The 56,227-nt window shown below is 65.1% G+C and carries 52 protein-coding genes and 1 pseudogene; 35 read left to right on the top strand and 18 right to left on the bottom strand.

What is annotated here, in order from left to right:
- The first annotated feature begins 225 nt into the window (after positions 1-225).
- The 4 genes from QCE62_RS33600 (at position 226) to QCE62_RS33585 (ending at position 3,678) form a co-directional block, all read left to right on the top strand.
- Complete coding sequence (locus QCE62_RS33600) at positions 226-1,185, top strand: choline ABC transporter substrate-binding protein (RefSeq protein ID WP_309927376.1); 960 nt, start codon at positions 226-228, stop codon at positions 1,183-1,185.
- Positions 1,186-1,274: 89 nt separating this feature from the next.
- Positions 1,275-2,204, top strand: a complete 930-nt coding sequence (locus QCE62_RS33595) for a 3-keto-5-aminohexanoate cleavage protein (RefSeq protein WP_309927374.1) — start codon at positions 1,275-1,277, stop codon at positions 2,202-2,204.
- Between the two features lie 36 nt (positions 2,205-2,240).
- Positions 2,241-3,188 carry an L-carnitine dehydrogenase gene (locus tag QCE62_RS33590; protein WP_309927372.1) on the top strand — a complete coding sequence of 316 codons (948 nt, stop codon included), beginning with the start codon at positions 2,241-2,243 and terminating at the stop codon, positions 3,186-3,188.
- A gap of 10 nt (positions 3,189-3,198) precedes the next feature.
- Positions 3,199-3,678 carry a thioesterase family protein gene (locus tag QCE62_RS33585; RefSeq protein ID WP_309927370.1) on the top strand — a complete coding sequence of 160 codons (480 nt, stop codon included), beginning with the start codon at positions 3,199-3,201 and terminating at the stop codon, positions 3,676-3,678.
- On the opposite strand, the gene QCE62_RS33580 is transcribed toward QCE62_RS33585, so the two are convergent.
- Both QCE62_RS33580 and QCE62_RS33575 read right to left on the bottom strand, forming a co-directional pair.
- The gene (locus tag QCE62_RS33580) at positions 3,621-5,825 is read right to left on the bottom strand and encodes a heavy metal translocating P-type ATPase (protein ID WP_309927568.1); all 2,205 of its coding nucleotides are present in this window, start codon (positions 5,823-5,825) and stop codon (positions 3,621-3,623) included. The two genes, QCE62_RS33585 and QCE62_RS33580, sit on opposite strands and share 58 nt — an antisense overlap.
- A gap of 259 nt (positions 5,826-6,084) precedes the next feature.
- A complete protein-coding gene (locus tag QCE62_RS33575) occupies positions 6,085-6,207 on the bottom strand; it encodes a hypothetical protein (RefSeq protein ID WP_309927368.1) in 123 nt (40 codons plus the stop codon).
- 155 nt (positions 6,208-6,362) lie between these two features.
- Between QCE62_RS33575 and QCE62_RS33570 the strand changes: the two genes are divergently transcribed.
- The 3 genes from QCE62_RS33570 (at position 6,363) to QCE62_RS33560 (ending at position 12,234) form a co-directional block, all read left to right on the top strand.
- Positions 6,363-7,820 carry a DUF1214 domain-containing protein gene (locus QCE62_RS33570; RefSeq protein WP_309927366.1) on the top strand — a complete coding sequence of 486 codons (1,458 nt, stop codon included), beginning with the start codon at positions 6,363-6,365 and terminating at the stop codon, positions 7,818-7,820.
- Positions 7,821-7,997: 177 nt separating this feature from the next.
- Positions 7,998-11,696, top strand: coding sequence for a DUF748 domain-containing protein (locus QCE62_RS33565; RefSeq protein ID WP_309927364.1), 3,699 nt, complete (start codon positions 7,998-8,000; stop codon positions 11,694-11,696).
- Positions 11,697-11,796: 100 nt separating this feature from the next.
- Positions 11,797-12,234 (top strand): DUF29 domain-containing protein, encoded by a 438-nt coding sequence (locus QCE62_RS33560; RefSeq protein WP_309821148.1) that lies wholly within the window; start codon positions 11,797-11,799, stop codon positions 12,232-12,234.
- Between the two features lie 42 nt (positions 12,235-12,276).
- On the opposite strand, the gene QCE62_RS33555 is transcribed toward QCE62_RS33560, so the two are convergent.
- The 3 genes from QCE62_RS33555 to QCE62_RS33545 all read right to left on the bottom strand — a co-directional run bounded on the left by QCE62_RS33555 (position 12,277) and on the right by QCE62_RS33545 (position 16,047).
- A complete protein-coding gene (locus QCE62_RS33555) occupies positions 12,277-13,848 on the bottom strand; it encodes a DHA2 family efflux MFS transporter permease subunit (RefSeq protein ID WP_309927362.1) in 1,572 nt (523 codons plus the stop codon).
- A 238-nt stretch (positions 13,849-14,086) separates the two neighbouring features.
- A complete protein-coding gene (locus tag QCE62_RS33550) occupies positions 14,087-14,869 on the bottom strand; it encodes an ABC transporter substrate-binding protein (protein ID WP_309927360.1) in 783 nt (260 codons plus the stop codon).
- A 23-nt stretch (positions 14,870-14,892) separates the two neighbouring features.
- On the bottom strand, positions 14,893-16,047 hold the full coding sequence (locus QCE62_RS33545) for a methionine aminotransferase (RefSeq protein WP_309927358.1): 1,155 nt from the start codon (positions 16,045-16,047) through the stop codon (positions 14,893-14,895).
- A gap of 128 nt (positions 16,048-16,175) precedes the next feature.
- Here QCE62_RS33545 and QCE62_RS33540 point away from each other — a divergent pair, with 128 nt between their 5' ends.
- Complete coding sequence (locus QCE62_RS33540; RefSeq protein WP_309927356.1) at positions 16,176-17,102, top strand: LysR substrate-binding domain-containing protein; 927 nt, start codon at positions 16,176-16,178, stop codon at positions 17,100-17,102.
- Positions 17,103-17,117: 15 nt separating this feature from the next.
- On the opposite strand, the gene QCE62_RS33535 is transcribed toward QCE62_RS33540, so the two are convergent.
- Positions 17,118-18,272 (bottom strand): branched-chain amino acid ABC transporter substrate-binding protein, encoded by a 1,155-nt coding sequence (locus QCE62_RS33535; RefSeq protein WP_309927354.1) that lies wholly within the window; start codon positions 18,270-18,272, stop codon positions 17,118-17,120.
- A 368-nt stretch (positions 18,273-18,640) separates the two neighbouring features.
- Between QCE62_RS33535 and QCE62_RS33530 the strand changes: the two genes are divergently transcribed.
- Together QCE62_RS33530 and QCE62_RS33525 are read left to right on the top strand one after the other, a co-directional pair.
- Positions 18,641-19,069, top strand: coding sequence for a MarR family winged helix-turn-helix transcriptional regulator (locus QCE62_RS33530; RefSeq protein ID WP_309927352.1), 429 nt, complete (start codon positions 18,641-18,643; stop codon positions 19,067-19,069).
- An 80-nt stretch (positions 19,070-19,149) separates the two neighbouring features.
- Positions 19,150-19,857 carry an SDR family oxidoreductase gene (locus QCE62_RS33525; RefSeq protein ID WP_309927348.1) on the top strand — a complete coding sequence of 236 codons (708 nt, stop codon included), beginning with the start codon at positions 19,150-19,152 and terminating at the stop codon, positions 19,855-19,857.
- 26 nt (positions 19,858-19,883) lie between these two features.
- Here the strand turns inward: QCE62_RS33525 and QCE62_RS33520 are convergent, their stop codons facing one another.
- Positions 19,884-20,300, bottom strand: coding sequence for a YciI family protein (locus QCE62_RS33520; protein ID WP_309927347.1), 417 nt, complete (start codon positions 20,298-20,300; stop codon positions 19,884-19,886).
- Positions 20,301-20,501: 201 nt separating this feature from the next.
- Here QCE62_RS33520 and QCE62_RS33515 point away from each other — a divergent pair, with 201 nt between their 5' ends.
- The 6 genes from QCE62_RS33515 to QCE62_RS33490 are packed head-to-tail and all read left to right on the top strand — an operon-like array spanning position 20,502 to position 27,238.
- On the top strand, positions 20,502-21,521 hold the full coding sequence (locus QCE62_RS33515) for a LacI family DNA-binding transcriptional regulator (protein WP_309927345.1): 1,020 nt from the start codon (positions 20,502-20,504) through the stop codon (positions 21,519-21,521).
- A gap of 2 nt (positions 21,522-21,523) precedes the next feature.
- Entirely contained in the window at positions 21,524-23,011 is a 1,488-nt protein-coding gene (locus QCE62_RS33510) for a sugar ABC transporter ATP-binding protein (protein ID WP_309927343.1), read from the top strand.
- Positions 22,992-24,008: an ABC transporter permease gene (locus tag QCE62_RS33505; RefSeq protein ID WP_309927340.1), complete on the top strand. Its 1,017-nt coding sequence runs from the start codon at positions 22,992-22,994 to the stop codon at positions 24,006-24,008. Before QCE62_RS33510 ends, QCE62_RS33505 begins: the two co-directional genes overlap by 20 nt.
- Before the next feature lie 36 nt (positions 24,009-24,044).
- Positions 24,045-25,007: a substrate-binding domain-containing protein gene (locus tag QCE62_RS33500; protein ID WP_309927338.1), complete on the top strand. Its 963-nt coding sequence runs from the start codon at positions 24,045-24,047 to the stop codon at positions 25,005-25,007.
- 51 nt (positions 25,008-25,058) lie between these two features.
- On the top strand, positions 25,059-26,120 hold the full coding sequence (locus QCE62_RS33495) for a sugar phosphate isomerase/epimerase family protein (RefSeq protein WP_309927337.1): 1,062 nt from the start codon (positions 25,059-25,061) through the stop codon (positions 26,118-26,120).
- Positions 26,117-27,238 (top strand): Gfo/Idh/MocA family oxidoreductase, encoded by a 1,122-nt coding sequence (locus QCE62_RS33490; RefSeq protein ID WP_309927336.1) that lies wholly within the window; start codon positions 26,117-26,119, stop codon positions 27,236-27,238. The genes QCE62_RS33495 and QCE62_RS33490 overlap by 4 nt, the downstream gene beginning before the upstream one ends.
- Here the strand turns inward: QCE62_RS33490 and QCE62_RS33485 are convergent.
- The 3 genes and pseudogenes from QCE62_RS33485 to gndA all read right to left on the bottom strand — a co-directional run bounded on the left by QCE62_RS33485 (position 27,233) and on the right by gndA (position 29,581).
- Positions 27,233-27,592 (bottom strand): DUF1493 family protein, encoded by a 360-nt coding sequence (locus tag QCE62_RS33485; protein ID WP_309927334.1) that lies wholly within the window; start codon positions 27,590-27,592, stop codon positions 27,233-27,235. The genes QCE62_RS33490 and QCE62_RS33485 overlap by 6 nt on opposite strands.
- A pseudogene (locus QCE62_RS35340) lies at positions 27,592-28,021 on the bottom strand (STM2901 family protein). Before QCE62_RS35340 ends, QCE62_RS33485 begins: the two are co-directional and overlap by 1 nt.
- Positions 28,022-28,174: 153 nt before the next feature.
- Complete coding sequence (gndA, locus tag QCE62_RS33480) at positions 28,175-29,581, bottom strand: NADP-dependent phosphogluconate dehydrogenase (RefSeq protein ID WP_309818836.1); 1,407 nt, start codon at positions 29,579-29,581, stop codon at positions 28,175-28,177.
- Between the two features lie 274 nt (positions 29,582-29,855).
- Between gndA and QCE62_RS33475 the strand changes: the two genes are divergently transcribed.
- The 12 genes from QCE62_RS33475 (at position 29,856) to QCE62_RS33420 (ending at position 41,007) form a co-directional block, all read left to right on the top strand.
- Positions 29,856-30,197, top strand: a complete 342-nt coding sequence (locus tag QCE62_RS33475; RefSeq protein ID WP_309927332.1) for a hypothetical protein — start codon at positions 29,856-29,858, stop codon at positions 30,195-30,197.
- Positions 30,198-30,224: 27 nt separating this feature from the next.
- A complete protein-coding gene (panE, locus tag QCE62_RS33470) occupies positions 30,225-31,160 on the top strand; it encodes a 2-dehydropantoate 2-reductase (RefSeq protein WP_309927331.1) in 936 nt (311 codons plus the stop codon).
- Positions 31,157-31,705, top strand: coding sequence for a chromate transporter (locus QCE62_RS33465; RefSeq protein WP_309927330.1), 549 nt, complete (start codon positions 31,157-31,159; stop codon positions 31,703-31,705). Before panE ends, QCE62_RS33465 begins: the two co-directional genes overlap by 4 nt.
- The gene (locus QCE62_RS33460; RefSeq protein ID WP_309927326.1) at positions 31,702-32,229 is read left to right on the top strand and encodes a chromate transporter; all 528 of its coding nucleotides are present in this window, start codon (positions 31,702-31,704) and stop codon (positions 32,227-32,229) included. Before QCE62_RS33465 ends, QCE62_RS33460 begins: the two co-directional genes overlap by 4 nt.
- A 65-nt stretch (positions 32,230-32,294) precedes the next feature.
- The gene (locus tag QCE62_RS33455) at positions 32,295-32,633 is read left to right on the top strand and encodes a thioredoxin family protein (protein WP_309927325.1); all 339 of its coding nucleotides are present in this window, start codon (positions 32,295-32,297) and stop codon (positions 32,631-32,633) included.
- A 342-nt stretch (positions 32,634-32,975) separates the two neighbouring features.
- Entirely contained in the window at positions 32,976-33,680 is a 705-nt protein-coding gene (locus tag QCE62_RS33450; protein WP_309927323.1) for a FadR/GntR family transcriptional regulator, read from the top strand.
- A 26-nt stretch (positions 33,681-33,706) separates the two neighbouring features.
- Complete coding sequence (gene ltnD / locus QCE62_RS33445) at positions 33,707-34,603, top strand: L-threonate dehydrogenase (protein ID WP_309927319.1); 897 nt, start codon at positions 33,707-33,709, stop codon at positions 34,601-34,603.
- A complete protein-coding gene (gene otnK, locus QCE62_RS33440; RefSeq protein ID WP_309927317.1) occupies positions 34,600-35,904 on the top strand; it encodes a 3-oxo-tetronate kinase in 1,305 nt (434 codons plus the stop codon). The genes ltnD and otnK overlap by 4 nt, the downstream gene beginning before the upstream one ends.
- 166 nt (positions 35,905-36,070) lie before the next feature.
- Entirely contained in the window at positions 36,071-36,859 is a 789-nt protein-coding gene (otnI, locus tag QCE62_RS33435; RefSeq protein WP_309927315.1) for a 2-oxo-tetronate isomerase, read from the top strand.
- A 13-nt stretch (positions 36,860-36,872) separates the two neighbouring features.
- Positions 36,873-37,832 (top strand): D-erythronate dehydrogenase, encoded by a 960-nt coding sequence (gene denD, locus QCE62_RS33430; RefSeq protein ID WP_309927313.1) that lies wholly within the window; start codon positions 36,873-36,875, stop codon positions 37,830-37,832.
- A gap of 281 nt (positions 37,833-38,113) precedes the next feature.
- Positions 38,114-39,217 carry a DedA family protein/thiosulfate sulfurtransferase GlpE gene (locus QCE62_RS33425; RefSeq protein ID WP_309927312.1) on the top strand — a complete coding sequence of 368 codons (1,104 nt, stop codon included), beginning with the start codon at positions 38,114-38,116 and terminating at the stop codon, positions 39,215-39,217.
- Positions 39,214-41,007, top strand: coding sequence for an FAD-dependent oxidoreductase (locus tag QCE62_RS33420; RefSeq protein ID WP_309927310.1), 1,794 nt, complete (start codon positions 39,214-39,216; stop codon positions 41,005-41,007). The genes QCE62_RS33425 and QCE62_RS33420 overlap by 4 nt, the downstream gene beginning before the upstream one ends.
- A gap of 9 nt (positions 41,008-41,016) precedes the next feature.
- On the opposite strand, the gene QCE62_RS33415 is transcribed toward QCE62_RS33420, so the two are convergent.
- Entirely contained in the window at positions 41,017-42,420 is a 1,404-nt protein-coding gene (locus QCE62_RS33415; protein ID WP_309927306.1) for a heavy metal sensor histidine kinase, read from the bottom strand.
- The gene (locus tag QCE62_RS33410) at positions 42,417-43,088 is read right to left on the bottom strand and encodes a heavy metal response regulator transcription factor (protein ID WP_309818807.1); all 672 of its coding nucleotides are present in this window, start codon (positions 43,086-43,088) and stop codon (positions 42,417-42,419) included. The genes QCE62_RS33415 and QCE62_RS33410 overlap by 4 nt, the downstream gene beginning before the upstream one ends.
- Before the next feature lie 165 nt (positions 43,089-43,253).
- Between QCE62_RS33410 and QCE62_RS33405 the strand changes: the two genes are divergently transcribed.
- Genes QCE62_RS33405 through QCE62_RS33395 form a run of 3 tightly spaced genes read left to right on the top strand, consistent with a single transcriptional unit; the run spans position 43,254 to position 45,277 of the window.
- Complete coding sequence (locus QCE62_RS33405) at positions 43,254-43,838, top strand: cytochrome b/b6 domain-containing protein (RefSeq protein WP_309927304.1); 585 nt, start codon at positions 43,254-43,256, stop codon at positions 43,836-43,838.
- 3 nt (positions 43,839-43,841) lie between these two features.
- A complete protein-coding gene (locus QCE62_RS33400) occupies positions 43,842-44,615 on the top strand; it encodes a molybdopterin-dependent oxidoreductase (protein WP_309818804.1) in 774 nt (257 codons plus the stop codon).
- Positions 44,616-44,665: 50 nt separating this feature from the next.
- Entirely contained in the window at positions 44,666-45,277 is a 612-nt protein-coding gene (locus tag QCE62_RS33395; RefSeq protein WP_309927302.1) for a hypothetical protein, read from the top strand.
- Positions 45,278-45,345: 68 nt separating this feature from the next.
- Here the strand turns inward: QCE62_RS33395 and QCE62_RS33390 are convergent, their stop codons facing one another.
- Positions 45,346-45,762: a MarR family transcriptional regulator gene (locus QCE62_RS33390; protein WP_309927300.1), complete on the bottom strand. Its 417-nt coding sequence runs from the start codon at positions 45,760-45,762 to the stop codon at positions 45,346-45,348.
- Positions 45,763-45,914: 152 nt separating this feature from the next.
- Between QCE62_RS33390 and QCE62_RS33385 the strand changes: the two genes are divergently transcribed.
- The 3 genes from QCE62_RS33385 (at position 45,915) to QCE62_RS33375 (ending at position 48,723) form a co-directional block, all read left to right on the top strand.
- A complete protein-coding gene (locus QCE62_RS33385) occupies positions 45,915-47,366 on the top strand; it encodes an NAD-dependent succinate-semialdehyde dehydrogenase (protein WP_309927298.1) in 1,452 nt (483 codons plus the stop codon).
- A 229-nt stretch (positions 47,367-47,595) separates the two neighbouring features.
- Positions 47,596-47,826 (top strand): hypothetical protein, encoded by a 231-nt coding sequence (locus QCE62_RS33380; RefSeq protein ID WP_309927295.1) that lies wholly within the window; start codon positions 47,596-47,598, stop codon positions 47,824-47,826.
- Positions 47,827-47,883: 57 nt separating this feature from the next.
- On the top strand, positions 47,884-48,723 hold the full coding sequence (locus QCE62_RS33375; RefSeq protein ID WP_309927291.1) for a DUF1932 domain-containing protein: 840 nt from the start codon (positions 47,884-47,886) through the stop codon (positions 48,721-48,723).
- 4 nt (positions 48,724-48,727) lie between these two features.
- Here the strand turns inward: QCE62_RS33375 and QCE62_RS33370 are convergent, their stop codons facing one another.
- Positions 48,728-50,152 carry a PLP-dependent aminotransferase family protein gene (locus QCE62_RS33370; protein WP_309927290.1) on the bottom strand — a complete coding sequence of 475 codons (1,425 nt, stop codon included), beginning with the start codon at positions 50,150-50,152 and terminating at the stop codon, positions 48,728-48,730.
- 310 nt (positions 50,153-50,462) lie between these two features.
- Here QCE62_RS33370 and QCE62_RS33365 point away from each other — a divergent pair, with 310 nt between their 5' ends.
- The gene (locus QCE62_RS33365; protein WP_309927288.1) at positions 50,463-50,786 is read left to right on the top strand and encodes a DUF2917 domain-containing protein; all 324 of its coding nucleotides are present in this window, start codon (positions 50,463-50,465) and stop codon (positions 50,784-50,786) included.
- Positions 50,787-50,903: 117 nt separating this feature from the next.
- Here QCE62_RS33365 and acnA read toward each other — a convergent pair whose 3' ends face one another.
- The 4 genes from acnA to QCE62_RS33345 form a co-directional block, all read right to left on the bottom strand.
- Positions 50,904-53,621: an aconitate hydratase AcnA gene (acnA, locus tag QCE62_RS33360; protein WP_309927286.1), complete on the bottom strand. Its 2,718-nt coding sequence runs from the start codon at positions 53,619-53,621 to the stop codon at positions 50,904-50,906.
- A gap of 37 nt (positions 53,622-53,658) precedes the next feature.
- Positions 53,659-55,110, bottom strand: a complete 1,452-nt coding sequence (locus QCE62_RS33355) for a bifunctional 2-methylcitrate dehydratase/aconitate hydratase (protein ID WP_309927283.1) — start codon at positions 55,108-55,110, stop codon at positions 53,659-53,661.
- Between the two features lie 34 nt (positions 55,111-55,144).
- A complete protein-coding gene (locus tag QCE62_RS33350) occupies positions 55,145-55,675 on the bottom strand; it encodes a hypothetical protein (RefSeq protein ID WP_309927281.1) in 531 nt (176 codons plus the stop codon).
- 89 nt (positions 55,676-55,764) lie between these two features.
- On the bottom strand, positions 55,765-56,227 hold a 463-nt coding region (locus QCE62_RS33345; protein ID WP_309927280.1), incomplete at its 5' end, for a citrate/2-methylcitrate synthase.

Genomic DNA, 56,227 nt, shown 5'->3' with positions numbered 1-56,227 from the left:
TGTCATGAGCAAGATAACTGCCAGCCAACATCAAGGCACGCAACGAAAAACTTTTTGACGCGGCGCCCGCTGCCGCACGAGCGGTTGATTTTTCGACACAACGTCGCAAGCAGGCAAGTCGCCGTCGCCGGCGGACGTTCGCGCACTTTTATGCGGCGATACTTTCGTATCCATGCCGGCGCCCCGAACCGGTTCATCGAGACAACCCACCACGGAAGAACGCCAATGAGACATCGCCTGATTTCCCAGCTGCTGATGGCCGGAACCTGCGCCGCGGGCGTGGCGTTCGCCCTGACGCAGGACGCGCGTGCGGAAGATGCCAGTTGCAAGACCGTGCGTTTCGTCGATATCGGCTGGACCGACATCACGTCGACCACCGCGCTCGCGTCGGTCGTGTTCGAAGGACTCGGCTATGCGCCGAAGACCACGGTCGCCTCAGTCCCGATCTCGCTGGCCGGCCTCAAGAGCAAGCAGATCGATGTCTCGCTCGGCTACTGGTGGCCGGTGCAACAGAAGGCCGTCGAACCGTATCTCGAATCGAAGAGCATCCAGAAGCTCGATCCGCCGAATCTCTCCGGCGCGAAGGCGACGCTCGCCGTGCCGGCCTATGCCTACGACGCGGGCATCAAGACCTTCGCCGATATCGCGAAGCATCGCGACGAACTCGGCGGCAAGATCTATGGCATCGAGCCGGGCAGCAGCGCCAACGCGAAAATCCAGAAGATGATCGATTCGAACCAGTTCGGGCTCGGTGGCTTCAAGCTGGTGGAGTCGAGTGAAGCGGGCATGCTGGTGACGGTCGAGCGCGCCATCCGCGACAAGAAGCCGGTTGTATTTCTCGGCTGGGAACCTCACCCCATGAACATCCAGATGAAGCTCGACTACCTCTCGGGCGGCGATGACGTATTCGGCCCGAACTATGGCGAGGCGCGCGTCTACACGCTGACCAACACCGACTTCCTGTCGCGCTGTCCGAATGCCGGAAAGCTGGTGTCGAACCTGCGCTTCACGACCGATCTGGAAAACCGCCTGATGCAGCCCGTGATGAACAAGGAGCGCCCGCAGGAGGCGGCGAAGGCGTATCTGAAGAGCAATCCGCAGGTGCTGGATGCGTGGCTGGCCGGCGTGAAGACGGTCGACGGCAAGGACGGCTTGCCCGCGGTGAAACAGTACCTGGGGCTTTGACAAGCTGAGCAGTGCGCCTGAAGTTCTTCCGGACCTTCGGGCGAGCAGGGAAAGCAGGAACCCTAACAGTCCTCTGGAACGGAATATCCATGAACTACGAAGTCATCGTGACCTGCGCGGTCACCGGCGCCGGCGACACCACGGCCAGGCATCCCGCCATTCCCGTCACGCCGAAGCAGATCGCCGAAGCGGCAATCGAAGCCGCGCGCGCGGGCGCAACCGTCGCGCATTGTCACGTGCGCGATCCGAAGACGGGCAGAGGCAGCCGCGATCCGGCGCTGTACCGGGAAGTTGTCGACCGCATTCGTTCGTCGGATGTGGACGTCATCATCAATCTGACGGCGGGCATGGGCGGCGATCTCGAGATCGGCCCCGGCGAAGAGCCGATGCGCTTCGGGCGTGGCACGGATCTCGTCGGCGGGCTGACGCGTCTCGCGCACGTGGAAGAGCTGCTGCCCGAAATCTGCACGCTGGACTGCGGCACGCTCAACTTCGGCGACGGCGACTACGTCTACGTCTCGACGCCCGCCCAGTTGCGCGCCGGCGCGAAACGCATCCAGGAACTCGGCGTGAAGCCGGAACTGGAGATCTTCGATACGGGGCATCTGTGGTTCGCCAACCAGCTGCTGAAGGAAGGTCTGCTCGATGACCCGCCGCTCTTCCAGCTGTGCATGGGCATTCCGTGGGGCGCGCCGCCCGACACCGGCACGATGAAGGCGATGGTCGACAACCTGCCGCCCGGCGCGCACTGGGCAGGCTTCGGCATCGGCCGCATGCAGATGCCGATGGTCGCCCAGGCGATGCTGCTCGGCGGCCACGTGCGTGTCGGGCTCGAAGACAACCTGTGGCTCGATCGCGGCGTCCACGCGACCAACGGCACACTGGTGCAGCGCGCGATCGAGATCATCGAGCGGCTGGGAGCGAGCGCGCTCACGCCTGCCGAAGGCCGCAGGAAGCTGGGACTGCCCGCGCGCGGCGAACGTCCGCTCGACAAGCGCGCGCTCGAACAATTGGCCTGAACTTCACTCGCTCGAACTCAAACGGACCTCATCAACATGCAAGTCAAGCAATTCGCCGCGCTCGGCGCGGGTGTGATCGGCAGCGGCTGGGTGGCGCGTGCGCTCGGAGCAGGGCTCGACGTCACCGCATGGGATCCGGCGCCCGGCGCCGAAGCGCAACTGCGCGCGAACGTCGCCAACGCGTGGCCCGCGCTGGAGCGCGCCGGACTGGCGGCGGGGGCATCGCCGGAACGCCTGCGCGTGGTCGCGACGGTCGAGGAATGCGTGGCCCAGGCGGACTTCATCCAGGAAAGCGCACCGGAACGCGAGGAACTGAAGCTCGCGTTGCATGAGCGCGTGAGCCGCGCGGCCAGGCCGGACGCGCTCATCGCTTCTTCCACTTCGGGCCTGCTGCCGAGCGACTTCTATGCGCGGGCCCTGCATCCCGAACGCTGCGTGGTCGGGCATCCGTTCAATCCGGTGTATCTGCTGCCGCTCGTCGAAGTGCTCGGCGGCGACAAGACCTCGGGCGAGGCGATCGATGCAGCGATGAGCTTCTACGCGTCCATTGGCATGCGGCCCTTGCGGGTGCGCAAGGAAGTGCCGGGCTTCATCGCGGACCGGCTGCTGGAGGCGCTGTGGCGCGAGGCGCTGCATCTCGTGAACGACGGCGTCGCGACCACCGGGGAAATCGACGACGCCATCCGTTACGGCGCGGGCATCCGCTGGTCGTTCATGGGCACGTTCCTGACCTACACGCTGGCGGGCGGCGAGGCGGGCATGCGACACTTCATGCAGCAGTTCGGCCCCGCGCTGGAACTGCCGTGGACCAGGCTGGTGGCGCCGCAACTGACCGACGAACTGATCGACCGCGTGGTCGACGGCACGTCGCGGCAAACCGGCGGGCGCGACATCAAGGCGCTGGAGCGGTATCGCGACGATTGCATTTCGAGCGTGATCGAAGCGATTGCGGCGGCGAAGGCGCGGCATGGCATCGAGGACTGAAGGAGCGACGATGATCTACCGCGACACCGTGAAGGCCGAATGGGTCGATTACAACGGCCATCTGCGCGACGCCTTCTACATGCTGATCTATAGCCTCGCGACCGATGCCTTCATGGACCGCATCGGTCTCGACGACGCCGGCCGCCGCGCGCGCCAGCGCACCTTGTACACGCTGGAAGCGCACGTCAGCTATCTGCGGGAAATCAAGGAAGGCGCGGCGGTGCGGGTCGAGGTGCGGGTGCTCGCGCATGACCGCAAGCGCGTCCATCTCTACCTGGAGATGTTCGAGGGCGATTCAGTCGAACCGGTATCGGCGTGCGAGCAGATGCTGATGCACATCGATACCGGCGGCGTGCCGAAGTCGGCTTCGTTCGATGCGGACGTCGCCGCGCGCATTGCCGCCGAGCCGACCGTCGCGCCGGAGCACGCGCGTCATGCCGGACGCGTGATCGGCTTGCCGGCGCGCGCTTCGTCCACCGCGCCGGCCTGAGCGCGCCAGTTGCGCAGCAACAGCGCGTTGGTCACGACGCTCACGCTCGAGAACGCCATGGCCGCGCCCGCGAACATCGGATCGAGCAGACCGAACGCCGCCAGCGGAATGCCGATCAGGTTGTAGACGAACGCCCAGAACAGGTTCTGCTGGATCTTCCGATAGGTGCGCCGCGAGATGTCGATGGCATCGGCGACCAGCGCCGGGTCGCCGCGCATCAGCGTGATGCCGGCGGCTTCCATCGCGACGTCGGTGCCGCTCGCCATGGCGATGCCGACATCGGCGGCGGCGAGCGCGGGGGCGTCGTTGATGCCGTCGCCGGCCATCGCCACGATGCCTTGCGCCGATGCCCGCAATTGCCCGACGACGCGCGCCTTGTCGTCGGGCAGGGTCTGAGCGAACACGCGCTCCGCCGGAATGCCGAGCGCACGCGCCACGGCGTGCGCGCTGCCTGCGTTGTCGCCGGTGATGAGCGCGCTTTGCACGCCCATCGCCGCCAGCCGTTCGATGGCCGCGCGGGCCGTCGGCTTGACGGTGTCGCCGAAGGCGAGCAGTGCGAGCACCTCGTGGCGCGCCTGGGTCTCCTCGATCAGCCATGACACCGTGTTGCCGCGCGCTTCGAGCGCCTGCGCGCGTTCCCTGAGCGAAGGCGGCACGTTCGCCCCCAGTTCCGTGACCCAGCGCCCGCTGCCGATGGCGATGCGTCTGTCGTTCACACTCGCCTCGACGCCGCGCCCGGCGACCGCGCGCGCCGCGCTCGCCTCGAAGCGCGGCGCGTCCGGATCGTCCAGTGCGGCGGCCACGACGGCCTTGGCAAGCGGATGCTCGCTCGAACGCTGCACGGCGGCCGCCAGCGCGAGCGCTTCTTCCCGCGTGTGTCCGGGAGCCGCCTCGAATTCGACGAGCGTCGGACGGCCGACGGTCAGCGTGCCGGTCTTGTCGAACGCGACGATGGCGATGGCATGCGCCTGTTCGAGCGCCTGTGCGTCCTTGATCAGGATGCCCTGGCGCGCGGCGACGCCGGTGCCGGCCATGATCGCGGTGGGCGTCGCGAGGCCGAGCGCGCACGGGCAGGCGATCACGAGGACCGCGACCGCGTCCAGCAGCGCTGTTTCCACGCCGGCGCCGTGCCACAGCCAGCCGGCCAGCGTGACGAGGGCGATCGCCAGGATCGCCGGAACGAAGACCGCGGCCACGCGATCGACCAGCCGCTGGATCGGCGCCTTGTCGGCCTGGGCGGATTCGACCAGCCGGATGATGCGCGCGAGCGTCGTTTCCGTGCCGATCGCCGTGGTTTCGATTTCGATCGCGCCTTCGCCGTTGACCGAGCCGCCGGTCGTGCGCGCGCCGCTTTCCTTTGCGACGGGCAGGCTTTCGCCCGTGATCAGCGATTCGTCGATGTGCGTGCGGCCTGCGCGCACGATGCCGTCCACCGGCACGCGCTCGCCCGGCCGCACGATCACGATGTCGCCGATGCGCACGTCCGCCAGCGGCACGTCGCGTTCGCGCGCCGGGTCGTCGCGGTCGCGCACGCGCGCAGTGGCGGGGCGCAGGGCGTTGAGCGCGCGGATCGCGGCGCTGGTCTGGCGCCGTGCGCGCGTTTCCAGCCACTTGCCGAAGCGCACCAGCGTAATGACGACCGCCGATGCCTCGAAGAACAGATGCGCGCCCATGCCGCCGTGCGCGAGCATCTGATAGACGGACAGCCCCCATGCCGCCGATGTGCCGAGCGCGACGAGCAGATCCATGTTGCCGGCAAACGCCCGCACCGCGCGATAGCCGCCCACATAGAAACGCGCGCCGAAGCCGAACTGCACGACGCTCGCGAGCGCCAGCTGAAGCGAGGGATCGAGTTCGAGGCCAAACATGGGCGCGAGCAGCGGCAGGGTGATGAGCGCGGCAGCCAGCACGGCGATGAGTTCGCGATCGACACCGGCGTCCACGGCCACGGCCGCCGGCGCCTCGGGCACGACGAGTGCGGCCTCATAGCCGGCCTTCGCGACCGCGGCGACGAGCTGATCGTCGCTGACGGCGGCGCTGGCGTGGACGGTGGCCTTCTCGGTGGCGAGATTGACCGCGACGCTCTCGACGCCGGGCACGCGTTTCAGGACCTTTTCGACCCGCATCACGCACGAGGCGCAGGTCATGCCGCTGACCGCGAATTCGGCGGTGCGGGCGGCTTGCGTGGATGATTCGGTGGACATGCTGAAACACTCCGGTCTGGCTGGGATGCGCGACATCGACGGATGGCAGACAGGTCGCGGTACTCCCTCACACCACGAGTATCGAGCTTCCAATCGTGGGAAGGTCAAGGCGGAAGCGCAGGAAAAGCAGGAGCGGCGTCGTGCATCGCTGAACAATGCGGGCGATAAACCCCGTGTGCGGTCGTTTTTGGACCGATGAACGTCACCGTATTCCGCTATCGTAGTGCGGGCTGACGAAGGCGCGCAGGAACCGCGTAAATACCTTGCGGGCGTGCATTTTCGGTGCCTTCAGCCCGATTTTTGAAACGCCGCTGGCCTTTTGCATGCTGCTTCTTGCCTATCGTCAGCGGATAAGTTAAAACCCGAATTCCGAGATGGCGCTCACGGTGTTGCGCTCGCAACCCGAAGCCGCGTTCCGGTCTGGACCATCCCGGATTTGCGAGCCAACCCAATCGAAAGAAAACCCGGATTCCAATTCGAATGAAGAACCACCGACGCTGGACGTTTCCGCTTGACGCTGCCCTGTGGATGAGCGTGAGCCTTGCGGGAATGGCCGTCCTGGCCGGTTGCGCCACCAGGGCGCCCGATGAAGTCAAAGCAAGCAGCCCCGGCTGGGTCAAGAATCAGGTGGCGGATGCCTATACGTTTGGCTTCCCGCTGGTCGCCAGCGACATCGCGCGCGAACGCGCCGGCGCCGCTCCGGGCCAGGGGGCGCTCAATACCTTCCGCCATGCGACGGCGTTGCCGCCGGCCGGCGCGACGGGCTGGCCGAGCGTCGATACGCTGGAATCGAGCGCCTGGCTCGATGTCTCCGCCGATCCGGTGATCGTGACACTGCCCGCCGCGCCGCGCGGACGCTATCTCGATGCCCGCGCGTTCGACGCCTGGACCAATGCCCTCTATTCCAGCGCCGACACCACGCCCTATCCGAAACCGCAGCGCATCGCCTTCGTGCCCGCCGGTTGGACCGGCACGCTGCCCACGGGCGCGACCCGCGTCGAGACCCGCACGCGCTATGTGTGGCTGTCGGTGCGCGTGCGCGTGAACGGTCCACGCGACCTGCGCGAGGCGCGCAAGCTGCAGACCGCGATGCACATCGACACCTTGACGCCCGCCAAGGGCTCCGTGTCGGATCCGACGCCGGTGGTCGCCGGCGCGTGGGGTTCGAGCACGGCGCGTCAGCCGGCGGTGCCGCCGCTGCCGAGCGGTCTTGCCGCGGCGACGCCCGGCGCGCAGGCCGAGGCGCTCGACGCCAACGCGTTCTTCGCGCGCCTGGCCCGTTCGCTCGACGACAACCCCGCCGCCACCGACGACAGCCACGCGATGAGCGGGCTGGCCGACCTGGGCGTGAAGCCGGGCGAGCCGGTGCAGTTCAAGAAGACGGATGCGCCGCTGCTCGATTCGGGCCTGAGCGATGCGCGCGAGCGGCTTGCCACTGTGCCGTCGAATGCGCTGACCAAGAACGGCTGGACCTGGTTCGGCGACGGCGTCGGCATCTACGGCACCGACTACACACTGCGCGCCTACCTTGCGCGCCGTCAGGTCGCGACGAGCACGAAGGAAGGCGAGGTCAAGCCGGTCGCCCGGACCGACAGCGAAGGTCATGCGCTGAACGGCGCGAACCAGTACACGCTGCACTTCACGCCGGATGCGCTGCCGCCGGTGCGCGGCTTCTGGACGCTCACCGCCTATACCAAGGACGGCGCGCTCGCGAATGGCAAGCTGCCGCGCCTGTCGATCTCGGAGCGCGACCGGCTGAGAAAGAACCGTGACGGCTCCTTCGATGTGATCCTGTCGGCGAAATCGCCGGGACGCGCGCACGCGGCGAACTGGCTGCCGGTGCCGGAAGGCGACTTCCAGCTCGCGCTGCGCCTCTATGCGCCGAAGCCCCAGGCAAGCGACGGTTCATGGGCGCCGCCTTCGGTCGATCGCGAATGAAACGCCGGGCGCGATCATGAAGCGTCATGCAAAGGCCGCGATCCGTCGCGGCCTTTGCTTCTGAAGCGCGCAAGAGCGAACGTTTGCGGGCCGTGCCGTCGTATACTCGGGCTTCACTTATCCCGGACGGCGAGCTCGAGCGGCGCACATGCGGCGCGCTCGCCCGCCGCGCATCGAATGTCAAGCATCAGCAAGTCTTCTCTCGCGTCCGCTGGCCAGACCCTGCGCGGCGTCGTGCAGGCGCGGCGCACGCGGCGCTTTTTCATCGGACTGGTGATCGCGCTGCTGGTCATCGGCGCGCTCGGCTTCTTCGTCGCGCCGCCGGTCATCCGGCATGTCGCCGAGCAGCAGCTTGCGAAGCAGCTCGACCGGCCCGTCAGCATCCGGCGCATCTCGCTCAATCCCTATACGCTCGACTTCGAAGCCGACGGCGTGCATATCGGCGAGTCGCCCGCCAATCTCGCGAAGGCGCCGGGCAGCCCGGGTGATTTCATCGACGTATCGCGGCTCGTCGTGCGTACTTCCTGGGCCTCCGTCATCAAGCTCGCGCCGGTCGTCAATGAGTTGAAGATCGATTCGCCGCGCATCCACGTCGTGCGCTACGACGGCGAGCATTTCAATTTCTCCGACCTCATCGAGAAGTTTTCGAAGCCATCGGCTGAGCCGTCTAAAGAGCCAGCGCGCTTTTCGGTGTCCAACATCCGCCTGGAAAACGGCCAGATCACGTTCGACGACCGGCTGCTCGACGCGAAGCACGTCATCGACCGCTTCGCGCTCGGCATTCCGTTCATCGCGACCCTGCCGTCCGCCACCGACATCTTCGTGACGCCGCTGTTGCAGGCGCGCATCGACGGCTCGCCGCTGGTCGTCAAGGGACGCACGAAGCCGTTCGCGGAGTCGCGCGAATCGGAGATCGCGCTGACACTGGACGGCCTCGACGTGCCGCAACTGGCGTCCTATGCGCCGGCATCGGTGCCGGTCGCGGTGAAGAGCGGCAAGCTGTCCACCGACCTCAACGTCAGCTTCTCGATTGCCGGCGATGCGCCGACGATCCGCATCGCCGGCACCGCCGATCTCGCCGATCTCGCCGTCACCGACAAAGCGAACGCACCGCTGGTCGCCGCGCGCGCGCTGCATGTGAAGATCGGCGATGCCGAGCCGTTGCGGGATATCTATCGGCTGGACGAAGTGACGCTCGCGAATCCCGACGTGCATCTCGTGCGCGATTCGTCCGGCCAGTTGAACGTGCAGAAGCTGGCGGGCGGGCCGGCGCAGAAAACGCCGCCCGCGAAAGAGCACGCACCCGCTGCGGAGCCGGAGAAGGACGCGCCGCCGCTCGATGTGTCCATCCGCCATCTGGCGATCGAAGACGGCAGGATCGCCCTCGACGACCAGTTGCTGAAGCAGCGCGTGCAAGCCACGCTGACCGGCTTCGGCGTGACGCTCGACGGTTTTTCCACACTCGCGAAGACGCCCGCCACCTACACGCTGAAGACCGCGTTCGACCACGGCGGCGCGCTCGACGTCTCCGGCCGCGTGACGCTCGCAGCCAGACAGGCTGACGCGAAAATCGGTCTCAACGCCTTCGCATTGCCGCCGTTGCAGCCGTATCTGTCGAACCTGATGGCGGCGCGCGTGACGAGCGGCACGCTGGGCGCAACGCTGCCGGTTTCGGTCGACTGGAGCAAGCCGGATGGCGGCGTGCAGGTCGGCGCGGGCGAGGTCAGGCTCGACGCCGTCACGCTCGCGCCCACGGCGCAGGGTGTCGCGCCGGTGAAGCTGGCGTCCGCGCAGGCGAAGATCGCCAAGGTGGATGTGGCGGCGCGCCAGGCATCGCTCGACAGCGTGCAAGTGAGCGGCCTCGCCCTCGACGCGACGCGCCGCAAGGACGGCAGCATCGATCTGGCGTCGCTCGCCGGTCCGCACGAGGCCGCGCCGGAGCCCACCGCGACGCGCAAGATCCAGAAGGCGCAGGAAGCGGGTCCGGCGTGGCATTACCAGATAGGACAGATCGCGGTCGAGAACGCCTCGGCCGGCTTTACCGACGAGACGCTCGCGCGCCCGGTGAAGCTCCAGATTGCGCCGCTCGCGCTCAACGTGAAGCAGTTCAGCGACGACCTGACCCGGCCGCTCGCGCTCGACGGCAAGCTGACGCTCAACGGCCGGGGCACGCTCGCGCTCGGCGGCAATGTGACCGTGAGTCCGCTCAAGCTGGCGCTGCACGTGAAGGGCGATCAGGTGGACGTATCCGCGTTCGAGCCGTACTTCGGCGACAAGCTCAACGTCGACGTGGCCAGCGCGAATGCCAACGCGAACGGCGACCTGACGCTGTCCGGCAGCGGCAAGACGCTCGCGGCGACGTACAAGGGCGATGCGTCGCTGACGGACGTGCGCATGATCGACAAGCTGACCAACGACCGCTTCGCCGGCTGGAAGCTGCTCGGGCTGACCAACATGAAGGTGAGCTACGACGAGCGCGGCACGGACGTCGAGGCGGCGCGCGTGACCTTCGCGAACTTCTACGGCCGCGTGCTGCTCGACGCGCAAGGCAAGCTGAACCTGAAGGGCGTGGTGGCGAACGAGAACGGCGCGACGCAGCCGGTCACGCGCGAGAAGGTCAAGGCCGCGCCGCCGGCCGCCGCGAGCACCGCGGCGCCGAAGGCCGCCGAGAAAGCGGGCCCGCCGGTGAACCTGCGCTTCGGGCAGCTCGTGCTGCAAAACGGCCGAGTCACCTACACCGACAACTTCATCAGGCCGAACTACACGGCGAATCTCGTCGCGATCAACGGGACGATCGGCGCGTTCGGCACGCATTCGACGACGCCCGCTCCCGTCGATGTCACGGCCAAACTCGCGGCGAACGGGCCGGTGTCGATCAAGGGGCAGGTGAATCCGCTGATCGACAAGCCCGCGCTCGACCTGACGGCGAGTGCCCATGACGTCGAGCTGACGAACCTGACGCCGTATTCATCGAAGTACGCGGGGTATCCGATCACGAAGGGCAAGCTGAACGTCGACCTGCATTACATGCTCGCCGACAACAAACTGACGGCGAACAATCACTTGTTCATCGATCAGCTGACTTTCGGCGATCACGTCGACAACTCGACGGCAACCAAGCTGCCCGTCCGGCTCGCGGTGTCGCTGCTGAAGAATTCGCGTGGCGAGATTGACGTGAACATTCCGATTTCCGGCTCGCTCGACAATCCGGAGTTTTCAATCGGCGGGCTGGTGTGGCAGGCTCTTCTGAACCTGGTCCAGAAGGCGGTGACGGCGCCGTTCACGCTGCTCGCGCATGCGTTCGGCGGAGGCAGTGGCGCAGATCTCAATTACATCGAGTTCAATGCGGGTTCGGCGGACCTGACGGACGCCGCGCAGAAAAAGCTCGAAACCATCGCGAAGGCGCTGGTGGACAAGCCGTCAGTGCGCGTGGACGTGACGGGCCGCGTGGATCCGAAAGTGGACGAGCCGGCGTTGCGTTCGGCGTGGGTGGACGCCCAGGTCAAGCGCGCGAAGGTGCGCGACATGGCGGGCAATGGCGAGAATGTGGACTGGAACGCGATCAAGGTGTCGGATGCGGACTACGACAAGTATCTGACCAAGGTCTACAAGTCGGCGGACTTCAAGAAGCCGACCAACTTCATCGGCATGACGAAGTCGCTGCCGGATGCCGACATGAAAGCCGCGCTGACCCAAAACGCGCCGGTCGACGAAGGCGCGTTGCGCGAACTTGCCCAGGAGCGCGCGCAGGCGGTGCAGGAGTACTTTGACGGGAAGATCGACAGCAAGCGGGTTTTCGTCGTGGCGCCGAAGCTGAACGCGGACGACATCAAGGACAAGGGGACGGGCAGCAGGGTGGATCTGGGCCTGAAGTGATGTGCGCTGGCCGTTGGCCGTTTGGACGACTTGGATGAACAAGGATAACGAAACTAGTATCGGCGATACCGGGAATCAGGAAGAGAACGGGAGTCAGCCGATGGGAACACCGTATGAGAAGGACGTGGTGGCGTGGGCCAGGGAACAGGCTGCGTTACTGCGTGCAGGAAAGCTTGCGGCCATCGATATCGAGCATATCGCAGAGGAAATCGAGGCCGTGGGAAGGAGCGAGCAGAGAGAGCTGGTGAGCAGAATGTCGGTTCTGCTCGCGCACATGTTGAAGTGGCAATATCAGGCAGACCGACGAAGCCGGAGTTGGACAAGCACCATACGCACGCAACGGAAAGAGGTGAAGTTCGTGTTGCGTGATGCGCCGAGTCTCAAGTCCAACTTTGACAATCCGGAATGGATCGATCTGGTTTGGTCGAAAGCCAGAAACCTGGCGGAAGCAGAGACGGGAATCGAGTTTGAGCGGTTTCCGGAACTCTGCCCCTGGGCCATGCGCACGGTGCTTGACGAGGGTTTCCAGCTCGATTGATCGCGCGAGCGCATCGGGCTCGCGCTCGTGCCATCGCGAACCTCAATGCGCCCCCGAAGCCGCCCCGCCGCCGCCACCCTTCGCCACCTTCGTGATCCAGATCAGCGGGATGATCAGAATGAAGATCACCGCCGAGATCAGGAAGATATCGTTGAGGCCCATCATCGCGGCCTGCGAATTCACCGTGAAGTTGAACATGCCGCGCGCCTGCGCTTCGCCGATATCGAGCGTCGCCTGGGACGCGCCGAGCGAGTGCAGGAAGTTCGGGTTATAGATGTTCGCCTGCTCCGTCAGCCGTTCGTGATGCAGCGCGATGCGGTCGTCCCACGCATTGCCCGCGAGCGAGGTGCCCACCGCGCCGCAGAACACGCGCGCGAAGTTTGAAAGTCCCGCCGCGGCGGGAATCTTCGAGGGCGGCAGCCCTGACAGCACAATTGCCGTGAGCGGCACGAAGAACATGGCCATCGGAATGCCTTGCAGCAGCGTCGGCAGGACGAGATGCCAGGTGTCGATCTCGATCACGTACTTCGAGCGCAGCCAGAAGACGAACGCGAAGCCGATGAACGCCATCGTCGCAATGATGCGCGCGTCGCTACGCGGCAGCACCTTGCCCATGACGGGCGCGAGGATCACCGCGAAGATGCCGAGCGGCGCGGTGACCAGGCCGGCATCGACGGAGCGGTAGTTCAGGTATTGCTGCATCCACTGCGGCAGCAGCACCAGGTTGCCGAAGAACACGCCGTAGGCCACCGAGATCGCCACTGTGCCGCCGAAGAAATTGCGTCCGGCGAACAGCCGCAGATCCACCACTGGATTCGAATCGGTCAGCTCCCACACCACGAAGAACGCGAACGCGATCGCCGCGACAATCGCCAGCACGACGATCAGCGGCGACGAGAACCAGTCGAGGTCGCGTCCCTTGTCCAGCATGATCTGCAGCGACGCGACCCACGTCACGAGCAGCAGCAGGCCGACCACGTCGATGGGCGCCTTGCGCGTCGGCGACTCGCGGTCGCGGTAGATCATCCACGTCACGCCCGCCGCGAAGATGCCCACCGGAATGTTGATGTAGAAAATCCACGACCAGGAATAGCTGTCCGTGATCCAGCCGCCGAGCGCGGGTCCGGCGATCGGCCCGACGGTCGCCGTCATGGCCCAGAGCGAAAGCGCCATCGACGCTTTCTCCTTCGGATACGAGCCGAGCAGGATGGCCTGGGAGAGCGGAATCAGCGGCCCGGCGACCGCACCTTGCAAAACGCGCGCGAACAGCAGTACGGGAAGATTCGGCGCGAGGCCGCAGAGCCACGACGACAACACGAACATCAGGATCGCGCCGACGAACAGATGGATCTGCCCGAGCCGCTGCGTGAGCCAGCCGGTCAGCGGAATCGACACCGCGTTCGATGCGGCAAACACGGTAATGACCCACGTGCCTTCGTTGACGGACACGCCGAGGTTGCCGGAAATGGTGGGAATCGCGACGTTGGCGATGGACGAGTCCAGCACGTTCATGAACGTGGCGAGCGCCACGGCGAAGGTGGCGAGCACGAGTTTGCCGCCTTCGAGCGGCGGGGGTGGGGCGGGCGCGGGACGGGGCGTCGTCGGTGTGCTCATGCGGCTCGGATTCGGGGGGACGATGGATCGAGCCGACAGTGTGCCTGTGCTTAATAAAAGTTGCTGAGGCAAACGGCAGAGGGGGTGTGTGGCTACGCGATTTCATGTAGATACGCGTTGACACATCTCAATTCGTGCGCCTAGCCTCGACTTATTGGAACTCGACGCGGAAAAGTTCGCGATCCGCGCGTTCCTGCTGCTGTAAGACGCGGCACAACGCCGCCGCGTCCTCGCCAGCTCACTTCGCCGAAATATCGATGTTTCCCAGATACTTCTTCGCGTATTTGTCGATGGTGCCGTCCGCGCGGACCTTCTCGATCGCCGCATTGAGCTTCGTCTTCAGCGCGTCGTCGCCCTTGCGCACGCCGTAGGCAATGCCGCTGCCGAGAATCCTGTCGTCGCGCACCGGTGCGCCCACGAACGCGAAGCCCTCGCCGTCGGGCTTCGAGAGGAAGCCGCTCTGTCCGGCGGGCGCGAGCACGAGCGTCGCGTCGAGACGTCCGGACTTCAGATCCGCATAGACCTGATTCTGGTCCTGGTACGGCACGACCTTCACGCCTTCGTTCTCCCAGTGGGCCTTGGCGAAGGTCTCCTGAATCGAGCCCTGCAGCACGCCCACGCTCTTGCCCTTCAACGATGCCGGCGTCGGCTCCAGACTGCTGCCCTTCTTCGCGATCAGCTGCGTCGGCACGCGATACACCACCGTCGTGAAATCGATCGCCTGACGACGCTGTTCCGTGGCGTTCATCGCCGAATTGATCGCGTCGAACTTGCGGCCCTGCAACGCGGGAATCAAACCGTCGAACGACGTCTCGACCCACTTGCACTGCATCTTCGCGGCAGCGCACACCGCATTGCCGACGTCGATGTCGAGCCCTTGCAGCTCGCCCGTCGAGGATTTCGATTCGAACGGCGGATACTGCGCTTCCAAACCGAAGCGCAAGGTGTCGGCGGCGAGAGCGGCGCCGCTCGCGAAGCCGCACGCAACGAGCAGGGCGGCGGCGAACGAATTCAGTTTCATCGTATGGGTCTCCAGGGAAAGCGTCAGATCGTGCAAAGGCGGCGCGCGCCTTCGATGAGCGTGCCGTCGTCCTTCGCGAACGACAGGCGGATCACGTGGTTGTCGGTGCCGTCGGTGTAGAACGCCGAAAGCGGGATCGTCGCGACGCGGGCTTCGCGGATCAGGCGCAGCACGAAGTCGCTGTCGCCTGCGTCGGAGATCGCGTCGTAGCGCGCCAGCATGAAAAAGCTGCCGGCGCTCGGCAGCAGTTCGAAGCGCGAGCCGGCCAGCGCATTGGCGAGCAGATCGCGCTTGTGCTGGTAGAACGGCGCGAGATCGAGATAGCTCGATTGGTCCGCGAGCGCTTCGGCGAAGGCGATCTGCATCGGCGTATCGGCGGCGAAGGTCATGAACTGGTGGATCTTGCGAATCTCGGCCGTCAGCGCCGCGGGCGCGAGACAGTAGCCGACGCGCCAGCCGGTCACGTGATACGACTTGCCGAACGAGCAGACGATCACGCTGCGCTCGGCCAGCGCCGGATAGCGCGCCATGCCGTGATGTGGCGCGCCGTCGAACACGACGTGCTCGTAGACTTCGTCGGACAGCACGATGATCTTCGTATCGCGCGTCAGGGCCGTGAGCCGCTCGATGTCCGCGTCCGTGAACGCGCTGCCGGTGGGATTGTGCGGCGAGTTGACCAGGATCATGCGCGTCTTCGGCGTGATGGCGGCCGCGACTTCGTCCCAGTCGATGCGAAAGTCCACCGGCGACAGCTTGATCGCGACCGGCGTCGCGCCTTGCAGTTGCACGATCGGCCCGTAGCTGTCGAAGGACGGTTCGAAATAAATGACTTCGTCGCCGGGATGCACGAGCGCGCTGATCGTCGCGTACAGCCCTTCGCTCGCGCTTGCGACCACGGTGATCTCCGTGCCCGGATCGTACTGCGCGCCGTACAACCGCTGGGTCTTCAGCGCGATCGCCTCGCGCAGCGCGAGCACGCCGGACATCGGCGCATACTGGTTATGTCCCGCCCGCATGGCTTGCTCGACGCTTTCGATCAGCTTCGGCGAGCAGGCGAAGTTCGGCGCGCCTTGCGAGAGATTGAGCGCGTCGTGCTCCTCGGCCAGCTGGCCGATCACCGTGAAAATGGTCGTGCCGACGCTGGGCAGCTTCGATTCGGGAATGCAGGCGCTGTGCACGGCGGTGTCTCCGGAAGGGCGGTTCGACGAGAATTGCCGTCGATTCAACCGCGGCAATAAAGCGGGGACAATCGAAACTTTGTCATACTAGCCATGCTTGCAGATCATGGCTACATGCCGCAAACCCGATGAAACCGCTGCCCTCGCTCGATGTCCTCAAAACCTTCCTGGTGGTCGCCCGGAAGCTCAATTTCACGCGCGCAGCCGAGGTGCTGAACATCACGCAGGGCGCGGTGAGCCGGCAGATCGCCGGACTGGAGGCGCATCTCGGCTACGCGCTCTTCACCCGCCAGGCGCGCGGACTGGCGCTGACGCATCACGGCGCGCTGCTGATCGCGCCCTTGCAGCAGGCGTTCAGCCAGATCGACGATGCACTGGCGCGAGGCGGCGCGCAATCCGGCATTCTGCGCGTGAAGTGCCCGACCTGCGCGATGCGCTGGGTCTTGCCGCGCGTCATCCGGCTGCAGAACGAGCGGCCGGAACTGGTGGTGGAGGTGACGGCTTCGGTGTCGCATGGCGTCGAGTTCAGCGCCGAGCCGTTCGATGCCGCCATCGTGTTCGGCGCGGCGCCCGCACAGAAGGGCGTGACGAGTCATCATCTGTTCGACGAAGTGCTGACGCCCGTGTGCGCGCCGGCGCTCTGGAGGCCGAAGCGGCAGCCTCCGCCGACCCCCGACGATCTCGCCGGCGAAACGCTCCTGCACCCCACGCGAGATCGGCGCGACTGGCTGCGCTGGCTCGAGGCATACGGTCATCCGGGTTTGCCGTCTACGAAGGCGCAGCATTTCGACACGCTCGATCTCGCGATCTCGTCCGCGATGCAGGGACTCGGCGTGACCATCGGCGACGTTGCGCTGATCGAAGAGGACTTGCGGGCGCAGCGCGTGATCGCGCCGTTCACGCTGTGCGTGCCGAGCGGCGCGGCCTACTGGCTGACGTATCCGGAGCGGCCCGCGCCGTCGGCGGCGTTGCGGCAGTTTGCGCGCTGGCTGAGCGACGAGGCCGCGCACACGCGTGCGCGGCTGGAGGCCCGGACGCAGGCGGCCCAGGCCTGAGCCGCGCGAGTCAGATCACATGCCGTGCTTGGTGACGACCGATTCCCACTGGCCGTTCTTCACCTGATACAGCGTCGACGAGGCATTCTTGAGCGCGCCATTGCTGTCGAACGCGATGGGCCCGGTGATGCCTTCGAACGAGTTCGACTTGAGCACCGGCCGGTACACCTTCGGATCGATGGAATTGGCCTTCTGCATCGCGTTGATCGCCGCCCACGCCGCGTCATAGCCGAACGGCGCATACGAAAGAATCGCGACGCCGAAGCGCTTCTGGAACTTGTCGCTGAACGCCTTGCCTTCGGGCAGCTTGTCGAGCGGGCTGCCGTATTCCCAGGCCTGCGCGCCCTCGGCTGCATCGCCGGCGAGCTTCAGGAAATCAGCGTCCATCACGCCGCCGCCGCCCACGAACTGCGCGTTCATGCCGAGCTGCTTCATCCGCTTGACGACCGCCGCCGCTTGCCGGTCCAGCCCGCCGAAGAAGATCAGGTCCGCGTTGGCCGCCTTGATGCGCGTGAGTTGCGCGCTGAAGTCGACGGTCTGGTTGTCGCTGTATTCACGCGTGACGATGTTGCCGCCCTTCGCCTTGACCGCCTTCTCGAACTCGTCTGCTTCGCCCTGGCCAAACGCGGTACGGTCGTCGATGATGGCAATGCGCTTCGCCTTCGACGTCGTCACCGCGTAGACGCCGGCGTTGCCCGCGTTCTGCGCGTCGCTCGAAATCACCGTGAAGACGTTTTCGAGGCCGCGTGTGGTGATGGTCGGATTGGTCGCAGCCGGGTCGATCACCGGAATGCCGGCGTTGTTGTAGACCGGCGAGGCGGGCAGCGTCGTGCCTGAGTTGAAGTGGCCGACGACCACCGCCACGCCGTCATCCACCAGCTTCTGCGCCGCCTGCACGCCGATGCGCGGATCGGCCTGATCGTCTTCCGCGTGAATCTCGAACTTGGCTGTCTTGCCGCCGATGGTGATCTTCTTCGCGTTGGCTTCGTCGAGCGCGAGCTGCACGCCGTTCTGGAGGTCCTTTCCGTATCCCGCGTTCGCGCCGGTCAGCGGCGCGGCGAAACCGACCTTCACCGTCATGTCTTCCGCCGACGCCGTCAGCGGCGCGGCAGCAAACGCGACCGTGGCGCAGGCGACGGCCCAGGCCAGAGGTTGAGTAAGAAAGCGCATGGTTTCCTCTCCTTTTTAGTGTGGCAATCGAATGGAACACGAGCCCTTCCGTGCCGGCAAGACGGACTTGCCCTTGAGCGTGCGGGCAACCGCAGCCGCCGACATGCCTGGCGACGCTCGGACAGCGGACATGCGCAATGTAGGAAGCCAATTTCGGCGCGTCTTGAAGTTTCGTCGCGCCGGACGTGCGGATTTCGGCACAGGCCCGACGGCGCCTGCGCGCAAGCCGGGCGCGGCTTCGGGCGTTTCGCCGCCCATTCGCGCGCGACGATTTGCTTCCACCGGCCAAAAGCCGCCGATGCCCTGCCTATCGGCGTCATTGATTTGCCGACTTGACAGAGTGCATATGCACAAACTATTCTCCGTGCATGACTTCCAATTCATCTCCTCTGGATTGCAACTGCTTCGCCATTCGTCAGGCGGCGCGTTACGTGTCGCAGATGTACGAGCGGCATCTGAACGTGGCGGGCATCACGGCCGCGCAGTTCACGCTGCTCGCGGCCATCGGGCGCAAGCCCGGCGTGCAGATGGCCGACCTCGCCGAGCAAATGGTCATGGACCGCACCACGCTCGTGCGCGCGCTGAAGCCGTTGCAGCGTGACGGCATCGTCGAGGCGGCGCAGGAGTCGCGCAGTTCGCGCGCCGTCGGTCTGCGGCTCACGGCGCTCGGCAAGGACACGCTCGCCAAGGCATCGGCGCTGTGGCGCGCGGCGCAGGAAGAATTCGAAGCGAAGTTCGGCGAGCAGCGCGCGAAGGCCTTGCGCAAGTCGCTCTTCGAATTGACGACGATGGAGTGATTGGAACAACCTCGGCTCGCTTCACGTGAGCCTTTCTTTTACGTCATTGTGTGCATATGCACTTTGAAGCGGAGTTCATCATGGAAATCAAGGGAAAAGTCGTACTGGTCACGGGCGCCAATCGCGGTCTCGGCAAGCAATTCGCGCTTTCGTTGCTGAAGGCGGGCGCCGCCAAGGTCTACGCGGCCGCGCGCGATCCGAAGAGCGTCGATATTCCGGGCGTCGAAGCGATTCGCCTCGACGTGACAAACGCCGCCGACATCGCCGAAGCCGCAGCCACGTACACCGACGTGCAGGTGCTCGTCAACAACGCGGGCGTGACGACGCGCGGCAAGCTCGTCGATCCGGCGTCGACCCAGGGCATCCGCGACGTGCTCGAAATCAACACCTTCGGTCCGATCGCGCTGACGCAGGCTTTCGCGCCGGCGTTGAAGAAGAACGGCGGCGGGGCGGTCATCAACATCTTGTCGGTGCTGAGCTGGGTCTCGTTGCCGGCGGGCGGCGCGTATCACATCTCGAAGGCGGCGATGTGGGCGGCGACCAACGCGTTGCGCGAAGAACTGCGCGAGCAGGGCACGCTGGTGGTCGCGGCCCATCCGGCCTACATCGACACCGACATGACCGCGGGCGTCACCGGTGCGAAGTCGACGCCGGAGCACGTCGTGAACGAAGTGCTCGCGGCGGTGGCGCGTGATCAGGAGGAAGTGCTCGTCGATGAAACCGGGCGCGCCGTCAAGCAGTCGCTCTCCACCGACAAGCCGATCTACCTGACGGGCATTCCGCGCTGAGCGAAGCCGAACGCCAGGCGAAGCGACTAGTCCTTCGCGGCCTTGTGCAGGTCTTCGAAGCCGGCGGCTGCCTGCTGCACGTCGGGCGGGCAGTCTTCCATTTCCATGACCTGGCGGATTTCGATCGTTTCGTTGTCGCCCGCCGGACAGCGCTTCGCCCACTCGATGGCTTCATCGCGCGACTTCACCTGCAGCATCCAGTAGCCGCCGAGCACTTCCTTGGCTTCGGCAAACGGGCCGTCCGTCACGCGCGGCTTGCCGCCTGCGAAGCTGACGCGCGCGCCCATCGAAGGCGGATGGAGGCCATCGAGCGCGAGCAGCACGCCGGCCTTCTGCAATTCCTCGTTGTACTTCATCATCGCGGTGACGGCTTCGGCGCTCGGCATCGTGCCGGGTGCGGCGCTTTCGTAGCCGCGCGGGATCATCAGCATCATGAATCGCATGAGAGGGGTCTCCGGAAGGTTGAGAACGCGAGCATGAATGTGCCCGTTCGAACTCTACGACGACTGGCGCCACGCCAAATCGACAGCTGTCGGAAAGCAGCGGATTGGCGTTTGTCCCTAGTCGATTGGTGTTGCCTTCGCGACCGTACGATCAAATAATGTAATCCATTACATCCCGTTGGCCGGTCGGCGGCGCAGCGTATGCCGGAGACGGTTCGTCCACGCGAGGAAGTGTCCATTGCCGATGTCGCGCAGCGCGCGGGCGTTTCGGTGGCGACGGTGTCGCGCGTGCTCAACGGCCACACGAACGTTCGCGAGGTCACGCGCGAGAAAGTGCGTGCCGCGGTGGCGTCGAGCGGTTATCGCATCAACGAACTCGCGCGCAATCTGCGCACGGCCGAAAGCCGCCTGCTGCTCACCATGGTTCCCGACTTCGGCAATCCGTTCTATGCGGCGATCGTGCGCGGCATCGACAGCGTCGCGCGCCAGAACGGCTACTTCATGCTGTTGTGCGATACCGGCGCGGATCCGCTGCGCGAGCGCAGCTATTTCGATCTGTTGCGTGGCCGGCGCGCGGACGGCGCGATCTGCCTCGACCCGGCCGCCGTGCAGAAGGCGCTGGCCGAAGAGGCCTCGACGTTGCCGTGGGTTGCATGCTGCGAGTTCGATCCTGCTGCGGGCGTGCCGTATGTCGGCATCGACAATCATCTGGCCGCGGGCGATGTCGTGCGCTATCTGCTCGGCAAGGGCCACCGGCGCATTGCGCTGATCAACTCGGGGCAAGGCTATCTCTACGGCCGTCAGCGGCTCGCGGGCTATCGCGATGCGTTGCATGACGCCGGCATCGAACCGGATCCCGTGTGGCTGATTGAGCTCGACAGCCTGGACTATGACGCAGGCGAAGACGCGGCCGCGCGTCTTGCGGCGCTCGGCGCAACGCGGCCGACTGCGGTGTTCGCTGTCTCGGATACGCTGGCCATCGGCGTGATGAACGGCTTGCGCGGCGCGGGCCTCGCCGTGCCGGACGACGTCGCGGTGGTCGGCTTCGATGACATCGCCGTGGCAGCCCATGTCGATCCGCCGCTCACTACGGTCTCGCAGCCGATGCAGCAACTCGGCGAATCGGCGGCTGAGCTGCTGCTCAAACGCCTGCGCGATCCGCGCGCCGACGTGCCGGGCGTGTTGCTGCCGCATCGGCTGATCCAGCGTGGGAGCGCCTGATCATGAGCCTCGCAGTGCGCTTCGACGGAGTGGAGAAACAGTTCGGGCCGGTGCGCGTGCTGCACGGCGTGGACTTCGAGCTGACGCCGGGGCGCATCCATGGCCTGCTCGGCGAGAACGGCGCGGGCAAATCGACGCTGATGAAGATTCTCGCGGGCTACGAGCGGGCGAGCGCGGGTGCGATCCTGATCGACGGACGTGCGCGCGACTTCACCAGTTCACGCGATGCCGAACAGGCGGGCATCGTGCTGATCCACCAGGAACTGAATCTGGCGGATCACCTGAGCATCACGCAGAACATGTTTCTCGGGCACGAGTTGAAGAAGGGCTTCTTCCTCGACGAGACCGCGATGCGCGAGGCCGCCCGCGCACGGCTCGCCGAAGTGGGTCTGCACAAGAACCCGGATACGCGCGTGCGCGATCTGATCGTCGCGGAGAAGCAGTTGGTGGAGATCGCGAAGGCGATGCTGCGCGAAGCGCGCCTGCTCATCATGGACGAGCCGACCGCGACCCTCACGCCTTCGGAGACGCAGCGGCTGTTCGGGCTGATGGCGCGCCTGAAGGAAGCGGGCACGACCATCGTGTACATCTCGCACAAGCTCGATGAAGTCGAGCGCGTCACCGACGAAGTCATCGTGATGCGCGACGGGCGTTTCGTCGCGCGCGCGCCGACTGCCGAACTCACGCGGCAGCAGATGGCGAATCTGATGGTGGGCCGCGAAGTCTCCGACATGTTCCCCGCCAAACCCGCGCTCGCCGCGACGGCGCCGGTCGCGTTCGAGGTCGAGCGGGCTTCTGTGCCGGGCTGGGCGCACGATGTGAGTTTCGCCGTGCGCAAGGGCGAGGTGTTCGGTTTCGCGGGCCTGGTGGGCGCGGGCCGCACGGAACTGTTCGAGGCGCTGGTCGGCCTGCGGCCGTTAAGCGCGGCGCAAGTCGCCGTGAATGGCGCGAGCGTGAAGCTCGGCAATCCGCGCGACGCGATGCGCCATGGCCTCACTTACCTGAGCGAGGATCGCAAGGGACGCGGCCTGCACGTTGACATGGCGCTGAAGGACAACCTGACGATGATGACGCTGGAACGCTACGCGCATCCGCTCGTCGACATGCGCGCCGAACGCGATGCGCTGAAACAGGCGGTCGGTGACTTCGGCATTCGCACGGGCAACCTGTCGGCGCGTGCGCGGATGCTGTCGGGCGGCAACCAGCAGAAGCTCGCGCTCGCCAAGTTCCTGCATCCCGACCCGCGCGTGATCGTGCTCGACGAACCGACGCGCGGCGTCGATGTCGGCGCGAAACGCGACATCTATTTCCTGATTCACCGGCTCGCCGCGGAAGGGCGCGCGGTGATCGTGATCTCGTCCGAACTGATCGAGCTGATTGGCCTGTGTCATCGCGTCGCCGTGATGCGCGCGGGCGAACTTGTCGCGACGCTCGGCATGGATCTTCTGACTGAAGAGAGGTTGATCGCGCATGCGACCGGCACACACTGAAGACATCGCCAGCGAGAGCCGGCTCTCCAGCGTCGCGCGATTCCTGTTCGGCGTCGGGCCGCTGATCGGGCTGATTGCGCTGTGCGTCGGCGGCACGCTGCTCAACGGCGATTTCGCCACCGTCGACAACGCGATGAACGTGCTCACGCGCACCTCGTTCATCGGCATCATCGCGGTGGGCATGACCTTCGTGATCATCTCCGGCGGCATCGATCTTTCGGTGGGCTCGATGGCCGCGCTCATCGCGGGCAGCATGATCTACGTGATGAACGGGCTGCTGCAGGGCTTTCACGGACACGCGGTGCCACCGCTCGCGATCATCGCAATCGGCATCGTGCTGGCGCTCGTGCTGGGCGCACTGTTCGGCTTTGCGCACGGCGTGCTCGTGACGAAGGGGCGCATCGAACCGTTCATCGTCACGCTGGGCACGCTCGGCATCTTTCGCGCGCTGCTCACGTGGCTCGCGGACGGCGGCGCGCTCACGCTCGACAACTCGCTCGCCGATCTCTACGGTCCGGTCTACTACGCGAGCCTGTTCGGCGTGCCGGTGCCCATCTGGGTGTTCCTGATCGTCGCGGCGGGCGGCGCGCTCGTGCTCAACCGCACCGTGTATGGCCGGCACGTGCAGGCCATCGGCTCGAACGAACAGGTGGCGCGCTATGCGGCCATCCAGGTCGATCGCGTAAAGATCGTGACCTATATGCTGCTCGGCCTGTGCGTCGCCGTGGCCACCATCCTGTACGTGCCGCGCCTCGGTTCGGCCACGCCGACGACGGGCCTGCTGTGGGAACTCGAAGCGATCGCGTCCGTCGTGGTCGGCGGCACCGCGCTGAAGGGCGGCGACGGGCGCGTGATCGGCACGGTGATCGGCGCGATCCTGCTTTCCGTCATCAACAACATCCTGAACCTGACGAGCATCATCAGCGTGTATCTGAATGCGGCGGTGCAGGGCGCCGTGATCATCCTTGTAGCGTATCTGCAGCGCGGCCGCCGCTAGCCGCGCCTGCACATTCATAGAACCGGAGACATCGTCATGAAAAAAATGCTTCGCGCGCTCGGTGCGCTGACCGTCGTGGCCAGCGCCTGTGCCGCCATCGCTCCCGCGTCGGCCGCCGACAAGGTCGTGCTCGGCGTCGCGATTCCCACGGCGGACCACGGCTTCACGGGCGGCATCGTCTGGTGGGCCAATGAAGCGAAGAAGGACCTGGAGAAGGCGCATCCCGATCTCAAGGTCATCGTGAAGACGGCGGGCAGCGCGCCCGAGCAGGCCAACCAGGTGCAGGATCTGGTGACGGTCAACAAGATCAATGCGCTCGTGATTTTCCCGCAGGAATCGGCCTCGCTGACGCAGCCGGTCGCGCAGGTGAAGAAGAAGGGCGTGTATGTGACGGTGGTGGATCGCGGCCTGACCGACACCAGCGCGCAGGATGCCTACGTGGCCGGCGACAACACCGCGTTCGGCAAGATCCCCGCCGAGTATCTGGCGAAGGCGCTGGACGGCAAGGGTGACATCGTCGCGCTGCGCGGCATTCCGACGACGCTCGACAACGAGCGCTGGACCGCCTTCGAGGGCGTCATCAAGCAGCATCCGGACATGAAGATCCTCGATGCAAAGTACGCCAACTGGAATCGCGACGATGCCTTCAAGGTGATGCAGGACTATCTGACGCGCTTCAAGCATATCGACGCCGTCTGGGCCGCCGACGACGACATGATGATCGGCGTGCTGAAGGCGATCGACCAGGCCAAGCGCACGGACGTCAGGATCGTGTTCGGGGGTGCGGGATCGAAGGAAGCGGTGAAGCGCGTGATGGACGGCGACAAGCGCGTGCCGGCGGACGTGTCGTACTCGCCGAAATTCATCTACGACGCGATCAAGCTGACGGCGGAAGCGCGCCTGAAGGGCGACAAGCTGCCGGCCAAGACCATCATTCCTTCGGTGCTGATCACGAAGGACAACGCCAAGCAGTTCTATTTCCCGAACTCGCCGTTCTGACGCGCGCGGGCCGCGTCATGCGGCCCTGCGGTTTCCACTGAGAGGCGGAAGATGAAGACCATCAAGGGCCCTGCGATCTTTCTGGCGCAGTTCATGGGCGACCAGGCGCCGTTCGATACGCTGGGCAACCTCGCGGCCTGGGCGGCCTCGCTCGGTTACGAGGGCATCCAGGTGCCCGCCGACCCGCGCCTGATCGACCTGGAAAAGGCCGCGTCCAGCGATGCCTATTGCGACCAGATCCGCCGCACGGTGGAGGACGCAGGCGTCGCTATCACCGAACTGTCGACGCATCTGCAAGGGCAGCTGGTCGCCGTGCATCCGGCGTACGACACGCTGTTCGACGGCTTCGCCGCGCCGCATGTGCGCGGTCATCCCGAGGCGCGCACCGAATGGGCGATCGCGCAGCTCAAGCTGGCGGCGGCGGCGTCGAAACGGCTGGAACTCGCCGCGCACGTGACGTTTTCAGGGGCGCTGGCGTGGCCGTATGTATATCCGTGGCCGCAGCGTCCGGCGGGTTTGGTCGAAACCGCTTTCGACGAACTCGCGGCGCGCTGGCGCCCGATTCTCGACGAGTTCGAGCGTGCGGGCGTCGATGTCTGCTATGAACTGCATCCGGGCGAAGACCTGCACGACGGCGTGACTTTCGAGCGCTTTCTCGCGGCGGTGGACGATCATCCGCGCGCGAACATCCTGTTCGATCCGAGCCATTTCATGCTGCAACAGCTGGATTACCTCGCGTTCATCGACATTTATCACGCCCGCATCAAGGCGTTCCATGTGAAGGACGCCGAGTTCCGGCCGAACGGACGGCAGGGCGTGTACGGCGGTTATTCGGGATGGGCCGACCGCGCGGGACGGTTTCGTTCGCTCGGCGACGGCCAGATCGACTTCAAGGCGATCTTCTCGAAGATGGCGCAGTACGACTTCCCGGGCTGGGCCGTGCTCGAATGGGAATGCGCGCTGAAGCATCCGGAAGACGGCGCGCGCGAGGGCGCGCCGTTCATTCGCGAGCACATCATCCGCGTGGCGGAGCGCGCCTTCGACGACTTCGCCGGCAGCGGCGCGAGCCGCGCGCAGATGCGCGGGCTGCTGGGCATCGGAGAGGCGCAATGAGGCGCGTGCGGCTGGGCATGGTCGGCGGCGGCGAGGGCGCGTTCATCGGCGCGGTGCATCGGATGGCGGCGCGGCTCGACGACCGCTGGGAGCTGGTGGCGGGCGCGTTGTCGGCGGATGCGGGGCGGGCGGCGTCGAGCGCGGCGGCGATCGGCCTTTCGCGCAGTTACGACGACTATCGCGAGATGGCGCGGGCCGAGGCGGCGCGAACCGATGGCGTCGAAGCGGTGGCGATCGTCACGCCGAATCATCTGCATGCGCCGGTCGCGACGGCTTTTCTCGAAGCCGGCATCCATGTGATCTGCGACAAGCCGCTGGCGGTGTCGCTCGACGAAGGCGAGGCGCTCTCGAAGCTTGCGCGCGAGAAGGGCCTGCTGTTCGCGGTGACTTATACCTACACGGGTTATCCGCTCGTGCGGCACGCGCGCGGCATGGTGCGGGACGGGCTGCTCGGCGACATTCGCGTGGTGCAGGTCGAGTATGCGCAGGACTGGCTGTCGCTGCCGGTGGAAACGCAGGCGAACCGCCAGGCCGTATGGCGCACGGACCCGGCGCTCGCGGGTCCGGCGGGCTGTCTTGGCGATATCGGCACACATGCGTATCAGCTGGCCGAATACGTGACCGGCATGCGTCCGGCGGAACTGGCCGCGGACGTGACGACCTTCGTGCCGAACCGGCGCGTCGACGATCATGTGCAGGCGATGTTCCGCTACGACGGCGGCGCGCGCGGCATGTTGTGGGCGAGTCAGGTGGCCGCGGGCGAGGAAAACGCGTTGCGGCTGCGCGTGTACGGCACGAAGGCCGGTTTGTCCTTCGATCAGCAAACGCCGAACGAATTGTGGTTCACGCCGATAGGCGGGGCGTCGGAACGGATCACGCGCGGGCGCGTGCGGAGCGCCGAGGCATTGCACGCGACGCGCGTGCCGGCGGGGCATCCGGAAGGCTATCTGGAGGCGTTCGCGCAGCTTTATGCGGATGCGGCGACGTGCATCACGAGCGGCACGACGCAGGGCGATGGCTGGCTCACGACGGTCGAGGATGGCGTCGCGGGCTTGCGCTTCATCGATGCGGTGTTGCGGAGCAATGGGAGGGACGGGGCGTGGGTGGGTGTGTCATGACGCGGGCCACTTGCCGTACAGCATCGCTGCTTCGAGCATGCCCAGGATCAACTGGCAACCGCCGAGCGTGTCGCGCGACGCGCGGCTGAAGGGTGCCTTGAACACGGTGAGCAGGAAGCGTGACAGGCTCAGCGTGCTGGCGGGATAGTAGTGGGTGATGTCGAATGCACGCATGTCGATGTCGAACGCCGCGCTCCACTCGGTGAGAAAAGCCGAGATGCGGTCGGGGTTCAGATCGAGGTCGTGATAGAGATCGGTGTCACGGGTGAAGTGGTCTTCTCCGAACAGCGGTTTGCCAACGGCTCGTTCAACGAAGGTCAGGAGCGCGTCCCAGGCTTGTTCGTCTGTGGCCATCACCGGCGGTCCTCCGGCTTGACGGTCGAGTTGTAGACGAGACTCGCGCGCCACATGATGCTCGATACGTCAGTAGCGAGCGAAACCCAGCCGACTCCGGGAATTGCCTTCCCACGAATGCGCCCAGGTTACGCGTGAATTTAATCCGCAGCGCAAAGACACTCGAGAAAGACGTAATGGTGGGCAGTATTCGGTATTTGATCTCGACAGGAAGTAATGATCTGGACACCATAGAGGCAACCGAGGTTCCTTTGACGGCGTTTGCGAACTTGCCTCGGGTCCGCACAAACGGCTGCCCCATCAAGATCATCGCGACACTAGCGACACATCGACGCCCGTTTGCTTGCAGGTTTCGTCGAGCACAATCAGAAAGAATTGCTCGGAAGGTGACAATTTGTCGTGGATGCCATATTGATAAAGATTGCTCATCATGATTGTGATCGTTACGCAATCGCACGAGCATAGCCACGTGTGCCGACGCCAGCAACGCTCGCCACCAGACAGTCAAACCAACGTCCCACCCAAAAAAATGCGGCTCCCGAAAGAGCCGCATTCACCTTCAGCATTCAGTTACGCGAATCGTCACGCCCAGTTCGCGTGGAAGCTTCCCGGCTTGTCCGTCCGTTCGAACGTATGCGCGCCGAAGAAATCGCGTTGCGCCTGCACCAGGTTCGCCGGCAGCGTTTCCGAGCGATAGCCGTCGAAGTACGCAATCGCCGACGAGAACGCCGGCACCGGAATGCCCGCCTTCACCGCCGCGACGATCACTTCACGCAGCGCGTCCTGATACTTCGCCGCGATGTCGCTGAAGTACGGATCCAGCAACAAATTCGCGAGTTCAGGGTTGGTCTTGTACGCATCGGTGATCTTCTGCAGGAAGCGCGCGCGGATGATGCAGCCCGCACGGAAGATCTTCGCGATCTCGCCGTAATGCAGATCCCAGTTGTATTCGTCCGATGCCGCGCGCAACTGCGCGAAACCCTGCGCATACGAGACGATCTTCGACAGATACAGTGCACGCCGCACCGCTTCGACGAACGCGGCGCGATCGCCTTCGAAGCCCGGCTTCGGTCCCGACAGCACCTTGCTCGCCGCGACCCGCTGCGTTTTCAGCGACGACAGCACGCGCGCGAACACGGCTTCCGTGATCAGCGGCAGCGGCGCGCCGAGATCGAGCGCGTTCTGGCTCGTCCACTTGCCGGTGCCTTTCTGCGCGGCGCGGTCGAGAATGACATCGACGAGATCCTTGCCGGTTTCCTCGTCCTTCTTCGAAAAGATCTTCGACGTGATTTCAATCAGGTAACTGTCCAGCTCGCCCTGATTCCACTCGACATACACCTTGCCGAGTTCCTCGTTCGACAGACCCGCCACGCGCTTCAGCACGTCATAGCTTTCGGCGATCAACTGCATGTCGCCGTATTCGATGCCGTTGTGCACCATCTTCACGAAATGGCCCGCGCCGTCCGGACCCATGTAGGCCACGCACGGCTCGCCGTCCGGCGCCTTCGCCGCGATCTCGGTGAGGATGGGTGCAACCAGTTCGTAGGCTTCCTTCTGCCCGCCCGGCATGATCGACGGACCTTTCAGCGCGCCTTCCTCGCCGCCCGACACGCCCGTGCCGATGAAATGCAGGCCCGACTTCGCGAGATCCTGGTTGCGGCGGATGGTGTCGGTGAAATGGGTGTTGCCGCCGTCGATGAGAATGTCGCCTTTCTCGAGCAGCGGACGAAGCTGGGCGATGGTGTCGTCGGTGCCGGCGCCGGCCTTGACCATCATCAGGATGCGGCGCGGCTTTTCGAGCGACTGCACGAACTCTTCGAGCGTGTACGTGGGGACCAACTTCTTATCGGGGTGTTCGGCAATCAGTTCGTCGGTTTTCTCGCGGCTGCGGTTGTAGACCGAAACGGCGTGTCCGCGGCTCTCGATGTTCAGGGCCAGGTTGCGGCCCATGACGGCGAGGCCCACCACGCCGATAGCTTGCTTGCTCATGCTTGATCTCCGAAAGACCGAAGCTCCGCGCGGCTCGTGGCGCGCGGCTTCGGGGTGAAAACGTGTCGATGGGAGCGGCGCCCGCGCGTGGAGAGATCGCCTCACGGTGCGGCCGGCGATGGGCCGGACCGGTCAGACGCGCGAACGCAGACCGACCCGAATTTACCACTTTGACGCGCTTCCGGCAGGGAGCGCGCTGTCCGGACGAGCGCCGGACGCCGCCCCGTCTTAGAATGTCAGCCCGCAACGAACACGCCGCGAAGGCGCCCGGAACATGCCGCCCGCACGGCGCGCGCGACGCCATCATTACTCGGTCTACGTCGTCGAATTGTCCGACCAGGTCTGGAACGAAGCGCGCTTTCGCCGCGCCAATCCGGAGTATGTCGTCGGCAAGCCGTTCGTCTATGTGGGCATGACGGGCATCGATCCGGACGTGCGTTTCGACAAGCACAAGGCGGGCATCCAGTCGAACCGCTTCGTGCGCGACTATGGTCTGCGGCTCCTGCCGCAACTTTACGAGATGTACAACCCAATGCCCTACGACGGCGCGCGCGACATGGAAGTGGAACTGGGCATCGGTTTGCGGGAAGCCGGTTATGGCGTCTGGCAGGCTTGAAACGGACTCAATGACAAGGAGCGGGACATGCGGATTCTGGTGGTGGGTGCGGGGGCGATCGGCGGTTATTTCGGGGCGCGGCTGCTGGAAGCGGGCCGCGACGTGACGTTTCTCGTGCGTGAGCGCCGCGCCGAACGCCTGCGGCAATGCGGCCTGAAGGTGAAGAGTCCGGAGGGCGATCTCACGTTCGCCTGTCCGCCGATGACCCTCGCAAAAGACCTTGACCATCCGTTCGACCTGGTCCTGCTGAGCTGCAAGGCTTACGACCTGCAAAACGCGATCGATTCGTTCGCGCCGGCTGTCGGTCCGGACACGGTGATCCTGCCGCTGCTCAACGGCATGGCGCATCTCGACGCGCTCGACGCGCGCTTCGGCGCGGCCAACGTGCTCGGCGGCCAGTGCGTGATTGCCGCGACGCTCGATGCCGAAGGCGAGATCGTCCATTTGAACAACATGCATTCGATGACGGTCGGCGAGCGCGCGGGCGGGCGTTCCGCGCGCATCGAGGCGGTCGCCGCCCAGCTCGATGGCGCCGGATTCGAACTGAACGTGAGCGAGGACATCCTGCAATCGATGTGGGACAAATGGGTGTTCCTCGCCACGCTCGCGACCGGCACGTGCCTGATGCGTGCGCCGATCGGCGACATTCTCGATGCGCCCGGCGGCGAAGACGTGCTCAGGCGGCTCTTCATGGAGTGCCAGGGCGTCGCGGCGGACAACGATCATCCGCCGCCGGAAGCGGTCATCGAGCGGGCGCGCGCGAGCTTCGGGCAACGCGGCTCGCTGCTGACCGCGTCGATGCTGCGCGACCTCGAGAACGGCGCGCCGATCGAGGCGGATCACATCGTCGGCGATCTGATCGCGCGGCGGCGCTCGAAGGTGGAGGGCGCATCGATGCTGGAAGTGGCGTACGCGCATCTGAAAGCCTACGAAGCGCGCCGGACGCGCACCGCAAGCGCATGACTGAGCAACACGCGCCGCGTCCCGGCATCGCGGAACTCTTCACGGGCTTTCTCACGCTCGGACTGACCGCGTTCGGCGGGGCGCTGCCGCTGGCGCGGCGTGAAATCGTCGAGCGCCGCAAATGGCTCGATGCCGATGAGTTCACCGATCTCCTCGGCCTCTGCCAATTCCTGCCGGGCGGCAACGTGATCAATCTGTCGGTGGCGATCGGCATGCGCTTTCGCGGCGTGCCCGGCGCGCTCGCGGGCCTGCTCGGGCTGCTGGTCGGGCCTTCGCTGATCGTGATCGGACTCGGCGTGATCTATCAGCGCACGCATCAGGACCCGCGCATCGCGCATTTGTTCGCCGGACTCGCGGCAGCCGCGGCGGGCTTGCTGATCGCGATGGCGGTGAAGCTCCTCTGGCCGCTGCGGCGCAAGCCCGAGGCGGCGGCCGTCGCGCTGCTCATGTTCGCGGCGATCGCGTTCCTGCGCACGCCGCTCCTGCCGACCATGCTCGTCTTCACGCCGATCTCGGTCCTGGTCGCGTGGAAGGTGGGCCGATGAATCACGACCTGGTTTCGCTCGCGGCCATCTTCAGCCAGCTCTCGCTGCTGGCGTTCGGCGGCGGCAATTCCATCCTGCCGGAGATGCAGCGTCAGGTCGTGCAGGTGCACGAATGGATGTCGAAGGCCGATTTCTCGGCGTTGTTCGCGCTTGCGCAGGCGGCGCCGGGCCCGAACATGATGGTCGTCACGCTGATCGGCTGGCATGTGGCCGGCTGGCCGGGCGTGCTGGTCACGTCGATTGCGAAATTCGGGCCGTCGTCGCTGGTGACGATGGCCGCGCTCCACGCGTGGGAACGCTTCAAGACGCGTCCGTGGCGGCGCACCGTGCAGCTCGGGCTCGTGCCGATCACGGCAGGACTCGTGGCGGCGAGTGCGCTGCTGATCGCCGAAGCCTCCGACGAAACCATGATGCTGACGGCGATCACCGGCGCCGTCGCGCTGTTGTCGTATCGAACGAAGCTGCATCCGCTGTGGCTGCTGGCGGCCGGCGCGCTGATCGGCCTGACGGGATTCGGGCAATGACGCGTATATGCGGCGGGCAGGCTTCCTGCTGAAAAACTCACAACCAGGACACAAGGACGAACGCCATGACGACGACCCTCGAATACGTGAAGACCGCGCCGGAACGCGCGGAACTCGACACCGCGCGCGGCCCGCTGGTCGTGGAGTTCGGCACGGACCGGTGCGGCCATTGCCGCGCGGCGCAGCCGCTGATCGCGCAGGCGTTCCAGGGGCATGGCGCAGTGCGGCACATGAAGATCGAGGACGGCAGCGGCCGGCCGCTCGGACGCTCGTTTCGCGTGAAGCTCTGGCCGACGCTCGTCTTTTTGCGCGATGGCAAGGAAGTCGCGCGGCTCGTGAGGCCGGGCGATGTCGCCCAGATCAGCGACGCGCTCGCGCAGATCGAGGCACCGTCCGCGCAATAACGCCGCGATGCGCAATGCCGCGACGGCATTGCGCTTTGTCATTGGATTCCGAAGCCGGCGAGCCGATCGCGCTAATCGCTTTGCACTATCTCAATCGCGGACCGCAGGTCGGAACGTCCGTCAGGCTTGACTTGAGACGCCGGCATGTCTTTTTGTTTTGTGGCTTAGGGCCACCCCGCAGCGCGAGTTATCGCGCGTGGCGGGGTCAGGCGTACCGGAGTTTTTTCCCCGATTAACGAAAACCTCATCCAGCAAACCGAGGGTTTTCGCTCAGTCCTGCTATGTCGAGCAAAGTTGTATGATAACCCGACAACCTGACAGGACTCAGGACGTCGTCATCGCATGTTCGAGAAGATCCCGCCGCGTGCGCTGTCCGACACTGTCGCGCAGCAACTGCAGAAGCAGATCGAGAAAGGCAGCTTCGCCGGCACCGGCAAGCTGCCGAGCGAGGCCGTGCTCGCGCAGCAATTCGGCGTCAGCCGCACGGTCATCCGCGAGGCCATCTCCCGGCTCAAGAACGAAGGCATGGTGGAGCCGCGCCAGGGTAGCGGCGTGTTCATCGTCGAGCGGGCGGGCATCCGGCCGCTGCGCATCGATTACGCGCAGGCGGTCGAGCCGGGCGCCGTCGTGCAGATCCTCGCGCTGCGCCGCGCCATCGAGGCCGAAGTGGCCAGCGAAGCCGCGCTCCGCCGCAGCGCCGCACACATGGCAGCGATCGACCGGGCGCTCGCGCAGATCGACGTGGCCGTGCGCGAGGCGCGCGACGGCGTCGCGGAAGACGTCGCGTTCCATCGCGAGATCGCGACCGCCAGCGGTAATCCGTATTTCCTGAAAACGCTCACCTTCCTGAATCAGTATCTGGAAGCGGGCACGCTCGTCACGCGCGGCAACGAAGCGCTGCGCGAGGACTTCATGCGGCAGGTGCGCGAGGAACATGCGGCGATCGTCGAGGCCATCCGCGCGCGCGATGCCGATGCCGCACGCCGCGCCGCGCAGACGCATCTCATCAACGCCGCGCGCCGTCTGGCGGAAGCGGGCATCTGCTGAATCCCTATCCGACCGAAGAGGAAGACATGACGAGAAACGTGGGCGTTATCGGGCTGGGCGCGATGGGCATGGGCGTCGCCCGTTCGCTGTTGCGCGCGGGCTTCGCCGTGCACGCGTGCGATGTGCGCCAGCCCGTGCTGGACGCGTTCGCGGCGGAAGGCGGCGTGGCCTGTGCATCGCCGGCCGAACTCGGCGCGCAATGCGACGTGGTGCTGACGGTCGTCGTCAACGCGGCGCAGACCGACGCCGTGCTGTTCGGCGAAACCGGCGCCGTGCCCGCGATGAAGGCGGGCGGCGTGGTGCTCGCGTGCGCGACGGTGTCGCCGCAATTCGCCGCTGATCTCGGCGCGCGCTGCGAGGCGCGGGGCGTGCAGATGCTGGATGCGCCGCTGTCTGGCGGCGCGGCAAAGGCCAACTCCGGCGCGATGACGATGATGACGTCCGGCCCCGCTGCGGCCTATGCCGCCTGCGAGGACGTGCTCGGGGCGATCGCCGGGCAGGTGTATCGGCTGGGCGAAGCGCACGGCGCGGGATCGAAGGTCAAGATCATCAATCAGCTGCTGGCGGGCGTGCATATCGCGGCGGCGGCCGAGGCGATGGCGCTGGGCTTGCGGGAAGGCGTCGATCCCGATGCGCTCTATAAAGTCATCACGCACAGCGCGGGCAACTCGTGGATGTTCGAGAACCGCGTGCCGCACATTCTCACTGGCGACTACACGCCGCTGTCCGCCGTCGATATCTTCGTCAAGGATCTCGGCCTCGTACTGGATACCGCGCGTACCTCGAAGTTTCCGCTGCCGCTGTCGGCGGCGGCGCACCAGATGTTCATGATGGCGTCCACCGCCGGCCATGGCGGCGAGGACGATTCCGCGGTCATCAAGATCTTTCCGGGCATCGAGGTGCCGAAGGGAGCGAAGGCATGACGGGCACCATGCAAGAAGCGCAAGCGCCGCAAGCGCTGCTCGGCTGCATCGCCGACGATTTCACCGGCGCCACCGATCTCGCCAACATGCTGGTGCGCGGCGGCATGCGTACGGTGCAGACCATCGGCGTTCCGGAGGCGGGCGCGCGCATCGAGGCGGATGCGCTGGTGGTTGCGCTCAAGTCGCGCACCATCGACGCAAAGGAGGCCGTGCGCCAGTCGCTCGACGCGCTCGCCTGGCTGCGCGCGCAAGGCTGCACGCAGTTCTTCTTCAAATATTGCTCGACCTTCGATTCCACCGACCGCGGCAACATCGGCCCCGTCGCGGATGCGCTGCTCGATGCGCTCGGCGACGATTTCACGATTGCCTGCCCGGCGTTCCCGGAGAACGGCCGGACGCTGTTTCGCGGCCATCTGTTCGTCGGCGACGTGCTGCTGAGCGAATCGGGCATGGAGCATCATCCGCTCACGCCGATGACCGATCCGAATCTCGTGCGCTTCCTGCAGCGGCAGACGCAATCGAAAGTCGGGCTGCTGCGCTACGACACGATCGCGCAAGGCGCGGACGCGGTGCGCGCGCGCATCGCCGGACTGCGCCAGGAAGGCGTGCGCCTGGCGATCGCCGATGCCGTCTCCGACGCCGATCTCTACACGCTCGGCGAAGCATGCCGCGATCTCGCGCTGATCACCGGCGGCTCCGGCGTCGCGCTGGGCTTGCCGCGCAACTTCGGCGCGGCAAACCGGCTCGCGCATGCGGAACAGGCGGCGGCGCTGCCGTCGATTGAAGGCAAGGCGGTCGTGCTGGCGGGCAGCGCATCAAAAGCGACGAACGCGCAGGTGGCGGCGTGGCGCGCGTCGAGGCCGAGCTTTCGCGTGGATCCGCTGGCGCTCGCGCGCGGCGAGCCGGTGGTCGATCAGGCGGTCGCGTTCGCGCGCGAGCACTTTGGCAAGAACGAAACCGTGCTGATCTACGCAACCTCGTCGCCCGACGAAGTCAAGGCAGTGCAGAGCCAGCTTGGCGTCGAGCAGGCGGGGCAACTGGTGGAAGCGGCGCTCGCCGGGATCGCGCGGCGCTTGCGGGATGAAGGCGTGCGCAAGTTCGTCGTCGCGGGCGGCGAGACTTCCGGCGCGGTCGTGCAGGCGCTGGACGTGCGCAGCCTGCGGATCGGCCCGCAGATCGATCCGGGCGTGCCGGCGACGCAGTCCATCGGCACGCAAGGCGACGATGCGCTCGGCCTCGCGCTCAAATCCGGCAATTTCGGCACCGCCGATTTCTTCGAGAAAGCGCTGCGGGCGCTGTGATGAGATTTTCTGAAGAAGTGGAGAGCACTTCGGAACTGGAGCTATCGACGTCGCCGCGTCGCAGGCCGCTAGCTGAAGCGCCCATCGACGAACCGCGCGACCTCACGACCTCATGACCCTTTCGCAACTTCGCAACTTCGCACCTTCGCAACGGAGACACGAACCCATGCCACGTTTTGCCGCGAATCTCACGATGATGTACACGGAACACGCGTTCCTCGACCGCTTTGCCGCCGCCGCGAAGGATGGCTTCAAGGCGGTCGAGTTCCTGTTTCCGTACGACTATCCGGCCGAGGACATCCGGCAGCGCCTGACCGACCACGGTCTCACGCAGGCGCTGTTCAACGCGCCGCCCGGCGACTGGGCCGCGGGCGAGCGCGGCATCGCCTCGCTGCCGGGACGCGAGGCGGAGTTCCGGCAAAGCGTCGCGAAGGGACTGGAATACGCGGCGGTGCTCGGCAACCAGAAACTGCACGTGATGGCCGGCCTCATCAAGCCTGAGGAATCGCGCGAACGGCATCGCGCGGTCTATCTGGCCAATCTGGCCCATGCGGCCGAGGAAGCGCGCAAGGCGGGCATCGGTATCGTGATCGAACCCATCAACACGCGCGACATTCCCGGCTTCTTCCTGAATCGTCAGGACGACGCGCAGGCCATCTGCGAGGAAATCGGCGCGCCGAATGTGCAGGTGCAGTTCGACATCTATCACTGCCAGATTGTCGAAGGCGACATCGCGATCAAGCTCAAGCGCGACATGCAGCGCGCAAACGCGGGCATCGGGCATATCCAGATCGCGGGTGTCCCGGAGCGTCACGAGCCGGACCTGGGCGAACTCAACTATCCGTATCTGTTCGAGCTGATCGACACGCTCGGCTACGCGGGCTTCATCGGCTGCGAGTACAAGCCGAAGGGCGGCACGTCCGCCGGCCTCGGCTGGCTCAAGCCCTATCTGTGAGGAGACGACGCTCATGAAGATCCTGATCACAGGCGGCGCGGGCTTTCTGGGCCAGCGGCTCGCCAGGCGTCTGCTCGAACGCGGCACGCTCGACGGCCAGCCGGTCACCGAACTGGTGTTGCTCGATATCGCGCGGCCGCACGACGAGCGCCTGCTGAACGACCCGCGCGTGCGCGCCGAAACCGGCGACATCTCGGACCCGGCGGTGCTGCGGCGCCATCTCGACCCGCAGACCGAAGCCGTATTCCATCTCGCGGCCATCGTCAGCGGCCAGGCCGAGGCGGACTTCGACCTCGGCATGAAGATCAACCTCGACGCCTCGCGCGCCCTGCTCGAAGTGTGCCGCGCGGCGGGGCACCGGCCGCGCGTCGTGTTCACGAGTTCGGTGGCGGTCTACGGCGGCACATTGCCCGACATCGTTCAGGACGACACCGCGCTCAATCCCCAATCGTCATATGGAACGCAAAAGGCGATTGCCGAATTGCTGCTGTGCGACTACACCCGGCGTGGCTTCGTGGATGGCCGGGTGCTGCGGCTGCCGACCATCAGCGTGCGCCCGGGCAAGCCGAATGCGGCGGCTTCGTCCTTCGCGAGCGGCATCATTCGCGAGCCGCTTAACGGCGAACGCTCGGCGTGTCCCGTCAGCGGCGATACGCGTGTCTGGCTGCTGTCGCCGCAGCGCGCGGTGGAAGCGCTGATTGCGGGCTGCGAGATCGGGCGCGACAGGCTCGGCGACCGGCCGGTGATCAATCTGCCGGGGCTTTCGGTCAGCGTGGACGAGATGATCGCGGCGCTGCGCGAAGTGGCCGGCGAGGACGCGGCGGCGCGCATCGACTTCCAGCGCGACGAGCGCATCGAGAAGATCGTGTACAGCTGGCCGGGTGCATGGGACACCGCGCGCGCCGAAGCGCTGGGGCTCGAAGGGGACGCCGCCTTCGCCGACGTGATCCGCGCCCATATCGCGGATTCCTGATCCCGCGCCGCGTCTTCTTGCGCTGCCCCGGCGTTCGGGGGCAGCGCGACAGCCGTCATGCTTTCGCTCGCATTTCCGGGCTACACTGTTCGCTTATATGTGACGAACGTCGGCCCGGCGCTGCATGCACCGCGTTGAATCACGAGCGTCCGCACGCTCGTTTCTCCGTCGTTTTCATGCTTCCTGCGCTTGTTTTGCGGCTCCTCTGCGGCTGGATTGCGCCCGAGCTGCGCCGTCTCGTCGCCCGGTGATTACGCATCCTTCCCGCGCGGGAGTCTTCCATGTCGTTGCATCATCTCGTCGATCGATTCGGCCCGGCGATCGTGTTTCTCAACGTAATGGGCTCGGCGCTTGGGCTGCCCGTCCCCGCGATGCCGACCATGATCATCGTCGGCGCGTCCATTGCGCTCATGGCGGTAAACGGCGGCGCGTTCTGGCCGCCGCTCGCGGGCGTACTGTGCGTGGCCGTGGCCGGCGGCGTGATCGGCGATCTCGTCTGGTTCCAGGGCGGGCGCAAGTACGGCGACAAGACCCTCAAGACCATCTGCAAGCTGTCCCTCTCGCGCGATACCTGCGTGAAGAAGACCGAACGCTTCTTCGGCCGCTGGGGCGTCCGCGTCCTGCTGGTCGCGAAATTCATTCCGGGCCTCTCGCTGGTGTCGGTGCCGCTCGCCGGCGCCATGGGCGTCAAGCTGCGCAGTTTCATCGTGCATGACGGCGCGGGCGTGGCCTTGTGGGGCATGGTCGGACTGACGGTCGGCGTCGTCTTTGCCGCGCAGCTCGAAATGGTCTTCGCGCTGATCTCGCAGCTCGGGCGCCAGGCGGTGATGGTGGTCGCGGTGTTGCTGGCCGTCTATGTCGCCTATCGCTGGTGGCGGCGCCGCGCGCTCATGGCGACGCTCGAGAAGGCGCGCATCAGCGTCGACGAACTCTATGCGCTGATGAACGACCAGCCGCTGCCGGTGATCTTCGACATCCGCTCGCCCGAGAAACGCATGCTCGATCCCGCCGCGATTCCCGGTTCGCTGTTCGCCGACGAGCGCGATCTCGCGACGATCATCGAGAACTACGACAAGTCGCGCAAGGTCGTCATCTACTGCTCGTGTCCCAACGAAGTCTCGGCGGCATGGATGGCGAAGACGATGCGCAACGCCGGTTTCCGCGACGTCGTGCCGCTCACCGGCGGTCTCGATGCATGGCGCCTCGCCGGTTTCGAAGTCGCGACGCTGACCGAATTCGGCGAGCTCGTCGCGACGACGCCGGAAGAAGTCGCGGAGATGGCCGCGATGTGCCCATGGTCGGTGAAGTCGGCGGCATCGGCGGCGGCACCATCTAGCGCCTCATCCCTTCATGAAGCTGGTTTGCCACACGGAGATCGCGCATGAGCACCACCCCGTTCGACCATTCCCGTCAGAGCATGCCGAACGTCGTCGCCTGGAGCGCGCGCGAAACGCCCGAGAACCCGAATGTCGTGCCGACGCCCGCCGCCGCGCCGTCCGTCAGCGACGACAACGCGCCGTTCTCGCCGCTCGAAAGCCGCGCGCATCAGATGTTCCCGCGTCTGACCGACGGCGAGATCGAGCGCATGAGCCGCTTCGGCGAGACGTCGCGGTGGCGTAAGGGCGACTGGATGTTCCGCATGGGCGAGACCGGGCGCGGCATGGTGATCGTGCTGAAGGGGCTCGTGCGGGTGACGCGGCGCAATGCGCTCGGCAAGGAGCATCTGGTGGTCGAGCACGGGCCGGGGCACTTCCTGGCCGAAGTGGCGCAACTGTCGGGCAAGCCCTGTCTCGTCGACGGCATGGCGGCCGAGGATGTCGAGGGCATCGTGATTGCGCCGGAGCGGCTGCGGGCGCTGCTGGTGGCGGAGGCGGAACTCGGCGAGCGCATCATGCGGGCGCTGATCCTGCGCCGCGTGGGCTTGATCGAGAAGGGCAGCGGTCCGGTGCTGCTGGGCCAGTCCGACGACGGGCGCCTCGTGTCCCTGCAGGGCTTCCTGCGCCGCAACGGTTATCCGCATACGGTGATCGACGCCTGCGCCGATCCGGACGCGATTGCCTTGCTGGAACGCATCTCGGCCTCCACGGCGGATTTCCCGCTCGTGATCTGTCCGGACGGCACCGTGCTGCGCGCGCCCAGCGAGAACCAGGTGGCGACGCAACTCGGCTGGCTGCCGGAATTCGATTCGGCGCATGTCTACGATGTGGCGATCGTCGGCGCGGGACCGGCGGGCCTGGCGACGGCGGTGTATGCGGCGTCCGAGGGCTTGTCGGTGGCGGTATTCGATTGCCGCGCGCCGGGCGGCCAGGCGGGCGCGAGTTCGCGCATCGAGAACTATCTCGGCTTTCCCACCGGCATCTCCGGCCAGGCGCTGGCCGGGCGTGCCTTCGTGCAGGCGCAGAAGTTCGGCGCCCACATTGCGATCCCGACGAAGATCAAGTCGCTGCACTGCGATTGCGCGCCGATCCAGATCGAACTCGAGAACGGCACGCGCGTCACGTCGCAGACGGTGGTGATTGCGTCGGGCGCGGCGTATCGGCGGCCCGATATCGACGGGCTCGAACGCTACGAAGGGCATGGCACGTATTACTGGGCGTCGCCGGTCGAGGCGAAGCTGTGCAAGAACTCGGAGGTGGTGCTGGTCGGCGGCGGCAATTCGGCGGGACAGGCCGTGGTGTACCTGGCAACGCACGCGAAGCACGTGCACGTGCTGATTCGCGGCGCGGGGCTGGCGGCGAGCATGTCGCACTATCTGGTGGAGCGCATCCGCTCGCTGCCGAACGTGACGGTGCGTACGCATACGCAGATCACGTCGCTCGAGGGCGATGGCCGCGCGTTGAACGCGATCCATTGCAAGACGCCGGACGGCCCGCTCACGCTCGACTCGCGGCATCTCTTCCTGTTCACCGGCGCAGATCCCAACACGGACTGGCTGCGCAACTGCAATGTGAACGTCGATGGCAAGGGTTTCGTGCTGACCGGGCCGGAAGCGCATGAAGGCCGCACCGAGGGCGTGATGGCGCTGGAGACGAGCGTGCCGGGCGTGTTTGCCATCGGCGACGTGCGGTCCAGTTCCACCAAGCGCGTCGCGGCGGCGGTGGGAGAAGGCGCGGCGGTCGTTTCGCAGATCCACGGCTTGCTGGCGAAGCGCCAGGCGCTGGCCGTGCCGGTGTGACAGGCGCTTCTAGTTGGCCGACGGAAAGCGCAGCGTGAACTCGATCCACCCCTCGCCGGGGGATTCGACGGACGCGCTGCCGCCGTGCAGCCGCATGATCGCCTGCACGATCGAAAGCCCCAGCCCGCTCGATTCCGTGAACTCGCTGCGCGCCGCATCCCCGCGATAGAACCGGTCGAACAGCTTGCCGAGTTCTTCCGGGCCGATATCGCCATCCACCTGATTGCGCACTTTCAGCACCGCGCCGGCCGCGTTCGCGTGTCCATGCAGACGCACGACGGAACCCGCCGTCGCGTAGCGCACCGCGTTCACGACCACATTGCCCACGGCCCGGCGGCACATGATTGCGTTCGCAACCATTTCGCCGCTCGCGTCGATATCGAAGCGAATACGCCGCTCGTCCGCAATGCCTTCGAAGTAGGTGCAGATCGTGTGGAGTTCGTCGTGAATGTCTAGCCGCTCGCGCTCGATGTGCTGTTCTCCATGATCCGCCTGCGCAAGGAACAGGATGTTCTGCGCGATGCGCGCGAGCCGTTCGAGTTCTTCGAGATTCGATTCGAGCACGTTGCGATATTCGGCAACGTTGCGCTCGTGCGCGAGCGTGACCTGCGTCTCGCCGATCAGCACGCCGATAGGCGTGCGCAGTTCGTGCGCGAGATCGGCGGAGAACTGCAGCAGGCGCTCATAGCCATGTTCGAGCCTGTCCAGCATGGCATTGAACGACGCGGCGAGACTCTGCAACTCGGCGGGCGCATGCGCCACGTCGAGCCGCGCGGACAGCCGGTCCGGCGCGATTTCCGCGGCCTTGTCCGCCATCAGCTTGAGCGGTTGGAGACCGCGACTCGTGACCCACCAGGCGAGCAGCATCGTGACGAGCGCCGCGCCGATCACGTTGAGCCAAACACGCTCCAGATAGACCGACAGCACGCGCGCTTCCTGCGTCATCACGTGCGCCGCGATGATCTCCACGACTTCGCCGTTATCGCCGATGCGCGCCTGCGCGCCGACCCAGCGCATGCGCACGCCGTCGGCGCGGGTTCCTTCGTAAAGATCGTCCAGGCCGATAGGCCTTGTCACCGGCACGACGTGCAGAGGCGGCAAGGACATCTGTTCCGGATTGACGTTGATGAACGGCGCCGATCCCGCGCGCCTGAACAGGATCACGTCCTGCCGGTCGCCCAGCATGGTTTCGAAGAGCCGTGGCCGAGCCTCGATTTCCTTGATCGTATAGAGATCGTGCAGCAGCGAGCGGAAATGCTCGACCCGCCCGATCAACTGATAATCCGCGCGCGTGGAGAGCGCCTGGTTCGTCGCGTGATAGAGCGCCGCCGAGACCATGGCCAGCACGATGCACACGATCACGACGAACGACAGCGCGATGCGTACCGCGAGTGAGCGCGACTGCCGCTTCAAGGATTCTCCCCGAACGAATAACCGATGCTGCGCACCGTGTGGATCAGCTTGAGCTCGAACGGGTTATCGAGCTTCGCGCGCAGGCGCTTGATGGCGACATCGACCACGTTGGTGTCGCTGTCGAAGTTCATGTCCCACACTTCGGAGGCGATCAGCGTGCGCGAGAGCGCTTCGCCCTGATGCTTGCAGAACAGATGCAGCAGCGCGAATTCCTTGTTGGTCAGCGCGATGTCGGCGCCCTGGCGCGTCACCTTGCGGCGCAGGACATCCACGTGCAGGTCCGCGATCTGGAAGGTATCCGACTCGCGCATCACGCCTCGCCGCAGCAGCGTGCGGATGCGCAGCACCAGTTCCGTGAAGGAGAACGGCTTGACGAGGTAGTCGTCCGCGCCGAGTTCGAGTCCGTGGATGCGGTCCGTCACGTGATCGCGCGCAGTCAGAAAAATGACAGGCAGGTCACGTTTCGCACGCAACGCGGCCATGACCTGCCAGCCGTCGATGCCGGGCAGCATCACGTCGAGCACGATCAGCTCGTACGGGTTCGCGAGCGCCTGATGCAGCCCGTCCGTGCCGTTGCGCACGAGCTCGACCTGATAACCGGACTCGATGAGCCCTTTTTTCAGGTAGTCGCCGGTCTTGCGGTCGTCTTCGATAACGAGGATGGTCATGCTCGCGCTGCGCGGGGTTCGGGTTCGGATGAATTGACGACATTCTAGCCAGAGCCCGTCCGCTGACCGCCAAGAATGACAAAAAAGTCATTGAAGGGTCATCGATCATTCAGCGCGGCGTGGCTAACATGCCTGCACATTGTTTCGCCATTCGCGAGGAAACCCGTGCAAGTACAACCGCTCTGGCTGCGCATCACGCACTGGCTCAACGCCTTCGCCGTCTTGATCATGGTGACGAGCGGCTGGCAGATCTACAACGCCTCGCCGATCTTCAAGTCGCTCACCTTTGCTCCGGCCATCACGCTGGGCGGCTGGCTCGGCGGTGCGCTGCAATGGCATTTCGCGGCGATGTGGCTGCTGGTCGCGAACTTCATCGTCTATCTCGCGATGAACCTCTTCACGGGCCGTCTGCGCCGCCGCATGTTCCCGCTGTCGATCAGGAGCATCTTCACGGACGCGCTGGCCGCCGTACGCGGCAAGCTCGGCCATGACGACCTCACGCATTACAACGCCGTGCAGAAGTTCGCTTATCTCGCGGTCATCGTGGACATCGTGATCGTGATTCTGTCGGGGCTGGCGGTGTGGAAGTCCGTGCAGTTCCCGTTGTTGCGTGCGTTGATGGGCGGCTATGACAACGCCCGCATCGTGCATTTCTTTGGCATGAGCTTCCTGGTGGCGTTCTTCGTGGTGCACGTCGCGATGGTCGCGCTCGTGCCGCGCTCGCTCGTGCTGATGATTCGAGGCCGCTGATCCATGTCGCTGAAACTGTTCAAATCGAGACCCGACGCCGACCTCATCATCAAGGACGCGGCGAAGGAACTGAAGGCGCCCGCGCGCCGTCTGTTCGGCAAGCGCATTCTTTCGCTCGGCGGCCTGGCGATGCTCTCCGGTTGCAACATCACCGACGACAAGTCCGTCAACGCCATGCTGCGGCGCATCTCGTCCTTCAACGACGACGTGCAGGCGCTGCTGTTCGATCCGAACGCGCTCGCGCCCACGTATCCCGAGTCGATGATCACGCGGCCGTTTCCGTTCAACGCGTTCTATGACATCGACGAAGTGCCCGAAGTCGATCCGGCCGCGTACAAGCTCGAGATCGGCGGCAGGGTGAAGGGCAAGCGCGTCTGGACGCTCGACGAACTGCACGCGCTGCCGCAGGAAAGCCAGGTGACGCGGCATATCTGCATCGAGGGCTGGAGCGCGATCGGCAAGTGGGGCGGCGTGCGCTTCGCGAACGTCCTCGCTCGCGCCGGTGCGGATACCAGCGCGAAGTACGTGGCCTTCCATTGCGCCGACAACTATTCGACGAGCATCGACATGCCCACTGCGCTGCATGCGCAGACGCTGCTGACGCTGACCTATGACGGGCAGATCCTGCCGCCCAAGTATGGTTTTCCGATGAAGCTGCGCATGCCGACCAAGCTCGGCTACAAGAATCCGAAGCATATTGTCGCGATCACCGTGACCAACGATTACCCCGGCGGCTATTGGGAGAACCAGGGCTACAACTGGTTCGGCGGGTCCTGATCGCCGTGTTTCGCTCAACGCTTCAGCTTCGATTAACCCAAGGAGATTGCATGTCGATCCGCATGAAACTCGGCGTCAGCATCGTGACGCTCGCACTCGCTTCCGCCGCCTTTGCCCAGGCGCCCGCCGCCAAACCCACGCGCATTCGCGGCGATATCGTGTCGCTGTCGGGCGATACGCTGACTGTGCATCGCAAGAGCGGCGACACCGTGAAGATCGCGGTGAAGTCGGACACGCCCGTCACCGCGCTGAAGAACATCAAGCTGCAGGACATCAAGCCGGGTTCGTTCGTCGGCACGGCGGCGATGACCGGCACGGACGGCAAGCTCACCGCCACCGAAGTGCTGGTGTTCCCGGAAGCGGCGCGCGGCACCGGCGAAGGTCACTATGACTGGGATCTCGGCCCGAAGAGCTCGATGACCAACGCGAACGTCGACCAGGTGGTGCAGGGCACGAGCGGCCGCGACCTGAAGCTCTCGTACAAGGGCGGTTCGAACTCGGTGACGGTGCCGGAGAACGTGCCGGTCGTGACCTTCTCGCCTGCAACGCATGACGACCTCAAGCCGGGCAAGAAGGTGTTCGTCGTGGCGAGCCCGGCGGGCTCGGACTTCGCGGCGCAGCGTATCGTGGTCGAGAAGGATGGTGTCGTGCCGCCGATGTAAGCGGTTTGTGCTTCGAATGCCCCATGAATGCCCGCTGGAGCCATCCGGCGGGCATTTTTTTCAACGGCTCATTCCAGCGATGCACGCAGATGACGGACGCTCGTCACCGTGTCGTCGAACTGCGATGTGCCGAGCTTGCGCTTGATGCGGCGCGTAACTTCGGCGCTCGCCGTGCCGATGCGCTTCATCACGGCATGCGCGGCATCGGTGGGATGGATCGCGGATTCGCGGCCGTCGCTTTCAGTGGACCAGCGCTCGACGAGTCCGAGCTGCTGTAGTCCGTCGAGCGTGCGCGTGGCCGTGGGGCGCGAGATAGCAAGGGCATCGGCGAGATTGCTTTGCAACAGACCGGGATGATCGACGACGGCGCGCAGCATGAAAGCCTGCGACGGCGTGAGTCCGAAGGGCTTGAATGCTTTTGCCCACTCGCGTTCGAGCGAGCGGGCCAGCGCGGTCGTGTTGAAATAAAGGCATTGGTCGAACATACGGTTCACCGTGAAGTCATGTGATTCGCTCTGCAACTATCAGTGGGGCGGGGTTCATCGGCAGATTTTACGCGTTCGCGATAAGATGGCCGCCTGCGTTTTTGATCCTGGGCAACTTTGCGTTGCGCCGCTCCACTCTCAAGGAGACATGCATGAGCAACACTCGTTCCGACCTTCCTGCTTATCCGAACGTCCAGCTGTATATCGATGGCGCGTGGCGCAACGGCTCGCGCGACACGGCCGTGATCAATCCGGCAAGCGAAGCCGAGATTGGCCGCCTGGCGCTGGCCGGAGAGTCAGAACTGGCGCTCGCGGCGGACGCAGCCGCGCGCGGCTTCAAGGAATGGCGCAAGGTTTCGCCTTACGAGCGCAGCAAGATCATGCGCCGCGCCGCGCAGATCATTCGTGAACGCGCGGCCGACATCGCCGCGATCATGACGATGGAACAGGGCAAACCCCTGGGCGAAGCGCGCATCGAGACGCTTTCGGCTGCCGACATCATCGAATGGTTCGCCGAGGAAGGGCGCCGCACCTATGGCCGCGTGATCCCGTCGCGCGCGGATGCGGTGCGTCAGATCGTCACGCGCGAGCCGGTCGGTCCGGTGGCCGCGTTCACGCCGTGGAACTTCCCGATCAATCAGGCAGTGCGCAAGGTATCGGCGGCGCTCGCGGCAGGCTGCTCGGTCGTGCTGAAAGGCCCGGAGGAAACCCCCGCGAGCTGCGCAGCGCTCGTTCAGGCCTATGCCGATGCAGGCGTGCCCGCCGGCGTCGTCAACCTCGTGTTCGGCGTGCCCGCCGATGTCTCGAAGTACCTGATCGCGCATCCGGTCATCCGCAAGATCTCGTTCACCGGCTCCACGCCGGTGGGCAAGCTGCTCGCATCGATGGCGGGCGAGCACATGAAGCGCGTGACGATGGAACTCGGCGGTCATGCGCCGGCCATCGTGTTCAAGGACGCCGACATTCCGCGTGCCGCGAAGATGCTGGCCGGCGCAAAGTTCCGCAACGCGGGGCAGGTGTGCATCTCGCCGACGCGATTTCTCGTCGAAGAAGCCGTCTATGAAGAGTTCGTGCATCACTTCGTCGCCACGGCCAGCGCCGTGAAGGTCGGCAACGGTCTGGAAGACGGCGTGCAGATGGGGCCGCTTGCCAATGGCCGTCGTCTGGAGGCCATGGAGCGGCTGGTCGCCGATGCGCGCGAACACGGCGCGAAGGTGCTGACGGGCGGCGAGCGCGTCGGCCGTGAAGGTTACTTCTTCGCGCCGACCGTGCTCACCGACGTACCGATGAGCGCCCGCATCATGACCGAAGAGCCGTTCGGCCCGATCGCGCCGATCGCTTCGTTCAGCTCGTATGACGAAGTGATCGCCGAGGCGAACCGCCTGCCTTACGGTCTTGCTGCCTATGGCTATACGAGCTCGGCGGCCACGTCCGCTGCGTTCGCCGACGATATCGAAAGCGGCATGGTGTCGATCAACCATCATGGCCTCGGCATGCCCGAGACGCCGTTCGGCGGCGTGAAGGATTCCGGCTACGGTTCGGAAGGCGGCAGCGAAGCGATGGAAGCGTATCTCGTCACGAAGTTCGTCACGGAACATCGTTGAATCGTTAAATTGCAGCGAATGTGCTGCATGAAAGCGGCCTCGTCGAGGCCGCTTTTTTTATGGCTCGTGCGTTGTAAGCGGCATCGCAAGGTCCATGCAATACGAGTTGGTTTCAGAAGTGTAACCACGTAACGCACGGAAAAATATGCGTAGCCGAATTGCCAGCTTCACTCTTTAGGGATGACATCGGGACACGCGTGATCTGCCCGTCCTGTTCCTGGAGAATCGCATGCTGAGCCCTCACGAACTATCCACGCTGCTGCTGATCCAGCGCTCACCTCATCTGGTCGAGGCGGCCGGTTTTCATACGGTGCGTCTGCGTCAGGAGGCGTTGATCGAGATGACGCGTCTGCCGAGCGGTCACGCGCTGCCCTCGCTGACACCGAAAGGCCGGGACATGCTGCTGCGGCTCGGCGCACTGCGCGGTCAGGCGCCTCACGATCACGATGAGACCAGGTAGCGCGAGCGGTTCCAAAGCGGCGAGGGTATGCTGTGGTTCGACCCCGACACATGGAGCATGCAAGTGACTGATGCGAAGAAACCGACTGTCGCGCTGCTCGGCGCGGGCAATATGGGATCCGCGGTGGGACATGCGCTGACGCAGGGCGGCGCGCAGGTCTTCACGTCGCTCGAAGGCCGCAGCGCCGCGAGTGCGAAGCGGGCACAGGAAGCCGGCATGCGCGACGCCAGCCTGGACGAACTCGCCACGTGCGACTTCATCCTGTCGGTCGTGCCGCCGGCGGTGGCCGTGGAGACTGCGCAGCGTCTTGCACCGGCGCTCGAACGCGCCTCGCGCAAACCCGTCTACGTCGATTGCAACGCGATCAATCCCGACACGGTCCGGACGGTGGCTCAGGTGCTCGATCCGTCGGGCACGCCGTTCGTCGATGGCGCGATCATCGGTCTGCCTGCCGCGCCGAAGTTCTACCTGTCCGGCCCGCATGCGCCGGACGCGCAGCCGCTTGGCGAAGCGGGCCTCGTCATACACGTGCTCGATGGTCCGATCGGTGCGGCATCGGCGCTCAAGATGTCGTACGCGGGCATCACGAAGGGACTGACGGCAATCGGTTCGGCGATGTCGCTGGCCGCGATGCGCAACGGCGCCGGCGACGCGCTCTTCGCCGAACTGACCGAGAGCCAGCCCGCGCTCGCCGCATGGCTTTCGCGCAATGTGCCGCGCATGCCGCCGAAGGCGTATCGCTGGGTGGCGGAGATGGAAGAGATTGCGCAGTTCATCGGCGAGGAGTTCGCCGAGCATCGCGTATATGAAGGCGCCGCCGGACTTTACGCGCGGCTCGCGAAGGATCGCGACGCCACCGATGCGCTCGAACGCTTCTTCGCCGAGCGGGACAAATGACAGCCTAGTTCCCGGCGATGGCCTGCTCCGTCATCGCCGCGAAGAAGCGTCCCGCGCGGCGATCGCCGGCATAGGCCGAATTGATGCGCACCCACGGACTCACTTCGCCGTTCGGCCGATAGTAGCTGCCGGGCGCAAGCGTCACCCCGAACTCGAGGGCGGCTTTCACGAGAACCGTCGAATCCTCGATGCCCGGCACTTTCGCCCAGACGAAATTGCCGCCGCTTGGTTCATCGAACACATCCCAGCCATGGCTTTCGAGCGTCTGCACCGCGCTCGACAGCGAATCGCGCACGCGCTTCCTCAGGCGCTCCAGATACTTGCGATAGGTGCCGCGTTCGAGCAGGCTGGCCGCGACGCTTTCCGCAAAGCGCGAGCCGCCGAGGCTCGTCAGCACCTTGACGTCGACGAGATTCTTCACCAGTTCGCGATTCGCCGCGAGATAGCCGATACGCAGCGACGACGACAGCGTCTTCGACAGGCCGCCCACATAGATCACGCGATCGAGCTGGTCGAGCGAGGCGAGCCGTTGCGTCGGCACGGCCTGGAAGTCGGCGTAGATGTCGTCCTCGACGATTGAGAAGCCATGCTGGGTCGCCAGTTGCAGCAGCTTGAACGCCACCTGCGGTGCGATGTTGGTCGCGGTCGGGTTCTGGAAGACCGTGTTGACGAAGAAGAGCTTCGGCTGATGCTGCTTGAGGAGCGCCTCGGCGGCGTCGATGTCCGGGCCGTTCGCGAGCCGCGGCACGCCGACCAGCCGCACGCCTTGCAGCTTCAAGAGACCGAAGAGGTTGTAGTAGCCCGGATCCTCGACGAACACGGTGTCGCCGGGCTTCAGCATGTAGCGCACGACCAGGTCGAGCGCCTGGCTCGCGCCGCTCGTGAGCATCACGTTGGGCAGGTCCGCGTCGATGCCGAGCGCGTTGATGCGCATCACGATCTGTTGCCGCAGACCCGTGTCGCCGTGAGGCAGGGCATAGTCGATCACGCTCGATACGTCGCTGCGCGAGGCCTGCCGGATGGCCTGCGTGAGACCGTCCACCTCGCGCCATGCTTCCGGAATGAAGCCGCTCGACAGCTTCAGCGTCTCGCCGGGGTAGTTGAACTGCTGAAGGATCTGAGTGGATTCCTCTTCCGCCAGACGCGGATTGCAGTTGCCGGCGCTGCTGTCGCGCTCCTCGACGTGATTCGCCACGTAGAAGCCCGAGCCGTGCTTCGGCTGGATCAATCCTCGCGAGGCGAGCCGGTCATATGCCTCGATCACCGGAAAGCGGCTGATGTGCTGCTCCGCCGCGAGCTGGCGGATGGACGGCAGCTTGGCGCCGGCCAGTACGCGGCGCGAGCGGATCATCGTCTCGATCTGGCTGACGATCTGCTCGGTGAGCGGCACGCCGGTGCCGCCGTCGATATGAAGCGGAAGCGCGTTCATGGTGTTCCAAAGTGTTCAGTGAGTCTGAGTGAACAGTTGTGATTTTGCTGTTCAGCCGTGTCATTGCGCCATTCGAACGCATCCTAAAACCGCCGTCAAGACTGGCCAGACCGATGATGAAGCACTTTTCAAGTGTCAAAACATTTTCGAACTGTTCGGCCAAATTAGCTTAACAGTTCCGCTGCAACTGTTCATAACTGTACATTCAAGCTGTTCGAAATCGGTCGAATAATGGCATCAACGGTTGCTTCCTGCTCGAACTGCATGAACGGAGGTGGCCTTCCGAAACGTGAACAGAAGGAGCGGCATCATGCGTGAAATTCGGACATTCGAACTGGACGGGCGCGAAGCGGCTGCGCGCTGGGTCATCGACCGGCCTCAAACGCTGCGTGTCACGCGCGGCCAGATCTGGCTGACCATCGAAGGCCAGACGGACGATCACTGGCTGGGCGCGGGCGACTCGGTCGAGTTGCCGCCTTATACGACGATCTGGGTCAGCGGCAACCGGGAGGCGAGCTGGTTCTCGCTGGCTTCGACTTCCGCGCCTGTGCGCACGCGCGGTCCCGGCGACATGATGCGGGCGTGGTTCGGTCGTCGTGCGCAGCCGGCGAGGCTTGCCGCGATCAAGACATGACGGCGAGCACGGCAGCGAACGCGACAGCAGCCACGAAGGCGAAAAAAAACCCGGCCGAGGCCGGGTCCAATGTTCCCGCGCTCTTTCGAGCGCGGTCACCTGCAAAACAAGCGTAGTCTACGCTGCGAGCAGCGAACGCAGCACAAACGGCAGAATGCCGCCGTGCTTGTAGTAGTCCACCTCGATCGGCGTGTCGATACGCAGCAGAACCTGCACGCGATCTTCCTTGCCGTCCTTGCGATGGATCACCAGCGTGACTTCCTGCTGCGGCTTGAAGTCGTCGCCGAGCCCTTCGACGTCATAGGTTTCCTCGCCCGTGATGTTCAGCGACTGGATGCTGTCCGAGCCCTTGAACTGCAGCGGCAGCACGCCCATGCCCACCAGGTTCGAGCGGTGGATCCGTTCGAAGCTGCGCGCCACCACGGCCTTCACGCCGAGCAGTTGCGTGCCCTTCGCGGCCCAGTCGCGCGACGAGCCCGTGCCGTATTCCTCGCCCGCGAAGACGATGGTCGGCGTATCGGCTTCGATGTACTTCATCGCCGCGTCGTAGATTGACAGCTGTTCGCCGCTCGGCTGATGCAGCGTCAGGCCGCCTTCCACGCGCGTGCCGTCCGGCTTGGCCGGGATCATCAGGTTCTTGATGCGCACGTTCGCGAAGGTGCCGCGCATCATCACGTCGTGATTGCCGCGGCGCGAGCCGTAGCTGTTGAAGTCGGCCTTCTGCACGCCGTTCGCCTTCAGCCACACGCCCGCCGGCGACGTTTCCTTGATCGAACCCGCCGGGCTGATGTGGTCGGTCGTCACCGAGTCGCCGAAGATGCCGAGCGCACGCGCGCCCTTCACGGCGGGAATCGAGTCGGCCGGCTTCATCGAGAAGTCGCTGCCGAAGAACGGCGGCTCGGCAATGTACGTCGACTTCGGCCAGTCATAGACCTGCCCGCTTTCGCCCGCGATCTTGCTCCACAGGTCGCCGTCCTTCGTGAGCTGCGAGTAGTTCTCGCGGAACGCCTTCGCGTCGAGCGCGAACTTCAGCAGCGCGTGGACTTCGTCGCTGGTCGGCCAGATGTCGCCGAGATAGATGTCGCGGCCGTCCTTGCCCTTGCCGACCGGCTCCGTCATCAGGTCGCGCGTGATGTTGCCCGCGATGGCATACGCCACGACCAGCGGCGGCGAAGCCAGGAAGTTGGCGCGGATGTTCGGGTGAATGCGCGCCTCGAAGTTGCGGTTGCCCGACAGCACGGCCGCCGCGACGATATCGTTCTTCACGATGGCGTCATTCAGTTCCGGCGTCAGGTCGCCCGCGTTGCCGATACACGTCGTGCAGCCATACGCGGCGAGCGTGAAGCCGAGCTGGTCGAGATAGGTCAGCAGGCCGGTCTTCGTCAGGTACTCCGTGACGATGCGCGATCCCGGCGCCAGCGACGTCTTGATGTGCGGCGCCACCGTCAGGCCGGCTTCGACGGCCTTCTTCGCGAGCAGGCCGGCGGCGAGCAGCACGCTCGGGTTCGACGTGTTCGTGCACGAGGTAATCGCGGCGATCAGCACGTCGCCGTTCTTGACGCCGACGCCGTCGGTGGTCGTGTATTGCGTGTCGAGTTCGGCGGCCTTCTTGTTGAAGCCGTTTTCACCGACCGGCTTCGAGAACAGATCGACGAAGTTGCTCTTCACGTTGCCGATTTCGATGCGGTCCTGCGGACGCTTCGGACCCGCGAGTGACGGCGCCACCGTGCCCAGATCGAGCGTCAGCGTCTTGGTGTAGTCGATGTCGCCGGCCTTCGGCACGCCCCACAGCTTCTGCGCCTTGAAGTACTTCTCGAACGCGGCGATTTCGGCGTCGGTGCGGCCCGTGCCCTTGAAGTAGTCGATGGTTTTTTCATCGACCGGGAAGAAGCCCATGGTCGCGCCGTACTCGGGCGCCATGTTGCCGATGGTCGCGCGATCCGGCACGCCGATCGACGCCGTGCCTTCGCCGAAGAACTCGACAAACTTGCCGACGACCTTCTCCTTGCGCAGCATTTCGGTGATGGTCAGCACGAGGTCCGTTGCCGTGCAGCCTTCGCGCAGCTTGCCCTTCAGCTCGACGCCGACCACGTCCGGCGTCAGGAAGTAGACCGGCTGGCCGAGCATGCCCGCTTCCGCCTCGATGCCGCCCACGCCCCAGCCCACCACGCCGATGCCGTTGATCATCGTCGTGTGCGAGTCGGTGCCGACGAGCGTGTCCGGGTAGTAGACCGTGTCCTTGCCTTCGCCCTTCTTGTGGACGCCGCGCGCGAGGTATTCGAGGTTCACCTGGTGCACGATGCCGATGCCCGGCGGGACGACCTTGAAGGTATCGAACGCCTGCATGCCCCACTTCATGAACTGGTAGCGCTCGTTGTTGCGCTGGAATTCCAGCTTCATGTTCAGGTCGAGCGCGTTGGGTTCGCGGAAGTGATCGATCTGCACCGAGTGATCGACGACGAGATCCACCGGCACGAGCGGCTCGATGGCCTTCGGATCCTTGCCCGCGCGCTTCGCGACGCCACGCATGGCGGCGATGTCGGCGAGCAGCGGCACGCCGGTGAAATCCTGCAGCACGACGCGCGCGACGACGAACGGAATTTCATCGACGCGCGACGCGTTCGGCTTCCAGTTCGCGAGTTGCTCGATGTGCTCTTCCGAGATCTTCTTGCCGTCGTAGTTGCGCAGCACCGATTCGAGCACCAGACGAATCGAGACTGGCAGGCGCTGGATCTTGATTTTCAGCGCGTCGCCGAGTTGCGGCAGCGAGTAAAACTTGGCTTTGCCGGAACCGCTGTCGAATTCCTTGAGCGTGTTGTGGAGATTGTGGGCCATGTTGTTTTCCTTGGGCTGGACGAGGAAATTGCGCTGCTTAAATCACGTACAAATCGACATATTCATGCACCGGCATGGCTTCGAGCCGTGCCTGGTCGAGCGATGCCGCGAGGATCGCCTGTTGTTGCTTCTGCGGAAAGCGGCGCGCCAGGTTCGTCCTGAACTTCTCGACGAGCAGCGGAATGCCTTCCGCGCGGCGGCGTTTGTGACCGATCGGATACTCGACTGCAATCTCGTTCAGCCGCGAGCCGTCATTGAACTCGACAGTGAGCGCATTGGCAATCGAGCGCTTGTCCGGGTCGTGATAGTCCTTCGTGTACTGCGGGTCTTCCACGCAGGTCATCTTGCCGCGCAAGACGTCGATGCGCGGATCCTGCGCGATGGTGTCTTCGTAATCGGCGGCGGTGAGACGGCCGAAGATCAGCGGCACGGCGATCATGTACTGGATGCAGTGATCGCGGTCGGCCGGATTGTTCAGCGGACCCTGCTTGTCGATGATGCGCAGCGCCGCTTCGTGCGTGCGAATGGTGATGCGGCTGATGTCGTCCACCGACTTGCCGGCATCCTTCAGCATGCCGTGCAGCGTCATGGCCGCTTCCACGGCGGTCTGCGCGTGGAATTCGGCCGGGAACGAGATCTTGAAAAGGACGTTCTCCATCACGTACGAGCCGTACGGACGCTGGAAACTGAACGCGTTGCCCTTGAAGAGCACGTCATAGAAACCCCAGGTCTTCGCCGTCAGCACCGACGGATAGCCCATCTCGCCGGTCTTCGCGATCAGCGCGAGACGCACGGCGCGCGAGGTGGCGTCGCCGGCCGCCCATGACTTGCGTGAACCGGTGTTCGGCGCGTGCCGATAGGTGCGCAGCGAATGACCATCGACGAAAGCGAGCGAGACGGCATTGATGAGCTCGTCGCGCGTGAGGCCGATCATCTGGCCGACCACGACGGTGGAAGCGACCTTCACGAGCAGCACGTGATCGAGACCGACCTTGTTGAACGAATTCTCCAGCGCGATGCAGCCCTGGATTTCATGCGCCTTGATCATCGCGATCAGGACGTCTTTCACGCTGAGCGGCGGCTTGCCGGCGGCGATCGCGCTGCGCGAGAGCCAGTCGGCGGTGGCGAGGATGCCGCCCAGATTGTCCGACGGATGGCCCCATTCGGCGGCCAGCCAGGTGTCGTTGAAATCGAGCCAGCGGATCATCGCGCCGATGTTGAACGCGGCCTGAACCGGGTCGAGCTGGAACTGCGTGCCGGGCACCTTTGCGCCGTGCGGGACGATCGTGCCCGGCACGATGGGTCCCAGCAGCTTGGTGCAGGCGGGGTAGGAAAGGGCTTCGAGTCCGCAACCGAGCGTGTCGATCAGGCAGTTGCGCGCGGTCTCAAGCGCAAGCGTGCTGTCGATACGAGTGTTGAGGACATAGTCGACCATGTCGACCAGTACCTTGTCCGGATCGGGCCGGACCGTGGAGATCGGTGCGGACATCGAAGATTTTCCTGTTGATGCGCGCTCAGCCGCCTTACTGCGCAGGCTTGATCAGCGCGTTCGACTGCGTGGGTGCGGCGCCGCCGGCGGCCATTTCGGCCGTCATGCATTCATCGGCGAGACGCGACGAATCCTTGTCGGAGAAAAGCATTGCCTTCGTCGGGATCACCACAAGATCCATGCCCGATGCCGAATCGTGGAAACGGTCGGCGCCGGTCGTCGTGTCCTGACGCGGCAGGCGGTAGTCCTTCTTCGCCCAGTTCACCGTGACGATGGTGTCACGCTTCATGTCGCCTTTCAGATAGAAAGAATTGCCGTCCTTGCAGGACCATTTCACTGCGCCGTCCGGAATCGGATCGACTTTCGCTGCCGCGGCGGCTTCGGCCTTCGGGCTGCGCTTGATGAGACGTCGTGCGGGGGCGGGACGCTTGGCGGTCGTCTTGGCCGTGGCCTTGGCCTTGCCCGATTCGGTGGTGGTCGCGGTCGCGGCGAAAGCGCCGGCGCTGACGAAGAGGCTCGTCGTAGCCAGCGTGCCGGCGATTGCAGCGATCAAAATTTTATTCATCGATAAAACCTTTCAAAAACATTGGGTTGAATGGCGGTTCTGCCGCGCGGGGTGACCCTGTCCTCGCAGGATCTGACCCACGCAGCCCGCTATTTTCGCTTATTTAGCGACACGAACTTCAAATTCTCCGGTCCCGTGTAATTCGCGCTCGGCCGGATGATCTTGTTGTCGATGCGTTGCTCGATGATGTGCGCGCTCCATCCCGACGTGCGCGAGATCACGAACAGCGGCGTAAACATGGCCGTGGGCACGCCCATCATGTGATACGACACGGCGCTGAACCAGTCGAGATTGGGGAACATCTTCTTCGCGTCCCACATGACCGTTTCAAGGCGCTCGGCGATGCTGAAAAGCTTGGTGTCGCCCGCTTCCTTCGAGAGCTTCTTCGCGACTTCCTTGATGACCTTGTTGCGCGGGTCCGAGATCGTGTACACCGGATGCCCGAAGCCGATCACCACTTCCTTTCGTTCCACGCGCTGCTTGATGTCGGCTTCGGCTTCGTCGGCATCGAGATAGCGTGACTGAATTTCAAAGGCCACTTCGTTGGCGCCG

Origin of the sequence: Caballeronia sp. LZ033, assembly GCF_031451265.1 — a bacterium.
Lineage (GTDB): Bacteria > Pseudomonadota > Gammaproteobacteria > Burkholderiales > Burkholderiaceae > Caballeronia.
The sequence above is the reverse complement of the archived record's forward strand: the minus strand, read 5'-3'. Positions and strand labels throughout refer to the sequence as shown.

Excerpts from the sequence above, each read along its gene's own strand:
- QCE62_RS33600 (WP_309927376.1), top strand. The coding sequence starts at position 226 with ATGAGACATCGCCTGATTTCCCAGCTGCTGATGGCCGGAACCTGCGCC.
- QCE62_RS33595 (WP_309927374.1), top strand. The coding sequence starts at position 1,275 with ATGAACTACGAAGTCATCGTGACCTGCGCGGTCACCGGCGCCGGCGAC.
- QCE62_RS33590 (WP_309927372.1), top strand. The coding sequence starts at position 2,241 with ATGCAAGTCAAGCAATTCGCCGCGCTCGGCGCGGGTGTGATCGGCAGC.
- QCE62_RS33585 (WP_309927370.1), top strand. The coding sequence starts at position 3,199 with ATGATCTACCGCGACACCGTGAAGGCCGAATGGGTCGATTACAACGGC.
- QCE62_RS33580 (WP_309927568.1), bottom strand. The coding sequence starts at position 5,825 with ATGACCTGCGCCTCGTGCGTGATGCGGGTCGAAAAGGTCCTGAAACGC.
- QCE62_RS33575 (WP_309927368.1), bottom strand. The coding sequence starts at position 6,207 with ATGCAAAAGGCCAGCGGCGTTTCAAAAATCGGGCTGAAGGCACCGAAA.
- QCE62_RS33570 (WP_309927366.1), top strand. The coding sequence starts at position 6,363 with ATGAAGAACCACCGACGCTGGACGTTTCCGCTTGACGCTGCCCTGTGG.
- QCE62_RS33565 (WP_309927364.1), top strand. The coding sequence starts at position 7,998 with ATGTCAAGCATCAGCAAGTCTTCTCTCGCGTCCGCTGGCCAGACCCTG.
- QCE62_RS33560 (WP_309821148.1), top strand. The coding sequence starts at position 11,797 with ATGGGAACACCGTATGAGAAGGACGTGGTGGCGTGGGCCAGGGAACAG.
- QCE62_RS33555 (WP_309927362.1), bottom strand. The coding sequence starts at position 13,848 with ATGAGCACACCGACGACGCCCCGTCCCGCGCCCGCCCCACCCCCGCCG.
- QCE62_RS33550 (WP_309927360.1), bottom strand. The coding sequence starts at position 14,869 with ATGAAACTGAATTCGTTCGCCGCCGCCCTGCTCGTTGCGTGCGGCTTC.
- QCE62_RS33540 (WP_309927356.1), top strand. The coding sequence starts at position 16,176 with ATGAAACCGCTGCCCTCGCTCGATGTCCTCAAAACCTTCCTGGTGGTC.
- QCE62_RS33535 (WP_309927354.1), bottom strand. The coding sequence starts at position 18,272 with ATGCGCTTTCTTACTCAACCTCTGGCCTGGGCCGTCGCCTGCGCCACG.
- QCE62_RS33530 (WP_309927352.1), top strand. The coding sequence starts at position 18,641 with ATGACTTCCAATTCATCTCCTCTGGATTGCAACTGCTTCGCCATTCGT.
- QCE62_RS33525 (WP_309927348.1), top strand. The coding sequence starts at position 19,150 with ATGGAAATCAAGGGAAAAGTCGTACTGGTCACGGGCGCCAATCGCGGT.
- QCE62_RS33520 (WP_309927347.1), bottom strand. The coding sequence starts at position 20,300 with ATGCGATTCATGATGCTGATGATCCCGCGCGGCTACGAAAGCGCCGCA.
- QCE62_RS33515 (WP_309927345.1), top strand. The coding sequence starts at position 20,502 with ATGCCGGAGACGGTTCGTCCACGCGAGGAAGTGTCCATTGCCGATGTC.
- QCE62_RS33510 (WP_309927343.1), top strand. The coding sequence starts at position 21,524 with ATGAGCCTCGCAGTGCGCTTCGACGGAGTGGAGAAACAGTTCGGGCCG.
- QCE62_RS33505 (WP_309927340.1), top strand. The coding sequence starts at position 22,992 with ATGCGACCGGCACACACTGAAGACATCGCCAGCGAGAGCCGGCTCTCC.
- QCE62_RS33500 (WP_309927338.1), top strand. The coding sequence starts at position 24,045 with ATGAAAAAAATGCTTCGCGCGCTCGGTGCGCTGACCGTCGTGGCCAGC.
- QCE62_RS33495 (WP_309927337.1), top strand. The coding sequence starts at position 25,059 with ATGAAGACCATCAAGGGCCCTGCGATCTTTCTGGCGCAGTTCATGGGC.
- QCE62_RS33490 (WP_309927336.1), top strand. The coding sequence starts at position 26,117 with ATGAGGCGCGTGCGGCTGGGCATGGTCGGCGGCGGCGAGGGCGCGTTC.
- QCE62_RS33485 (WP_309927334.1), bottom strand. The coding sequence starts at position 27,592 with ATGGCCACAGACGAACAAGCCTGGGACGCGCTCCTGACCTTCGTTGAA.
- gndA (WP_309818836.1), bottom strand. The coding sequence starts at position 29,581 with ATGAGCAAGCAAGCTATCGGCGTGGTGGGCCTCGCCGTCATGGGCCGC.
- QCE62_RS33475 (WP_309927332.1), top strand. The coding sequence starts at position 29,856 with ATGCCGCCCGCACGGCGCGCGCGACGCCATCATTACTCGGTCTACGTC.
- panE (WP_309927331.1), top strand. The coding sequence starts at position 30,225 with ATGCGGATTCTGGTGGTGGGTGCGGGGGCGATCGGCGGTTATTTCGGG.
- QCE62_RS33465 (WP_309927330.1), top strand. The coding sequence starts at position 31,157 with ATGACTGAGCAACACGCGCCGCGTCCCGGCATCGCGGAACTCTTCACG.
- QCE62_RS33460 (WP_309927326.1), top strand. The coding sequence starts at position 31,702 with ATGAATCACGACCTGGTTTCGCTCGCGGCCATCTTCAGCCAGCTCTCG.
- QCE62_RS33455 (WP_309927325.1), top strand. The coding sequence starts at position 32,295 with ATGACGACGACCCTCGAATACGTGAAGACCGCGCCGGAACGCGCGGAA.
- QCE62_RS33450 (WP_309927323.1), top strand. The coding sequence starts at position 32,976 with ATGTTCGAGAAGATCCCGCCGCGTGCGCTGTCCGACACTGTCGCGCAG.
- ltnD (WP_309927319.1), top strand. The coding sequence starts at position 33,707 with ATGACGAGAAACGTGGGCGTTATCGGGCTGGGCGCGATGGGCATGGGC.
- otnK (WP_309927317.1), top strand. The coding sequence starts at position 34,600 with ATGACGGGCACCATGCAAGAAGCGCAAGCGCCGCAAGCGCTGCTCGGC.
- otnI (WP_309927315.1), top strand. The coding sequence starts at position 36,071 with ATGCCACGTTTTGCCGCGAATCTCACGATGATGTACACGGAACACGCG.
- denD (WP_309927313.1), top strand. The coding sequence starts at position 36,873 with ATGAAGATCCTGATCACAGGCGGCGCGGGCTTTCTGGGCCAGCGGCTC.
- QCE62_RS33425 (WP_309927312.1), top strand. The coding sequence starts at position 38,114 with ATGTCGTTGCATCATCTCGTCGATCGATTCGGCCCGGCGATCGTGTTT.
- QCE62_RS33420 (WP_309927310.1), top strand. The coding sequence starts at position 39,214 with ATGAGCACCACCCCGTTCGACCATTCCCGTCAGAGCATGCCGAACGTC.
- QCE62_RS33410 (WP_309818807.1), bottom strand. The coding sequence starts at position 43,088 with ATGACCATCCTCGTTATCGAAGACGACCGCAAGACCGGCGACTACCTG.
- QCE62_RS33400 (WP_309818804.1), top strand. The coding sequence starts at position 43,842 with ATGTCGCTGAAACTGTTCAAATCGAGACCCGACGCCGACCTCATCATC.
- QCE62_RS33395 (WP_309927302.1), top strand. The coding sequence starts at position 44,666 with ATGTCGATCCGCATGAAACTCGGCGTCAGCATCGTGACGCTCGCACTC.
- QCE62_RS33390 (WP_309927300.1), bottom strand. The coding sequence starts at position 45,762 with ATGTTCGACCAATGCCTTTATTTCAACACGACCGCGCTGGCCCGCTCG.
- QCE62_RS33385 (WP_309927298.1), top strand. The coding sequence starts at position 45,915 with ATGAGCAACACTCGTTCCGACCTTCCTGCTTATCCGAACGTCCAGCTG.
- QCE62_RS33380 (WP_309927295.1), top strand. The coding sequence starts at position 47,596 with ATGCTGAGCCCTCACGAACTATCCACGCTGCTGCTGATCCAGCGCTCA.
- QCE62_RS33375 (WP_309927291.1), top strand. The coding sequence starts at position 47,884 with ATGCAAGTGACTGATGCGAAGAAACCGACTGTCGCGCTGCTCGGCGCG.
- QCE62_RS33370 (WP_309927290.1), bottom strand. The coding sequence starts at position 50,152 with ATGAACGCGCTTCCGCTTCATATCGACGGCGGCACCGGCGTGCCGCTC.
- QCE62_RS33365 (WP_309927288.1), top strand. The coding sequence starts at position 50,463 with ATGCGTGAAATTCGGACATTCGAACTGGACGGGCGCGAAGCGGCTGCG.
- acnA (WP_309927286.1), bottom strand. The coding sequence starts at position 53,621 with ATGGCCCACAATCTCCACAACACGCTCAAGGAATTCGACAGCGGTTCC.
- QCE62_RS33355 (WP_309927283.1), bottom strand. The coding sequence starts at position 55,110 with ATGTCCGCACCGATCTCCACGGTCCGGCCCGATCCGGACAAGGTACTG.
- QCE62_RS33350 (WP_309927281.1), bottom strand. The coding sequence starts at position 55,675 with ATGAATAAAATTTTGATCGCTGCAATCGCCGGCACGCTGGCTACGACG.